Origin of the sequence: Nostoc linckia z4 (genome assembly GCF_002608075.1) — a bacterium.
GTDB lineage: Bacteria > Cyanobacteriota > Cyanobacteriia > Cyanobacteriales > Nostocaceae > Nostoc > Nostoc linckia.
The window spans coordinates 1-50,905 of sequence record NZ_LAHA01000058.1 but is presented as its reverse complement, the minus strand read 5'-3'; the positions used below and the strand labels follow the sequence as shown (position 1 = coordinate 50,905).

The 50,905-nt window shown below is 41.2% G+C and carries 37 protein-coding genes; 22 read left to right on the top strand and 15 right to left on the bottom strand.

What is annotated here, in order from left to right:
- Positions 1 to 280 precede the first annotated feature (280 nt).
- Positions 281 to 1,078, top strand: coding sequence for a sulfite exporter TauE/SafE family protein (locus tag VF06_RS31225; protein WP_099069358.1), 798 nt, complete (start codon positions 281 to 283; stop codon positions 1,076 to 1,078).
- Positions 1,079 to 1,197: 119 nt separating this feature from the next.
- Here VF06_RS31225 and VF06_RS31220 read toward each other — a convergent pair whose 3' ends face one another.
- Entirely contained in the window at positions 1,198 to 1,875 is a 678-nt protein-coding gene (locus VF06_RS31220; protein ID WP_099069357.1) for a cadmium resistance transporter, read from the bottom strand.
- Between the two features lie 242 nt (positions 1,876 to 2,117).
- Between VF06_RS31220 and VF06_RS31215 the strand changes: the two genes are divergently transcribed.
- Positions 2,118 to 2,822, top strand: coding sequence for a cadmium resistance transporter (locus VF06_RS31215; protein WP_099069356.1), 705 nt, complete (start codon positions 2,118 to 2,120; stop codon positions 2,820 to 2,822).
- Between the two features lie 288 nt (positions 2,823 to 3,110).
- On the opposite strand, the gene cysK is transcribed toward VF06_RS31215, so the two are convergent.
- Together cysK and VF06_RS31200 are read right to left on the bottom strand one after the other, a co-directional pair.
- The gene (gene cysK, locus VF06_RS31205; RefSeq protein ID WP_099069354.1) at positions 3,111 to 4,073 is read right to left on the bottom strand and encodes a cysteine synthase A; all 963 of its coding nucleotides are present in this window, start codon (positions 4,071 to 4,073) and stop codon (positions 3,111 to 3,113) included.
- 257 nt (positions 4,074 to 4,330) lie between these two features.
- Positions 4,331 to 4,813 carry an RrF2 family transcriptional regulator gene (locus VF06_RS31200; protein ID WP_099069353.1) on the bottom strand — a complete coding sequence of 161 codons (483 nt, stop codon included), beginning with the start codon at positions 4,811 to 4,813 and terminating at the stop codon, positions 4,331 to 4,333.
- A 205-nt stretch (positions 4,814 to 5,018) separates the two neighbouring features.
- Between VF06_RS31200 and cysE the strand changes: the two genes are divergently transcribed.
- A complete protein-coding gene (gene cysE, locus VF06_RS31195) occupies positions 5,019 to 5,747 on the top strand; it encodes a serine O-acetyltransferase (RefSeq protein WP_099069352.1) in 729 nt (242 codons plus the stop codon).
- A 256-nt stretch (positions 5,748 to 6,003) separates the two neighbouring features.
- Positions 6,004 to 6,594, top strand: a complete 591-nt coding sequence (locus VF06_RS31190; RefSeq protein WP_099069351.1) for a Crp/Fnr family transcriptional regulator — start codon at positions 6,004 to 6,006, stop codon at positions 6,592 to 6,594.
- A gap of 41 nt (positions 6,595 to 6,635) precedes the next feature.
- On the opposite strand, the gene VF06_RS31185 is transcribed toward VF06_RS31190, so the two are convergent.
- Together VF06_RS31185 and VF06_RS31180 are read right to left on the bottom strand one after the other, a co-directional pair.
- Complete coding sequence (locus VF06_RS31185) at positions 6,636 to 7,280, bottom strand: NIL domain-containing protein (RefSeq protein ID WP_099069350.1); 645 nt, start codon at positions 7,278 to 7,280, stop codon at positions 6,636 to 6,638.
- A 1,004-nt stretch (positions 7,281 to 8,284) separates the two neighbouring features.
- Positions 8,285 to 9,052 carry a DsbA family protein gene (locus VF06_RS31180; RefSeq protein ID WP_099069349.1) on the bottom strand — a complete coding sequence of 256 codons (768 nt, stop codon included), beginning with the start codon at positions 9,050 to 9,052 and terminating at the stop codon, positions 8,285 to 8,287.
- Positions 9,053 to 9,263: 211 nt separating this feature from the next.
- Between VF06_RS31180 and pcrA the strand changes: the two genes are divergently transcribed.
- Together pcrA and VF06_RS31170 are read left to right on the top strand one after the other, a co-directional pair.
- Positions 9,264 to 11,588, top strand: coding sequence for a DNA helicase PcrA (gene pcrA, locus VF06_RS31175; protein ID WP_099069348.1), 2,325 nt, complete (start codon positions 9,264 to 9,266; stop codon positions 11,586 to 11,588).
- 213 nt (positions 11,589 to 11,801) lie between these two features.
- A complete protein-coding gene (locus tag VF06_RS31170; protein WP_099069347.1) occupies positions 11,802 to 11,993 on the top strand; it encodes a hypothetical protein in 192 nt (63 codons plus the stop codon).
- Between the two features lie 61 nt (positions 11,994 to 12,054).
- Here VF06_RS31170 and VF06_RS31165 read toward each other — a convergent pair whose 3' ends face one another.
- Complete coding sequence (locus VF06_RS31165; RefSeq protein WP_099069346.1) at positions 12,055 to 14,397, bottom strand: hypothetical protein; 2,343 nt, start codon at positions 14,395 to 14,397, stop codon at positions 12,055 to 12,057.
- Positions 14,398 to 14,735: 338 nt separating this feature from the next.
- On the opposite strand from VF06_RS31165, the gene VF06_RS31160 reads away from it, so the two are divergent.
- Both VF06_RS31160 and recQ read left to right on the top strand, forming a co-directional pair.
- On the top strand, positions 14,736 to 16,403 hold the full coding sequence (locus VF06_RS31160) for an iron uptake porin (protein ID WP_099069345.1): 1,668 nt from the start codon (positions 14,736 to 14,738) through the stop codon (positions 16,401 to 16,403).
- Positions 16,404 to 18,130: 1,727 nt separating this feature from the next.
- Positions 18,131 to 20,290: a DNA helicase RecQ gene (recQ, locus tag VF06_RS31155; protein WP_099069344.1), complete on the top strand. Its 2,160-nt coding sequence runs from the start codon at positions 18,131 to 18,133 to the stop codon at positions 20,288 to 20,290.
- 99 nt (positions 20,291 to 20,389) lie between these two features.
- Here the strand turns inward: recQ and VF06_RS31150 are convergent, their stop codons facing one another.
- Positions 20,390 to 21,019: a Uma2 family endonuclease gene (locus VF06_RS31150; RefSeq protein ID WP_099069343.1), complete on the bottom strand. Its 630-nt coding sequence runs from the start codon at positions 21,017 to 21,019 to the stop codon at positions 20,390 to 20,392.
- Positions 21,020 to 21,333: 314 nt separating this feature from the next.
- Here VF06_RS31150 and VF06_RS31145 point away from each other — a divergent pair, with 314 nt between their 5' ends.
- Together VF06_RS31145 and VF06_RS31140 are read left to right on the top strand one after the other, a co-directional pair.
- A complete protein-coding gene (locus tag VF06_RS31145; protein WP_099069342.1) occupies positions 21,334 to 21,906 on the top strand; it encodes a Uma2 family endonuclease in 573 nt (190 codons plus the stop codon).
- 11 nt (positions 21,907 to 21,917) lie between these two features.
- Positions 21,918 to 23,090 carry an MFS transporter gene (locus VF06_RS31140; RefSeq protein ID WP_099069341.1) on the top strand — a complete coding sequence of 391 codons (1,173 nt, stop codon included), beginning with the start codon at positions 21,918 to 21,920 and terminating at the stop codon, positions 23,088 to 23,090.
- Positions 23,091 to 23,515: 425 nt separating this feature from the next.
- Here VF06_RS31140 and VF06_RS41540 read toward each other — a convergent pair whose 3' ends face one another.
- Both VF06_RS41540 and VF06_RS31135 read right to left on the bottom strand, forming a co-directional pair.
- Positions 23,516 to 23,683: a hypothetical protein gene (locus tag VF06_RS41540; protein WP_180267465.1), complete on the bottom strand. Its 168-nt coding sequence runs from the start codon at positions 23,681 to 23,683 to the stop codon at positions 23,516 to 23,518.
- A gap of 793 nt (positions 23,684 to 24,476) precedes the next feature.
- Entirely contained in the window at positions 24,477 to 24,722 is a 246-nt protein-coding gene (locus VF06_RS31135; RefSeq protein ID WP_199341950.1) for a hypothetical protein, read from the bottom strand.
- A 229-nt stretch (positions 24,723 to 24,951) separates the two neighbouring features.
- Between VF06_RS31135 and VF06_RS31130 the strand changes: the two genes are divergently transcribed.
- Both VF06_RS31130 and VF06_RS31125 read left to right on the top strand, forming a co-directional pair.
- A complete protein-coding gene (locus VF06_RS31130) occupies positions 24,952 to 26,928 on the top strand; it encodes an AMP-dependent synthetase/ligase (RefSeq protein WP_099069340.1) in 1,977 nt (658 codons plus the stop codon).
- 43 nt (positions 26,929 to 26,971) lie between these two features.
- Positions 26,972 to 27,421 (top strand): YlqD family protein, encoded by a 450-nt coding sequence (locus VF06_RS31125; protein ID WP_099069339.1) that lies wholly within the window; start codon positions 26,972 to 26,974, stop codon positions 27,419 to 27,421.
- Positions 27,422 to 27,626: 205 nt separating this feature from the next.
- Here VF06_RS31125 and VF06_RS31120 read toward each other — a convergent pair whose 3' ends face one another.
- On the bottom strand, positions 27,627 to 28,103 hold the full coding sequence (locus VF06_RS31120; protein WP_099069338.1) for a hypothetical protein: 477 nt from the start codon (positions 28,101 to 28,103) through the stop codon (positions 27,627 to 27,629).
- A gap of 633 nt (positions 28,104 to 28,736) precedes the next feature.
- Here VF06_RS31120 and VF06_RS31110 point away from each other — a divergent pair.
- Complete coding sequence (locus VF06_RS31110) at positions 28,737 to 30,026, top strand: dihydrolipoamide acetyltransferase family protein (RefSeq protein ID WP_099069336.1); 1,290 nt, start codon at positions 28,737 to 28,739, stop codon at positions 30,024 to 30,026.
- 191 nt (positions 30,027 to 30,217) lie between these two features.
- Here VF06_RS31110 and lepA read toward each other — a convergent pair whose 3' ends face one another.
- Entirely contained in the window at positions 30,218 to 32,029 is a 1,812-nt protein-coding gene (gene lepA, locus VF06_RS31105; RefSeq protein WP_099069335.1) for a translation elongation factor 4, read from the bottom strand.
- A gap of 537 nt (positions 32,030 to 32,566) precedes the next feature.
- Between lepA and VF06_RS31100 the strand changes: the two genes are divergently transcribed.
- The 4 genes from VF06_RS31100 (at position 32,567) to VF06_RS31080 (ending at position 37,918) form a co-directional block, all read left to right on the top strand.
- Positions 32,567 to 32,803 (top strand): hypothetical protein, encoded by a 237-nt coding sequence (locus VF06_RS31100; RefSeq protein WP_099069361.1) that lies wholly within the window; start codon positions 32,567 to 32,569, stop codon positions 32,801 to 32,803.
- Between the two features lie 174 nt (positions 32,804 to 32,977).
- Positions 32,978 to 34,747 (top strand): ATP-binding protein, encoded by a 1,770-nt coding sequence (locus VF06_RS31095; protein ID WP_099069334.1) that lies wholly within the window; start codon positions 32,978 to 32,980, stop codon positions 34,745 to 34,747.
- 398 nt (positions 34,748 to 35,145) lie between these two features.
- Positions 35,146 to 35,376: a NifU family protein gene (locus VF06_RS31085; RefSeq protein ID WP_099069332.1), complete on the top strand. Its 231-nt coding sequence runs from the start codon at positions 35,146 to 35,148 to the stop codon at positions 35,374 to 35,376.
- Positions 35,377 to 35,683: 307 nt separating this feature from the next.
- Positions 35,684 to 37,918, top strand: a complete 2,235-nt coding sequence (locus tag VF06_RS31080) for a glycoside hydrolase family 57 protein (RefSeq protein WP_099069331.1) — start codon at positions 35,684 to 35,686, stop codon at positions 37,916 to 37,918.
- A gap of 176 nt (positions 37,919 to 38,094) precedes the next feature.
- Here the strand turns inward: VF06_RS31080 and VF06_RS31075 are convergent, their stop codons facing one another.
- The 3 genes from VF06_RS31075 to VF06_RS31065 form a co-directional block, all read right to left on the bottom strand.
- On the bottom strand, positions 38,095 to 40,845 hold the full coding sequence (locus VF06_RS31075) for a cation-translocating P-type ATPase (RefSeq protein WP_099069330.1): 2,751 nt from the start codon (positions 40,843 to 40,845) through the stop codon (positions 38,095 to 38,097).
- Positions 40,846 to 41,289: 444 nt separating this feature from the next.
- The gene (locus tag VF06_RS31070; RefSeq protein ID WP_099069329.1) at positions 41,290 to 41,832 is read right to left on the bottom strand and encodes a hypothetical protein; all 543 of its coding nucleotides are present in this window, start codon (positions 41,830 to 41,832) and stop codon (positions 41,290 to 41,292) included.
- A gap of 687 nt (positions 41,833 to 42,519) precedes the next feature.
- Positions 42,520 to 42,939, bottom strand: a complete 420-nt coding sequence (locus tag VF06_RS31065) for a hypothetical protein (RefSeq protein ID WP_199341949.1) — start codon at positions 42,937 to 42,939, stop codon at positions 42,520 to 42,522.
- A 127-nt stretch (positions 42,940 to 43,066) separates the two neighbouring features.
- Between VF06_RS31065 and rppA the strand changes: the two genes are divergently transcribed.
- From rppA to VF06_RS31045, 4 genes are all read left to right on the top strand, one after another.
- Positions 43,067 to 43,747 (top strand): two-component system response regulator RppA, encoded by a 681-nt coding sequence (rppA, locus tag VF06_RS31060; RefSeq protein WP_099069327.1) that lies wholly within the window; start codon positions 43,067 to 43,069, stop codon positions 43,745 to 43,747.
- Positions 43,748 to 43,799: 52 nt separating this feature from the next.
- Positions 43,800 to 45,080: a sensor histidine kinase gene (locus tag VF06_RS31055; RefSeq protein ID WP_099069326.1), complete on the top strand. Its 1,281-nt coding sequence runs from the start codon at positions 43,800 to 43,802 to the stop codon at positions 45,078 to 45,080.
- A 288-nt stretch (positions 45,081 to 45,368) separates the two neighbouring features.
- Positions 45,369 to 46,469: a serine/threonine-protein kinase gene (locus VF06_RS31050; protein ID WP_099069325.1), complete on the top strand. Its 1,101-nt coding sequence runs from the start codon at positions 45,369 to 45,371 to the stop codon at positions 46,467 to 46,469.
- Between the two features lie 518 nt (positions 46,470 to 46,987).
- Positions 46,988 to 49,024 (top strand): serine/threonine-protein kinase, encoded by a 2,037-nt coding sequence (locus VF06_RS31045; RefSeq protein ID WP_099069324.1) that lies wholly within the window; start codon positions 46,988 to 46,990, stop codon positions 49,022 to 49,024.
- 31 nt (positions 49,025 to 49,055) lie between these two features.
- On the opposite strand, the gene VF06_RS43065 is transcribed toward VF06_RS31045, so the two are convergent.
- The gene (locus tag VF06_RS43065; protein WP_257207623.1) at positions 49,056 to 49,181 is read right to left on the bottom strand and encodes a hypothetical protein; all 126 of its coding nucleotides are present in this window, start codon (positions 49,179 to 49,181) and stop codon (positions 49,056 to 49,058) included.
- Here VF06_RS43065 and VF06_RS31040 point away from each other — a divergent pair.
- Positions 49,174 to 50,775, top strand: a complete 1,602-nt coding sequence (locus tag VF06_RS31040; protein ID WP_099069323.1) for a sensor histidine kinase — start codon at positions 49,174 to 49,176, stop codon at positions 50,773 to 50,775. The genes VF06_RS43065 and VF06_RS31040 overlap by 8 nt on opposite strands.
- Positions 50,776 to 50,905 lie beyond the last annotated feature (130 nt).

Here is a 50,905-nt window from a genome sequence, read left to right as displayed (position 1 = left end):
CCCTACCCCCTTACCCCATGCCCAATTCCCTATACAAAACAAATACAGTAGACGTTGAATCGTAATTGCTATTAAAATACGGTAAGCTAGTCGGATTACCGGATTTTATGTGTGAAACTGCGAGCAAATTAGTCAGGAGTAGTAATTCAGCAATGGGTGGACAGTGAACAGCTATCAAGGCTTCTTTTGGGGATTTTGACCCTAGCTTAGTCTCCTCACTGATAACGAGACTGCGATCGTGCGGACACTTGATAACTGATTCTTGAAATTCCCAAAGAATATGCACTATCTATTACTACCATTTTTAAGTTTCTTTGTTGGCATCATTGTTGGTTTAACGGGAATTGGCGGAGCCTCTCTCATCACCCCAATGTTGATTTTTATCTTTCAGGTTCCGCCTTCTGTTGCTGTGAGTTCTGATGTTGTAGCTGCCACATTGATGAAGATTGTCGGTAGTGTCAAGCATTGGGAACAAAAGACACTTGACACAGAAATTGTCAAATGGCTGGCATTCGGGAGTGTTCCAGGCTCATTGTTCGGCGTGGGAATTTTGCACTTTATTAAACTTACCGGCGAGTATAACCTGGATCGGATTTTGCTTCGTTTGCTTGGGGTAATGATTCTCCTAGTGACTTTGTTGGCATTAGTACAGTTGTTGTTATTGACGTTTTTCCCCAAGTTTAATTTACCTGAACTACCCAAATTAGACCTAGAAACTAACTTTGGGCGTTTTCAGACAATAATTGTGGGAGCAATTTTAGGCTGCTTGGTTGGTTTAACAAGTGTCTCCTCTGGTTCAATGTTTGCCCTAGTAATAATTGCATTTTTCAATCTTGATGCTCGCAAGTTAGTCGGTACAGACATTTCACACGCAGCCATTTTGTTGCTGTTTACCTCCTTTGGACACCTGAGTCTCGGAACAGTTGACTGGAGTCTAGTAGCACCTATCTGGTTAGGTTCTGTTCCAGGAGTATTACTAGGTGCTAAAGTCTGCCAACTAGCTCCACAACGCCCGCTACGGTTTATTATTTATGCAATCTTGATGATGGTGAGTTGGAAATTAGTTCATCAAGTGTAGAGGGAGTGGGGAATGAGGAAGTGTGGAGAGGCAGGGGAAAAGGTTAAAGGTTAAAGGGAAAAGTAATAAATCTTTCCCCTTTTCCCCTTACCCCTTTCCCTTTCCCTATGCCCTATGCCCTACGCCCCATCCCCCAATTTAAAATCAATCGGCAATAGGCTAAATGTGCCTCGTTCATACATAATAAATACACCCAAGGCAATTAATACAAATGGTACGAGAGCGTGGCCGTAGCGACTTAAAATATTGGCAATGGTAGGTTGACGGCTTAATGAATAAGCGATCGCACACCAAACCCCTACCATGATAAAAAATATACTTAAAATTACTGCCAAGCTCGTAAAGTTCTGACCGGCAAATAGCGGGATATATATACTAATATTGTCACCGCCGTTGGCGATGGTTACGGCTGCAACTTTATAAGTTTGGGGATGCAAAACACTCAAAAGAAAAGCCAATATTGGGTTAGTAGGTGTAGGCTGACTAAAATCAGTACTTACCGTTTGAACTGTAATCGCTTCTTCTTTTTTAGATACTAATTGCTGAACACCAATTGCTATTGGTAGCAGTCCTAGTAATCCTATCCATTCGCGTTGGATCGCTAAGCCACCAAAAAATCCTGGTAAGCTAGCAATGATAATGGCTGCAAATCCTAAGTATTGACCGAGTAAGATGTGCCGCCGTCGAAAATTAATATCTATTTGTGAGAAAAATACTAATAAGATAATGATGTCATCAATATTGGTGGCTGTAAAGGCAATAATTCCTTCAGTGAAAGCTGTTACAAGCTTACTCATGCTGGATAAATAGGGATGTAGGGGAGGATCTGTTCTGTTATTGCTATGAAGGAAGCAATCCCAAAACTTTGGTAAAAAACTACGGTTCTCAAGTTACACAATATTTATAGGAATCCGGTTTGATATCTGAAATTATGTGTGTAATCAGGCAAAAGGGTTTCAGAGAATATGGGTGTACGGAGTTATTTCTACCCAATCCAATAGGAGTCCTATAACAAGCAATTTATTAGTATATCAAGTTAATGTCCTGGAATAACTATGTTACTGCAATTAGTACGGGGGCAATTACATTTATTGCCACTAACATTGATGATATTGTTATTCTGTTGTTATTTTTTTCTCAAATAAATTCTACTTTTCGCCCCCGGCATATAGTTACTGGTCAATTTTTAGGTTTTACATTTTTGGTAATCCTGAGTCTTTCTGGTTTATTTAGTGGATTAGTTTTATCAAAAAGCTGGATTGGATTACTTGGTTTGCTACCAATTGCCATAGGGATTAGTAGTTTAATCAATCAAGAAGAAAATTCTTCAGAAGAAGTTTTGCCAGAAACAGAAGAATATCACCAAACAACAATTCCTAATTTACTTTCTCCTGAAATTTACAGTGTGGCAGCCGTCACAGTTGCTAATGGTAGCGATAATATTAGTGTTTACGTGCCATTGTTTGCTAGCAGTAACTTAGAAAGTTTTGTGGTAATTATAATAATGTTTTTTATGTTGTTAGGAATTTGGTGCTACACTGCATACAAACTAACTAAACAGAAAATCATAGCTGATATCTTAAGTCGCTACATCAACCATGTTGTACCTTTTGTCCTTATAGGATTAGGGGTATTTATTGTATTAAAAAGTGAAGCTTTGAGTCCGATAAAACTAGCAGCTAGTTGTTTTTGTTTGGTAATCTTGGTGAAAAATAATGAAATTGAAGACAATTCAAGTACTTGAGTGAACAAGGCAAAAATAAAAAGTTAAAAGGCACTCATCAATAAAAAGATAATGCTCACAGAGCAACTAAATTTATTTATCGGTAAAGGCAGTCCCAATGAAAAAAAATTCATACTCAAACACAACCCTGTGAAAAATTTTGCACAGGGTTTAGACTGGTCTGTCATACCAATTTTTGATTTTAAATACTTTGATAGGCTCAGTACAAGTTTGGAATTTGGGATTAAAAGCCTTTGCTACAAAGCTGTTCCAAAAATTTCCAACTATACTTCCTATGCTAATTTAGTATCAAACTTTGCTCAACCACTCATTTTCCTCTGGGTCTTTAAACAGTGAGGTACTGAGGTAGCGTTCGCCGAAGCTTGGTTGTACCATAACAATGAGGCGACCTGCATTTTCTGGTCGTTGTGCAACTTGAATAGCTACATATAAAGCAGCACCAGTAGAAATACCAGATAGTAATCCTTCTTCTTTTGCTAGGCGACGGCTGTAGGCGATCGCTTGATCGTCTGTAACCTGAATGATTTCATCTACCAGTTCCGGACGGTAAATTGCTGGGACGAATCCCGGCCCGATACCTTGGATTTTGTGGGGGCCTGGTTTCCCACCACCTAATACTGGACTACTGGTTGGTTCAACTGCGATCGCTTGAAAACTCGGTTTGCGCTGTTTAATAACTTGCGATACTCCTGTAATTGTCCCCCCAGTCCCCACTCCCGCCACCAGAATATCTATTTCTCCATCGGTATCATCCCAAATTTCTTCTGCGGTGGTTTGGGCGTGAATTCTGGGGTTAGCAGGGTTACGAAACTGCTGCAACATATAAGCATTGGGGGTTTGAGCTAAGATTTCCTCTGCACGAGCGATCGCTCCTCGCATCCCTTCTACCCCTGGCGTTAACTCTAGCTGTGCGCCATAGGCTCTGAGCATGGCTCGCCTTTCTTGGCTCATTGTGTCAGGCATCGTTAGAATAAGATGGTAACCCTTAGCAGCTGCCACCATTGCTAAGGCAATGCCTGTATTCCCAGAGGTTGGCTCCACTAAAACCGTCTTTCCGGGATGAATCAAACCTTTTTCTTCTGCGGCTTCCACCATACTTGCGCCAATCCGGTCTTTCACAGAAGACGCTGGATTCATGCTTTCTAGTTTCACCACAATTTGAGCAACCGCTCCCGCAGCTTGGGGAATCTTGTTTAATTGAACTAAAGGAGTTCGTCCGATTAATTCTGTGATATCTCTGGCTATCCGCATATAAGCACTCTTTTGTCAAACAATTTGGGATGAGAGGATTTTGGACTTCGACTACGCTCAGTCGAACGATTTGAGATTGACTCTACACCTGTTCGGCTAGCCTTGGCGCTTTTGAGGTAAGAGTTTGAGTCAAGAATTCTAGATTTGGCAGCAAAGAATGTTCCAAAAATAAAGCAAGCTAACTCTAGGAATTTTTTAGACTTTTAGTTTTGAATCAACAACCCAAAATTTAAAATCTAAAATCTCAAATTTGCTGGCTAAATGTAATACATGGGACTCTGCTGAGCGCGACTTTCCCTTTCCTGGCACAAATCTTGGAGCGTATAGCTACCCAAAACTTCAATTGAAGCTGCATTGGCTTGCTCCCAGATTTCATAAACTAAAGTTCTTTCCAGAGTCGTAGATTCAGAAGTATCTTTTTCTTTGCGCTCACCTTCCACTAAAGTCACAATTTCCAGCAAGGTGATTTGCCAAGGTTCGCGAACTAAGATGAAACCTCCTTTGGAGCCACGTTGACTTTGCACCACACCAGCGCGCCGGAGGTTGGTCAAAATTTGTTCCAAATAGCGCTCAGGTATGGGTTGTTTAGCGGTGATTTCACTCATGGTCAGAGGAACTTTTTTCCCGTGGTGGCTTGCTAGTTCTAAAAGTGCTAACAGCGCGTATTCCACTTTGGAAGACAGATCGAGGAGAGAGTAGTTTTGGCTATTCAAGACTGTACTCAATATACTACGGTTAATTGAGAGGTTTATCGCATTTTAGGCGAAATTTATTTTTTCCAAGTGTCGGATGTGATAGCATCCCACTTATCACCACAAATAAACACTATAATCTATCGACTTACCGTAGTTTATCATTTAAGAAAATTCCCATGAATACTTAATTTTTGAGTGGGAATTATCCGAGTTTGGGAACTCCAAAAATCAAACTAAAACTCAAGACAATATGCTACTAACTGATTTGCGAACCATTTTTGAGCGTGACCCAGCAGCGCGTAACTGGATAGAAGTGTTGTTCTGTTACCCTGGATTTCAGGCACTACTGTTCCATCGAGTAGCACACTGGCTGTATAAAATCGGAATTCCCTTTTTACCGCGCTTTATTTCTCATATTAGTAGGTTTTTCACAGGAATTGAAATCCATCCTGGGGCATTAATTGGTAAGGGAGTGTTCATCGATCACGGTATGGGAGTAGTGATTGGTGAAACAGCGATCGTCGGCGATTATGCTTTGATTTATCAAGGTGTTACCCTTGGTGGTACGGGCAAAGAAAGTGGCAAACGCCATCCAACTTTAGGTTCTCATGTGGTTGTGGGAGCCGGTGCAAAAGTATTGGGGAATATTCAAATTGGCGATCGCGTCCGCATCGGAGCAGGTTCAGTAGTCCTGCGAGATGTACCTAGCAACACCACCGTTGTGGGAATTCCAGGACGTGTAACTCGTCATAACAATTTATCTGGCCATGTTCTAGACCACGATAAAGTCCGGGACGTAGAAGCCGAAGTCATCCGCGCTTTATTTGAACGAGTCAAAGCTCTAGAAAAACATTTAGAAGAATTAGAAAATGAATCAAGCCTCTTCCCCACAGAACTTGGTAACGAACCAACCAACAAACCCAAGTGCAACAATTCTGACGGCATGATTGAAGATTTTCTTGATGGTGCGGGGATTTAGGAATGGGGCATGGGGAAGAAGCAGGGGAGGCAGGGGAAAAGGTTAAAGGGAAAAGGTTAAAGGGAAAAGGTTAGAGGGAAAAGGAAATAAATTTAATCTTTCCCCTTTTCCCCATGCCCCATGCCCCATGCCCCATGCCCCATGCCCTATGCCCCATTACCTGTATAAAAACATTAATAATTTCAATACACAGAAGCTTTTATAACCTGATATATATATACTACGGTTAGTTTACCAAAAAACAGTATTATGCATTATGGTTTCTTTATACACAAATCTTACTAATTTGCAAAGTAATAATACTAAGCAAGTTTTTGCCCGTCGTTCATTTCTGCCAGAATATCCAAATAGTCTTTGGAAGATTGAAACGGGTTTTGTCAGGACTTTTACTTATCTGGAAGATGGTACAACTGTTGCTCTAGGATTGTGGGGCCCTGGAGATGTCGTTGGAAAGGCTTTGTCAAAATTAGAACCTTATCAAATGGAATGCCTAACTAAAGTAGGGGCGACAGTCTTACCTTTAGAGGAGTGGAGTGAACTCACAGAAACTCTACTTACCCATATCCAACAGGCTCAAGAATTGATGGTGATTCGTAGCCATAAAAAAGTTGATACTATGCTCATCAAACTATTAGCATGGTTATCTAAAAAGTTTGGTTCGGAAGTTGAGAAGGGGCGTTTAATAGATATGCGTCTAACTCATGAAGATTTAGCGGAAATGGTCGGCTCAACTCGTGTAACCATTACTCGTGTTCTTGGCCAATTTGAGCAAGAGGGCTTGATCGATCGCCTTTCTTTGCATCGAATTGTATTACGAGAAGAAGACATTTGGTACTACGAAATTTAGACTATTTGCTAATTCTCAATTGTGACTCCTGAATTTTTTAGTTAGCGATCGCCATAGACGCTAGAGAAATCCAGCCAAATGGGTAATCCGAGTTTTTTTAAATAACTCAGGCTGGAGTGGAGTTGCTTTGTTCTCCCCCATAAATCCAAATCAAACCAGCCGTCATCTTGGTTATCGGGTTTGAGTATGGCACTAGTGATATTGACTGTTAGTCCATAGTCAGAAACCAACTTGGAAATCACTGGTTGTTCGTAGTAGGTTTTCAAGACGCACAGTTGCAACCGCAATCGATTGCTTTGACCGAGAGAAATCCATTGCTCAAATTCTTCTTGCCATTGATGTGTGAGGTGTGCAGAACCTCTAGGACTGAGTTTGTAAATTGAATCAGGAAAGTTTAGGGAGTTATGGGTGGGTTGAATTTGGTTGGCGATCGCTAGTTGTAGTAGATTTACTCCCAATCCTTGCAAGTAAGATAAGCTATTTGTCAGCTTTTGCGGATTTCCCGAAAGTTCTAAATCAAACCAACCATCGCTATCAGTATCTAATGTCAAAGATGCAGCTTTGATATTGACGGTTAAATCATAACGAGATACCAGCCGAGAAATTATAGGTTGCGGATGATACCGCCCAGGCACGAGAATTCGGCTGTGGACTGAAGCAGGTTTTATGGATTTAGTGCCAGACATAATACCATTTGGGATGAGAGGATTTTAGATTTTGGATTGTTAAAGAATTGTTAGATAAAGTTTTGGCTACGGAACTCGAAAAAATAAACAACATTTGGTTGTTGACGGTTCACAGCCAATCGTCAACAGTCTTCTATGGAATATTTTTTTTACTTGGAAGTCCCTAGAGATTTTCATCTTTTAGGCTTTGATTAAAATACGGTAAATCTATCGAATTAATGTATTTACTGTAATGTAAAGGAGGTTCCCATAAAGCCCAGAAAAAAACAATGAGTGAATTTACGTAAAATATGCTCTATTTATCTCAAATAATTTCAGCATAAAAGGAAGTAGGGAATCGGGAGTCGTGACCCTACTATTCCCGCCCCGTTGGCGTAGCCTCTCGTAGAGAAGGGGTGGCAAACAATCGATCGATTAATGAAAGACCATTTATAAAATAAACCTTAAATTGTAATAGCGTAGCAAGGCTAAAATAATCCATTAGTAAACTCTTGTGGGGTGGGCATCCTGCCCGCCCGGACGGGTGAGGACACCCATCCCACAATAAAATCTATTGCAACATTTAAGGCTTACCAAACCTTTCCCCCTTTCCCCTTGCCCTTTTCCCCACTTCTCTTAGAAGTCTAGTAATTAATTTCAATATTCGAGTAATAAATTTTCTATATTTCAGTGAAATTATCATATATTTAAGAACATGAGGAGTTAGGAAAATCTCTCCCCCTTACTCCTCATAAAGCTACTCCTTACACTTGCTTCAAGTACAGCAATTTCCTGATGCATTTAACATCTAACCAAAGATGCAATTAATGTTAAATAAGCAAGTATTTCTGTAAACCAATATGATAAATATAAATAATTACTCAGTAGATATATCCGGTTTATTGATGTTTATTAGACATCATTATATATTTTGTTAGACAACACCAACGAGACGTTGCAATGCAACGTCTCTACATGTTGATTTAGATATTTATCGATGTTAGCTCATCAGCAAACATAGAACTTTAGTTAGTATTAGACAATATATTTTCGATATCTGATAACTGCACGACTCGCGAAATAGTTGGAGTACTAATTACAAAAAACGGTGTGCCAGCAACAGCTAATTTTTCTGCTAGCTGGATGTCTTTTTGAATGGCGGGAGTGGCAAGAGTCTGGTCGCGTTGAAATTTAACTAAATCTAAATTCAGATTTTTAGCAATATCTAAATACAATGCTTCACTTAGTTGCTTTTGATTAGTAAATAGGGCATCATGATATTCCCAAAACTTACCTTGTTGATGTGCTGCCCAAGCTGCGGCTGCTGCTGGTAATGCTTGGGGATGAATTGCAGCGAGCGGTAAATGCTTGTAAACTAATTTTATCTTGCCTTGGTATTTAGCTAATAATTGTTTCAAGGTTTTATGTGCTTCAGCACAGTAGGGACATTGAAAATCTGAAAATTCCACCAGCAGAATTTTTGAATTAGTTGCGCCAGTGGTTGGAGAGTTACCAATTACTGTTTGGGGATTTGTTTTTAAATCTTGTAAAAATGCTTGGCGGACTTGATTGAGTTTCTGTTGTTGTTGCTGCTGATATGCCTGAACAGACTCGATAATTACCTCTGGATGTTCGCGGATAATTTGTAATACTTGCTGTTCTAGTTGGGGATCGATGCGGTTAGCGGCTTGTGCAGGAAGCGACCAGGTGAAAAGCAAACATAATATACCTATTATTGGCAAGGTACGCAGAGATTGAACTAATTGTCTAAACCAACTAAAGAATATAGTCATACAAAAATTGTAAAAAAAGAGAAATTCTGTGGTAGAGATGATCGATAGAAAGCTAATCCTGCGTTAACTTTCGTCAATCATGATAAAGTATCATTTTGGTTAACAAGATTGCCTGACAATCTTTATTGACCAAGTTTCGTTAGGATATTGTAACCTGGGCAATAGCCACTCTTTTAGTGATGTGACGCCTAGCAATCGCTTTTTCACATCTATGACAACAACCATTGACTTTCTCAGTCACCTAAACCCCAGCCAACGCCAAGCTGTCGAGCATTACTGCGGCCCGTTGCTAGTAGTTGCTGGTGCAGGTTCGGGTAAAACACGAGCGCTAACTTATCGGATTGCCAATCTGATTCTAAAACACCGTGTCGATCCAGAAAATATTCTGGCGGTTACTTTTACCAATAAAGCGGCGCGGGAAATGAAAGACCGGATTCAACGGTTGTTTGCTGAAGAAGAAGCAATAAAACAACACAATCAGCGATTGGATTTGTTGACAGAATACCAACAAATGCAATTGCGATCGCAAGTTTATAAAAATACTATTAAACATTTGTGGTGCGGTACTTTTCACAGTTTATTTTCCCGGATTCTACGCTTTGATATTGAAAAATATCAAGATGAAAAAGGACGCCGTTGGAATCGCAATTTTTCTATATTTGATGAATCTGATGTTCAAACTATCATCAAAGAAATTGTCACTAAACAACTAAATTTAGACGATAAAAAATTTGATGCTCGTTCTGTGCGCTACGCCATTAGTAATGCCAAAAACCAAGGTTTATCACCCCAAGAATTTGAACAAGAGCAACCGAATTATCGGGGACGGGTAATTGCTGATGTCTATAATCGTTATCAAGATAAGTTAGCAGAAAACAACGCTCTGGACTTTGATGATTTAATTCTCGTACCCACTAGATTATTTCAACAAAACGAGCAAGTATTGGATTACTGGCATCGCAAGTTCCGCCATATCCTCGTAGATGAATATCAAGATACTAATCGGACTCAATATCAACTGATTCATTTATTGGTAACCAACGGCGAAACTCAAAAGAGTGAATGGCAATGGCAAAATCGCTCAGTTTTTGTTGTTGGTGATGCCGACCAATCAATTTACAGTTTTCGCATGGCAGATTTTACAATCTTGCTAGAATTTCAGGAAGATTTTGGTGATGGGTTGCCAGATGATGATACCCGCACAATGGTGAAGCTAGAAGAAAACTATCGCTCTTGTGAAAATATTCTGCAAGCGGCAAATGAACTAATTGAAAATAACACCCAACGCATTGATAAAATCCTCAAACCAACGCGGGGCCCTGGAGAGCAGATTTATTGTCATAAAGCCGATGAAGAACTAGCGGAAGCAGCATTTGTGATTAATCAAATTCGCTCTTTAGAACAGAAAAATCCAGAGTTGGACTGGGGTAGTTTTGCTGTTCTTTATCGCACAAATGCCCAATCTCGCCCCTTTGAAGAATTGTTAGTGAAATATCAAATTCCTTATACAGTTGTGGGAGGAATGAAATTTTATGACCGCAAAGAAATTAAAGATGTTCTAGCTTATTTAAGGGCGATCGCCAATCCATCGGATACAGTAAGTTTATTACGAGTTATCAATACTCCCCGGCGCGGTATTGGCAAAACCACCATTGATGCTTTGGTGAATGCTTCCCAACAATTAGGGACGACTTTGTGGGAAATACTCAGCGATGAAACATCGGTGAATACATTAGCTGGAAGGGCTACAAAAGCTGTAAATAACTTTGCCGAAATGATTAGCCGTTGGCAAGGACAAATCGGTGCGCTTCCTGTCACAGAAGTTTTACAAGGAATATTAGAAGATTCTGGTTACGTCCAAGACTTGATAAATCAAGGCACAGATGAAGCCACAGATAGAGTACAAAACGTCCAGGAACTTTATAACGCTGCATTGCAATTTCAAGAGGAAAACGAAGATATTTCCCTGACAGCATTCCTCCAAAGTACCGCCCTCAGTTCTGATTTGGATAACTTGAAAGAAGGACAAACGGCCGTTTCTTTGATGACTTTACACGCCTCCAAAGGGCTAGAATTTCCCGTAGTCTTTTTGGTGGGATTAGAACAGGGGCTATTTCCTGGCTATCGTTCCCTGAGTGACCCCGCAGCTTTAGAAGAAGAACGTCGTTTGTGTTACGTGGGCATTACTCGCGCCCAAGAAAGGTTGTATTTATCACATGCCCGCGAACGACGTTTGTATGGTTCCCGCGAACCTGCTATGCCATCGCAATTTCTCAGTGAATTACCAGAAGAATTATTAATTACCCAACGTGTAAGTCGTCAAACTTATACTAAAACTGCTGTTAATTCTGGCATTAAGTCAGATACTAACCAAAGTTGGCAAGTAGGCGATCGCGTATTACATAAAACTTTTGGTCTAGGTGAAATAACTCATGTTTTTGGAACGGGTAATAAGTTATCTGTAGCGATTAAATTTGCTAGTTTGGGGCAAAAAATCGTTGACCCCAGAGTAGCGCAGTTGCAAAAAGTCGATTAATAGGGGATGTTAAATGTGAACCGTCAACAGTCAACATCAGCAATGCCCTCCCCTTTGTTGGAACAGAACAGCTATAATCGCCGTCTCTTATCACCGAACCCCAAACCTATTAAACTAAATGATGAAAAATACACAATAATTTAACAAAGCTTAAAATAGGCTTATTATAAAATTGCAAATGGTGTGAGTTTAACAAAGCGGATTTAATTAAAGATGCCTACTTGTATATCCAGTGTGCCCAATCGCGAGTCTCAAACCAGTTTGGTTACCAAGTTAACCAAATCTTATTATCAAGACGATCAACAAGCTAAATTTATGCACCTACAAGCGGAGATAGACTCCCTGTTGCAGCAGTTGGAAAGCCTGAAGCACCAACGCCTAGCTGCTAGTAGCCAAAAAGAATAACTCCGTTTTTGAAATAGCGATCGCCAACGCCCCTTTGGACTAAATTTTTGCTCAGTGCGTGCTATTCAAAGCGCTGATTTTTATCTGACCAGCGCTTGAGACTATATTTATCAGCGTTTTCTACTAGTAAAGCTGGAGACTGCACCCCTGAGAGCTTGGCGATCGCAGACAATTTTTGCAAGGAATTTTCTGTAAAATCTGTATAGATGACCTCATTGTTGTCAGACACAATCATGGTACGGTCAGGAGATTGATTTGTGTTTTCCTCCCCAGTTCCAGGTTGAGGCTGATTCAAAGACGCAATGCTTGTCCCTGAAATAGTGATTACGATTTCCGGCTGAGCATTATTTGTTAAATCGATAGTTTGAACGGGCCAATCACCTAATTTTTCTTGCATCTGTTCAAAGCTAGGAATTGGGCCGGTCGGAACTTCTCCGGACTTTTGTAAAGATTCCCACAAGTTTGATATTATAGCCTTGACTGCTGAAGGATTTTGTGCATACAGTTCTCGGAGAGTGATGGGAAACGGTTGCACCCATTCCAGTGCTGCATTGGTTAGGGCTAGGGGTTTTGGTTGCAGAACATTGTTTTGATTCCCTGGAATTTTTGGCGCAGCAACTAGTAAGCGCAAAACTCGATTTTGTAGTTGCACAGCTTTGATAGTACCTATGGTAATTTGCTGTTCTCCGTTTGGTAGCCAAACCACTATCTGCATTTGGGGGTCAGAATTAATTCCCAAAGTCTTCCAGAAAAATTTTGCTGTTGAAGTTTTGGGTGGCTTCAAATTCTCAAAAGGAAAATTTAGCCAGCGTTTACCATCAGAAAATGCACTCACCTCCACCTGATACCAAACTTGGTTATCTGTAAGTTTCAAGTCTGCTGGGGAATTTGGTTGTAGCCACTCGCCACTAGTAACTTTAGCGATGGGTTGCACTGTACCAACAATTTGACTGGGGTGGGATATCTGCGACGTAACCTCACCATCGAGTTTTACCAACAGATTTTGAATATAAGCAAGACGATCTTTGGTGATTTTGGGTTGTGTCTCCAACCAAGAATTAGCAGCTTCTTGTCCCCGTTGCACTGCCAATATTAAAGCAAACCAAGCTTGCACTTGTTGTCTATCTGGGTTCACCCGCAACGCTGCTACTGTACGATTCCACAAGCGTGTTTCATCACCTTTGAGTAGAGTGCCAATTTCTTGGACATTATCTGCTGATTCAAACACTTGCAAACCTTTTTCCCAGCGCCCATCAATTAAATTTGCTAATATTTGTTCGCTGGGACTTGCCCAACTTTTATCGGCTTGGGATTTAGTCACCAGTGAGTGTAAGCGAATTAAATCCATTTGGGCTTGCGCCCCCTCTGGTAATCCTTTACGTTGTTTTTTGATAAATTTCAACCATTCAAAGGCCGGCGTCCACAGTCCGCTACGGGCAATTGACAAGGCATTTTGGTAAGCAGAATCCTTGAGGACTGGTGATTTGAGGTTAATTGCTTCCAATTGAATTGGTTTGAGAAATAACTTCAGAGGCTTGACTTGATAAACATCCAAGTGCGGTTCTAAACCTACAGTTCCATCAATAACTAACTCTTTTGTCGCATCGCCAGTTACTTGTTGCCATTTGGGCAATTGACCGCTGGGACTCTTCCAAGACAACATTTGTTGGAGATTACTGCGTTCTGGATTGTAGTATACGATGTCACCGTAAGTAATGACACCAATTCCCTGTTGGCGTTCACCCCGTAAATTAAACCAAACTCCTGCTGATGGTGTTTGACCTTCAAAGCGTTGTACCTTAGTTAAAGGTAGAGGAACACTGATATCTTGGGGTTCTAATATTGCATCAGGCAAAGAAGAAATCACAAAGGATTCTTCCGGCCCAGTTATTGATAATTGACTTTCTAAATAGTAGTAATTTTCTGGCTCAGACTTAAACTCTAACTCTTGTGAACGTTGATAAACCCTAATTTCCACAAGTTTTTGACAATCAGATTCACAATTGGTACGTCGCTGAAAAACTGGCATGAAAAACGAGTTTTTCGTATCTTGATACAAAGGTAGAAGTTCGCCGACTATGAGATTTTTTTGAGTTAAATTCAGTTCAATTTGTTTAAAAGTTTGCGGGCGTTCGTGTTTACCCAGAGGTATTTGTGCCCATAGAGGTAAAACTTTATTCAGCCAGCTTACTTGGTCTGGATTCAAAATGAAGAGAATACTAATCCAGGCAAAAGTAATAATTAAACCGACACTACTCAATAAAATAGCGATCGCCAGTGTTGACGGCAACCAACTTAGCGGTTTTGGTTTTGGAAGTGTCTTTTTAACTACGCGTTTCCTCGTAGTAGCACGAGGTTGATTTTGTTTAGTTTTTGGCGTCAACTTGCGCCAGCGTTTTGCCATATTCTTTGATTATTGGGCAATGGGCAATGGGCAATGGGCAGGGGAAAAGGTTAAAGGGAAAAGGGAAAAGGAATAAATTTAATCTTTCCCCTTTTCCCCGGTTGGTGAGCTTGTCGAACCATACCCCTTTCCCTTTCCCCCTTGTCCTCTTTTCCTAATAGTTATACTCGCCCTTTGTGAACTTGCCCAGAAGTATTATGTCTAATTTTCTACAAAATACGTAAATTTACTCATGTGAGCATCAAAGGATCGCGAATACACTCTTCACTTAAGTATGTGAGCAGAGTATAAAAAAATTGAAACGTAGACTTATTAGCCGCAGCCATCAAAAAATCTGGATGCTCGCATGGTTACTCGTTGCGGGAGTCAACGCCGTTGTAGAAAAAGCGATCGCAATTCCTACGGAGACAGAAACTACTGAGAATTCAGAACTCAGAATTCAGAATTCAGGATTTAATAGTGATATTACCTCCTCATCCCTCGATCCGATGGCGCAAGTGACATCGGTTTCTCAACTCAAGGATGTACAACCGAGTGATTGGGCTTTCGCTGCATTACAGTCTTTGGTGGAACGCTATGGTTGCATAGCTGGTTATCCTGATAGCAACTATCGCGGAAATCGCGCTTTAACGAGATACGAATTTGCTGCTGGTGTAAATGCTTGTTTAGATAGAATTAATGAGTTAATTGCTACGGCGGCCAAAGATTTAGTGAGCCGAGAAGATGTAACAATATTACAAAAATTACAAGAAGAATTTGCTGCTGAATTAGGAACTTTACGAGGTAGAATTGATAGTTTAGAAGCTAAAAATGCTGAAATTGCAGCCAACCAATTCTCAACAACAACTAAACTTAGCGGATTATTAATAGTTGGACTCCAAGGACGTACTAAAAATCGTGGTGATGTTAATTTTAGAGATGGGCAAAAAGATACAGATGATGCTGGAACAAACATTAATGTTATTTCCTTGGCGCAGTTGTATTTAACTAGTCAAATTACTCCCAGGAGTTATTTACTCACAGGTTTGTTAGCTGGTAGAGGTACTACTACGCCGAGATTTACTAATAGTGTTTCTCGCAATGATGTTTTACTTGGTTACGAATTTCCTACAGATAATTTGATTGTTAGTGAACTGAATTTTCATTGGTTGGTGACAGATAAATTAGCAATGATGATTGGGACAGAAGGTGTAAGTATACCAGCTGCTTTTAGAGGCCCTAATCGAGTAGAAAGCGCTGCAACAGGGCCGTTGTCTTATTTTGCCCAAAGAAACCCGATTTTAAATACGGGATACGGTCACGGTGGTATTGCTATTGATTGGCAATTTGCTAAACGCGCTAGTTTGCAGGCAATTTATACTAGCTATCAACCAGGAAATCCGGGTCAACGTAGTGGTTTATTTGATGGAAACACAACTACAGGAGTACAATTATTACTGACACCAACTGATACTATAGATTTTAGTTTGTATTATGTTAATAATTACTCTTCTGATGGTTGTTTACTAACCTTTGTTGGTGATGAATGCTTAACTGCTGTAAATAGCACTACCGGAAGATCGGCTCCATTACAAACTAATGCGGTGGGTGCCACTGTAACCTGGCAAATTTCTAAAAATATCAGTGCAGGTGCATGGGGCGGCTATACTAAATCTTATATTCCAGGGCAACCGGGAAATGTTGAAACAACAAATTATATGGTGTTTTTGAATTTCCCTGATTTATTTGCCAAGGGTAATTTGGGTGGAATTTATGTCGGACAACCTCCGAAAATCACCAGTAGTAATCTACCTGTAGGTAATAATGTCCCCGATTTTATTAATACCGGTTTGGGACGCGCAGGAGGACAACCAGGGACGACGACTCAAATTGAAGCATTCTATCGTTTTCAGCTAAACGATAACCTGAGCATTACACCAGGCATTATTCATATTTTGCAACCCGGTCATACACCAAATAGTGACTCAGTTACCATCGGTATTCTGCGGAGTACTTTTACTTTTTAGCGTCAAAGTCGAGAATCCAGAATTCAGATATTCAGTGGGGATAATTTACGAGCAATTTTTCCCTATCTCTATATCTTCCCATGTCTAATGCCCTATTTTCAAGAGATATAAAAAAGGTTTGGTGGTGAGCCAAACCTCAATATAAATCCAGTGCATAACAACATCCCGAATTAATTTACTCATGATTATATTCATTGGGCATCTTCCTATAGGAAGTATTCAAATACCCTCAAATCTGATAAAAGACTTTTTCCGTATCAATGAATACTTAGAAAATAAATTTTTCCGTCCTCCTGTAAAGCCGATGGCAAAACAATTTAGATGCTCATAAAATGTTTTTTCAGCCTTCTATGCTACATAAAATACTTTCAGATTCTTTGAAATCATCCTTAAGTAGGGAGACTTTCAGAGCCATACTCTTCTTTTTTTTAGGAGAGTTTAATAGAATTTGCATAGAAAATGATATTTGACAAATATCTGCTGAAGCTCGACTCCATGCATTTTGTCTGGATAGCGATCGCCATTACGAAAACTTTATTAAACAGCAGTTTCTTGTTTTTAACTTCATCTAACGTTTAGGGTGGAGAAAAAGTATTTGCAATATCACAAATCGATTTTAATGTAGCGCCAAAATGCCAAATAATTATGAATAAAAAGCACGGGATTTAGACCGTGCTTTGTATAATAAGTAAAAACATCTTGGTAATTTCTGCAATATATCAAAATACCAAAATTGCCAACTGCCAAATTGCCAAATATCTGTTAATGATGGACAAAGACTAATTTATATATATTTCGAGATTCTTAGATGTAATCAAATTCACTATTAAGACAAATTAGTAGCTACTTAAAAAACCTATAGGACTAAAGTCCTGACTACGAACATTTTTTTCCTACAAAATTAATGGGACACACTACTACTGGTCTGTTTCATTAATTTTGATGAGTTTGTAGTAAGCACTTCAGTGCTTAAAAATCAAGGACTAAAGTCCTAACTACAAACTTATTCATCTCTCAGAACTAATGGGACAGGCTACTACTGGTGTATCGCATTAATTTTGAGGGGTTAAGGAACGTAGACGCGCAGCGGCTTGCCGCAGGCTACCACAGAGGCGCAGAGAACCCAGAGAAAGAGAGAAAAAAGATTGAGTTTACCAAGCAAAATTAATGCGATAAACCATCTATGCTTTCAGGTTTAATTAGGTTGAGTTACTGATGAAACTGATTTTGTTAAAAAGCTCCAAGTATTGGTTAGAAGCATTACTTGGAGCAACGAATTTGAATCACCTTACCTTTCACGGCATATGAAAAAATTTGTTAGGGTTTAGGGAAAACACACACATCTTTAGCTTTGGTTTTGGAATTTCACAAATTCCTTCTAACCTTGTCACACCCTAACTTTCTCCAAAACAGAGTTTCCAGACCCCGTGAAAAGTCAGGTTAAGTAAAATTAACGATATTAGATTGTGCTGTTAAAACTTCCCTTGGCACTATTTCTAGTGCTGCTTGAGCTTGTAGGATAAGTACAAGTTATGATAGAGAAGTTTTTTACAGCTTCACCTGCTACCGCGTTTAGTAATCTTAGCCTAAGTTTTTGCCATTGCTGAAAATTAGAAATTCTCAATTTACGCAAAATTAACCATAGAGCTAAGATTATTAAAAATATATCTTACTTTTTTGATTAAACTTACTTAATTTAGCCAAAAGCCTCCGAAAAAGCGATCGCTATGCTTCAGTATCCCAATCTCGAACAAGCGCTAAAATATCACTTCGGTTATGATAGATTCCGCCCTGGACAACGACAAATTATCGAAGATGCGCTGCAAAATCGGGACTTATTGGTGGTAATGCCTACGGGTGGGGGAAAATCTTTGTGCTTTCAGCTACCTGCATTAATCAAAAAAGGTTTAACTGTAGTAGTATCGCCATTAATTGCTTTGATGCAAGACCAAGTGGAAGCACTGCGAAATAATAACATTAGTGCGACATTTCTCAATAGTAGTTTGAATCCGTATCAAGTGCGATCGCGGGAAGAAGCCATCCTCAAGGGCAAAGTGAAATTACTTTACGTCGCCCCAGAACGTTTGTTAAGTGAAAGATTTCTACCATTTCTTGATTTAGTTCATCATCAAATGGGTATTTCCACCTTCGCCATTGATGAAGCACACTGCGTTTCTGAATGGGGACACGATTTTCGCCCAGAATATCGCCAGTTAATATCTCTGCGAAAACGCTACCCCAGTGTTTCCAGCATTGCTCTCACCGCCACAGCCACCGATCGCGTCCGTAGTGATATCATTCAACAATTAGGACTGAAGCAACCAAGTATCCACATAGCCAGCTTCAATCGCCAAAATCTTTATTATGAAGTTCGTTCTAAAACCAAGTCTGCTTATGCAGAGTTATTAGAACTGGTACGAGAAAGTGAAGGTTCAGTGATTATTTATTGTCTGACGCGCAAAAAAGTTGATGAACTTACTTTTAAACTACAAAATGATAAAGTTTCTGCCTTGTCTTACCATGCTGGATTAACTGATGAAGAACGCAGCAGCAATCAAACTCGATTTATCCGCGATGATGTGCGGGTGATAGTGGCGACAATTGCCTTTGGTATGGGAATTAATAAACCAGATGTGCGTTTAGTAATTCACTTTGATTTACCGCGTAATTTAGAAAGTTATTATCAAGAATCAGGTAGGGCTGGAAGGGACAGCGAACCTTCACGTTGTACGCTTTTTTTCAGTTTTGCTGATATTAAAACCATTGAATGGAGTATTAACCAAAAAACTGACCCCCAAGAACAATTGATTGCCAAACAACAACTGCGGCAAGTAATTGATTATGCTGAAGGTAGTGTTTGTCGGCGGACAATTCAGCTTGGTTATTTTGGCGAACGGTTTGCTGGAAATTGCGGTAACTGTGATAATTGTCGCAATCCCAAACCGATGGAAGATTGGACAATTGAAGCCATGAAGTTTTTATCTTGTGTGGCGCGTTGCAAAGAAAGATATGGCATGACATATATTATTGATGTGTTACGCGGTGCCAAAAGCCAAAAAATTATTTTAAATCAACACGATCAACTTTCTACCTACGGAATTGGCAAAGATAAAACTGTAGATCAATGGCGGATGTTGGCGCGATCGCTTTTACATCAAGGATTACTAGAACAAACTAACGATGGTTACTCTGTTTTAAAACTTAACGCCCTCAGTTGGGAAGTGATGCGGCGACAACGCACAGTTTCCTTAGCTATAACTGCAACACCAGATATTGCTTTGACACAAACAAGTGAAAAAGCTGCCGAAGCAGAAGTTTTAATGCAAAGATTGCGATCGCTACGCAAACAAATTGCCGATCAACAATCCGTTCCACCTTATATTATCTTTCCAGATTCTACCTTGAAATTGATGGCGCAGGTACAACCTAAAACCATGACTGAATTTGGTAAACTGTCTGGTGTAGGTACTCACAAACTTGCCCAATATGGCGAAAAATTCCTCGCCCAAATTCGCGCTTACCGTCAGGAAAGAGGCTTTTTAGACCCACCAGCAGATAATTTTATCCCTTTTAATAGCTTGCCTTCCGACACGGAAATTTTTACATTTCAATTGCACAAACAAGGTTTGAGTGTTGCTGAAATTGCCCAAAAACGCAACATTCGCACGACTACAATTATTCGCCATCTTGCAGATTTAATTGAAAAAAATCAACCTGTAGATTTAAATCATTTAGTTCCTTTAGAACGTCAGCAAAAAATTTGGCAGGTTTTAGAAGTGCTTGGTGATATTTCTTTGACGGCTATTCGAGAACAACTAGGCGAAAGCTATACTTTTGATGAAATTCGTTTAGTGCGTGGTAAATGGCGGCGTGAAAATCGGAAGTGATACCAATTCAAAAAATCTTTGCAAGACATTCAAACCCGAAAAACTAGAAGATGCGATTCATCGCGTCTCTACAAATGGTATGACTTTTTTAATGCTTTCTTACGAAGCCAAATCGAAAATTTGCTGTGCAGTTAAGTTGAATAGAGGGAATGTCGGAGAAACAATGGCCGTCTTTCCTGTAAATGAAGTCATTTGATATTCTCCCTCAACCAAGTTACAAACAAAAATAGTGGGTTGTTTGGGGTTACCAATGAACTTTCTTGCTCCCAGTGCAGCATAATCGATAATCCAATATTCTTCGATGCCCATTTCTTCATAATCTCGAAGTTTATCGTAGTAATCGTCACGCCAATTAGTTGAAACCACCTCGACGATTAATTTGACAAAATCAGGATTTTGAATAATCGATTCGCTTTCCCACCGGGGTTCATCCCTAAGAACTTCTTTGTTTAAAACAATGATATCTGGCTCGTAACCTGATTTTTCTCGTTTGGGTTTGACAATTGATTCTCTGGGAATAGTCCATATACCGCCAAACCCCATCTGCCTGATAATTATCAATAGTTGCTCAATCAGGGAACCTGTGAGATTTGAATGTTTTCCCTTTGGCTTGGGCATTTCGATAATTACTCCATCATGCAATTCATATCGCACCTCTGAATTTTCGGGATACCAGCTGATAAATTCATCGAAGCTGTATAGTTTGGGTTCGACTTGGACTTGAGTCATATTATCGAGCTTGTGGGGGTTAAGTACTTGTTAAGAGAAGGGTTACAACTTGAGTAATTTTTTTGATTAATTCTTTAACTATTCTCGCTCCTGTAGTAAGATGCTGTAAGCTATTTTGATTCCTAAATTGTTAAGATTTTCTAATTAAAATATTAAGAGTGAGATTCCAAGAGTTAGCCGATGAGTCATAAATTATTTTTTGCGAGTAAATAGTGGCGCGAAAATCGCAAGTGAAAAGTTAATCGATCGACGGTCAACAGCTAACAGTCAACAATTACCTTAAAATACAAGAGCAAGATTAAAGGAGTTAAGCAATGAGTCAGATGCTTAATACTGGAGTACGCTGGACAACTCAGGATGTGGAACTATTACCAGAAAATGAAGGGACACGCTACGAGATAGTTGATGGAGAATTATTTATGACCAGGGCACCTCACTTTAAACATCAGCAAACTTGTGGCAGAATTTTCCAAGAGCTTAACATTTGGTCAGAGTCTACTGGTTTAGGGGAAGCTGTAATTAATCCCGGCGTTTTGTTTTCAGAATCAGATAATGTGATTCCTGATGTAGTTTGGGCTACTAAAGAAACCTTGGCGCTAACATTGGATGAAGCAGGACATTTAACTGGCGCACCAGATTTAGTAGTCGAAGTTTTGTCTAGCAGCAACGAAGATCTAAGACGGGATAAGGAAGCTAAACTTAAGCTTTATTCTTCTAGAGGAGTAAAAGAATATTGGATTGCTGATTGGCGATCGCGTAAACTAGAGGTCTATCGACGCGAACAAAATCAACTTAAATTAGTAGAAACTTTATTTAGTAGTGATATTATAATTTCTCCTTTATTACCTGGTTTTAGCTGTACTGTAAACCAGTTTTTTCCTGTATAAATTTACATTAAATGGAAACACAAACCTCAAGTAACGGATTAACTAAAGTCCAGGTATTGATTATGGCGATCGCAGCTGGTGTCTGCGTTGCTAATATTTACTATAATCAGCCAATTCTTAACGATATTGCATCTTCTTTTAAAGTCAGTGAAGGCGAAGCAGGTAGTATATCTGTGCTTTCACAAATTGGTTACGGTCTTGGGCTTTTCTTTTTAATCCCCTTGGGTGATAAAATCAACAAGAAAAAATTAATTCTTTGCTTGCTGGTATGTTTGTTTTGTTTGTTGATAGCCATGACATTTTCACAAAACATCCTTCAAGCCGGGATATTGAGCATAGCAATTGGAATTACCACAGTCTCAGCCCAGGTTATTCTTCCCTTAGCAGCAAGTATAGATAGGGTTACTACAGGCCAAACTGTAGGTAATATTTTTACTGGGATATTGATTGGAATTTTAGGAGCAAGAGTTTTTAGTGGGTATATTGCAGAATGGCTGACTTGGCGTTATGTATATGGATTGTCAGCAGTAATGATTTTAGTGATTACTATTTTATTACAAATATATTTACCCAATGTCAACAACGATTTTGAGGGTTATTATTGGGAGTTATTAAAATCAACACTCCACCAATTAAAACGTTTTTCATTGTTAAGAGAAGCGTCATTGATTGGTGGTTTATTATTTGGTGTATTTTGCTCATTTTGGACGACGCTGACTTTCCATTTGAGTGGAGCGCCTTTTTATTTCCAATCTGACATAATTGGCATATATGGGTTCGTGGCTATCGTCGCAGCATTGGCAGCACCAGTTTTTGGTAAACTAGCCGATAAAGGTAACTCTCAACGTTCCTTGACTCTTGCCGTATCGCTGGTAATTGCCAGTTTAGTAATTGCGAAAATAGCTGCTAACTCTGCACTAGCGATCGCTGTTGCTGTATTGTTAATAGATGTAGGCGTACAGGCAATGCAGGTTACTAATATTGCCAGAATATACACTCTTGATGCTCAATCCAATAGCCGCATCAATACAGTCTATATGACTACCTATTTTATTGGTGGTGCTATAGGTACTAGCTTTGGCTTATTATGCTGGAATCTAGGCGGCTGGAATTTGGTTACTTGGCAAATGTTAGTTATGACTTTACTTGCATTTTTTGTTATCGTCAGACCTAAAAATCACTAAACCAAGAACACATCATTGAACAAGAATACAGAATTCAGCAATCTTGACGCAATGCTCGAAGACTTTCGTAGAGAAGCCATGCCGCAGGCTTTACCCTGCCCTATCCGCCAGTTGTACAAAATACCTTTCCTGTATTCTGACGACTGACGCCAATATTGCTGTTTGATAAATAATCGAAGTTATTTTTTGCCAAAAATCTGTATAACTTGCTCAGGACTTACGCAAAAATAACGTAATTCGGTCATTATGAGCGATAGCGAAATAATCCCCCCTGACGCTGGGATTGCTTCCCTACACTCCGTTTCGGTCGCAATGACAATATCGGCGTTGCGTAAGTCCTATTGCTCTTTAGATATCGCCTTGCACCTATGTTTAAATGGCTCTCCTCATCAAGGCGATATCTATTTATAGATATTTAGCTGACATTAGGAATAGCTGGGAATTTCAGAATTGCTATCTTGCGAATTTACGGTCACTGGGGATAGTGTAGTCTTCTGATTTTTGGCAGACAGAATTACAGATAGCAGCTTAGGTAGTGCTAGGCAAGCAACAGTATTCAACAGCGTCAGTAATAACCCATCTATTAAACTCATAATGTTATCTCCCCTGTTTAAAAAAATGTATTTCACATAATTACTAGTTTGCAGCAAAATTAATACAATTACTGAAAACGGTATTTTGAATTTCTTTTATTGGTTATAAGCTAACTATATATATTTTTTTACTAATGGTAACCATCAGTTTTTAAATATATATTCAGAGAGAAAATTTTCTGTAATTTAGTGCTACATGTAGAGCGATGAACTTCAGTTGTAAATCACTATTAATAATAGTATACAACTTTTAATAAAATGAAATATTTAATGGGAAATTTAGTATTGACATGCTTAGTGATGGAATTTAAAAGCTTTTAGGGAACTCCAAAAAATAAATTATTGCAGTTGGGGTTGTTGACTGTTGACTGTTGACTGTAAACCTTTAACGGTCAACACTTAACTGTTTTGTGTGAAATATTTTTGATTCAGTTGCAGAAATAGCTATCAGAGAAATGTTAATTTCTCCCATTCTTTTAGAAGTTTGCTATCAAACGCAATCCCTTAGACCTGCCTTAAAAATAGGTCATTGGGCATTATATAATTGATTTTTATTGTTCCTTGTGAGCGCAACTCATGGAGTCTCTTACAAAAGTGCTTTTTGCACTGTTGTGGAAAAAGGGATACATCTTTATTGGGGAAAGGGAAAATACCAAACATGCCCCCCTTCCCCTTTTCCCGACTTCTCTTAGAAGTCTATATATTGACTGTCAACCGTCAACCGTCAACCGTCAACATCAAAATTCAGAATTATTCTGCAAATACCCAAAATTTTTTGCTCTCAAACACTCCATCAATTGGGAGAACAGCGATCGCAAAAATCAGGACTAAATTTGCAGTATTGCCTACCCGTCAATGGGTAAACTGTACAATAGGGAAAACTCGTCACTTGAACTTTCGCTATTTGTAATTCGGAATTATTCGCTGATAATTGAGTCAACTTAGTTTTATTAGCTGTAAAGATATCTATCAGCTTGGGAAACACTATGCAGGCAGCAATATTAATCAACGTTAGCAGTGTTACGTCTATCAAATTCATCAGGTAATCATCCCCTTGAAGAGTAGGCGATCGCTATTTCTAACTGCAAACGCGATCTATAGCTTGCAGTCTATGTAAATCAACTTTAACATAAATTTTTGTAAATATAAAGTGAGAATTCCAGGAATTATCATACACAAAAGAGAATGTGGATAATGAGGACAGTTATTGTAGCGTAATAAAAAAAATAAGTTACAAAAGCGATGGTCTGAAATTTAATTAAGGTGTTATGTCAAAAACTCAAACCGGGTCTTCTTTTTTATCTGATATCAGCGAACGAGAACGCCAAGCATTAAAGAAGTTGGTAGATTACACAAATGTGCAATCGCTACCAGAAATTTGGCCTTTGGCAGCTCGCGAATTTGGTGATATTGTTGCCTTACACAGCCCCCACACCAAACCAGAAATAGTGATTACTTATACTCAGTTAGCAGAGAAAATACAACTATTTGCTGCTGGGTTGCAAAGTTTGGGAGTAAAACTAGGCGATCGCATTTCCTTAATTGCTGATAACAGTCCCCGATGGTTTATTGCCGACCAGGGTATCATGACTGCTGGAGGAGTTGATGCTGTGCGTAGCTCCCAAGCCGAAAAAGAAGAACTGCTGTTCATCATTGCCAACAGTGGTAGTACAGCAGTGGTAATTGAAGATTTGAAGACACTGAAAAAACTCCAAGACCGCCTCAACGATTTACCAATTGAATTCGTCATCTTACTTTCAGATGAAGCACCGCCCACAGAAGGGCCTTTAAAGGTGCTAAATTTTCCCCAATTGAATGAAATTGGAGCAAATCATAATTTTGTGCCAGTCAAGCAAAATCGTGACGCCCTAGCAACCCTAATTTACACCTCTGGCACCACAGGCAAACCCAAGGGCGTGATGTTGACCTATAGTAACTTGATGCACCAAGTGACAACATTTGGTACAGTATTGCAACCAAATCCCGGCGACATGGTTCTTAGTATCTTGCCTTCCTGGCACAGCTACGAACGAACTGTTGAATATTACCTCTTATCTCAAGGTTGCACGCAAGTTTACACTAACTTGCGTTCAGTAAAAGGAGATTTGAGACAATTTAAACCCAACTATATGGTGGGTGTACCTCGTTTGTGGGAATCCATTTATGAAGGCGTGCAAAAACAATTCCGCGAACAACCAGCCAAAAAGCAACGCCTAATTAAATTTTTATTAGGCATCAGCGAGAAATATATTAAAGCACAGCGAGTTGCTCAGGGATTGGATTTAAATAACCTTCATGCTTCAGCCAAAGAAAGATTTGTAGCTAACATAGTTACCGTGGTTTTATTACCCCTGCATAAATTGGGAGAAAAACTAGTTTATGCCAAAGTGCGCCAAGCCACAGGCGGACAAGTCAAGCAGATGATTAGTGGCGGTGGTGCGCTTCCCAGACACATCGATAACTTCTTTGAAATTATTGGCGTCCAGATTTTGCAAGGTTATGGCTTAACAGAAACTTCTCCAGTTACCCACGTGCGTCGTCCCTGGCGAAATTTGATTGGTGCATCGGGGTTACCACTGCCAGCAACAGAAGCTAAAATCGTAGATCCGGAGACCAAAGCACCTTTGCCACCAGAAACACGAGGCTTGGTATTGTTAAGGGGGCCCCAAATTATGCAAGGCTACTACCAAAATCCCGAAGCCACAGCCAAAGCAATAGACCGTGAAGGTTGGTTTGATAGCGGCGATTTGGGTTGGTTGACACCACAAAACGACCTAGTGCTAACTGGCAGAGCCAAGGATACCATTGTCTTGACTAACGGCGAAAACATCGAGCCGCAACCAATCGAAGATGCGTGTTTGCGATCGCCATATATCGATCAAATCATGCTTCTCGGTCAAGACCAACGCAGCTTGGGAGCCTTAATTGTCCCCAATGTCGAAGCCTTAGAAAAATGGGCAACAGCTCAGAACTTGACACTGGATATTCAGGACGATAACCAAACTACTGCATCGAGTCAAAAAATAAACTTGCAGAGTAAAATAATCCAGGATTTATTTCGCCAAGAACTAAATCGCGAAGTGCAGAATCGTCCAGGCTATCGACCAGATGACCGCATCGGGCCGTTTAAATTCATTTTGGAACCGTTTTCCATCGAAAACGGCTTGATGACACAAACATTGAAAATTCGCCGACACGTCGTTGTGGAACGCTATCGCGATATTATTGACGGCATGTTTGCCTGATGATTCCACCCGCCAACTATATAAGAGTGAACGTGAAATATTTATGGATGTCTCCAAATCTCATTTGCTGTTGAAACGCGTCGTTAACGTTAAAGTGATTGTTACTCCCCTCTGGAAAGAGGAAGTACAACAGCAGCTGCAAGCACAGATTAATCAACTTGACCAGCAACTGCAACAGCTAGACATTGAAGGACAAAGAGCGATTAGTGCAATTCAAAAACAGAGTCTGCAACCACCAGGGCCCCAGACCCTCCAACAAATTGACAATATTCAACTCCAAGTCAATCAAAAGAAAAGCGAATTCCTAGAGCAGAAAAATCAGTTGCTACAAAACCTCCAGCAAGTGCAATTTCTCCAACAGGATCAAGAAGTCAACCAATTCCAAATGGAAGGCTTTTTTAAAGTAGAAACCGGAGATAACTTGATTAGCAAAATGCAAGTAGAAATTGTTCTCCGCGATGGCGTTGTCGAAGAAATTCGCGGCGACATTTAGTCAACTAAAGTTATGAATTAGGAGTTAGGAGTTAGGAGTTATGAATTAGGAGTGAGGAGTTAGGAGTTATGAGTTATGAGTTATGAGTTGAAATTCCTAACTTTTAACTCCTCACTCCCCACTCCCTACTCCTGACTATCAATTCCTAACTTTTAACTCCTCACTCCTCACTCCTAACTCCCCACTCCTAACTCCTAACTCCTAACTAATCCCTCACTCCAGCCCAAACAATTTGCCACACTGGAGGCGAATTAATAAAAAGCGATCGCCCAAAGGTCGTCATCTCTACTCGATATTTAACTGTATCAACCGAATTATTACCCTGCTTGATTTCTGTAATCGTCACCAAGGCTTGATTTCGTTGTGGATAAGCCACCTCTACCTTTCGCGTTCCTCCCACCGAGGGTACATCGTCAAAGGCATTCAAAGCCAGTGTAGCCGGATCGCTTCCTTGCAGAGATGAATTAATACTTTGTAGGGGTATAGTTTTATAGTTGGAACGCTCTGAGTATGCCACAACTTCCTGAGACTGATGAATCGCTCTGATGTGCTGTGGTTGCCTATCAACATTGCCATCAACCATCGCTGGAGGTTGCTGGCGTCCAGTCATCAAAACTCCAGCGCCAGCAGTGGCAAAGATGGTTAATACCACAATCAAAAACAATTTTAACTTTGCCGACATAAAAGTAAACAGAAATTTCAAACAGGTTAATTACTAATTTTTGAATTCTAGATTGAACTGCATTCCATAATTTTCTATCTTCAAGAAGCTCCTCTATCTCAAGCAGTGGTGTGAGGAATATAAATATATCTATAGCAATGCTAAATCATTTGTGAAATCTTACTACCCAAGCTGTTGACTGTTGACTGTTGACAGCCACCACTGATATTTTTCACAAATCAAATAGGATTGCCATATTTGTAGCAATCTCATTTAATTTGTAAGATACTCTTGATGGTTTTGGAAAGCCAACAACCAAAACAAAATATTAACTATCCTTTAACAATAACTCTGTAGTATAGACCTTTAAATCAGATTAAGGTTCCTTAATTTGGGTATGGGGAGACTTGTACTGAGCGGAGCCGAAGTATGGAGAGATGAGGTGATGGGGAGATGGCAACGCCTTGAAGAAAGGTAAAAGGAGGGATCTTTCTTTTCCCCTTTGCCCTTTCCCCTTTCCCCTTTGCCCTTTCCCCTTTCCCCTTTGCCCAAACTAAAATATAAAATCTCCAGTCTAAAATTCTTTTATCAAGATACAATTCGATCTGACAAAAGCTGTTAAAGTCCATTAACCATTGATTCCCAAACCACCCTATGAGCATTCACGAAGTATTTATGCCGGCGTTGAGTTCCACCATGACCGAAGGCAAAATAGTCTCCTGGGTGAAATCGCCAGGGGACAAAGTGGAAAAAGGCGAAACAGTGGTGGTTGTAGAGTCAGATAAGGCAGATATGGATGTAGAAACCTTTTATGAAGGATTTCTGGCCCATATCATAGTGCAAGCTGGTGAAACTGCCTCAGTCGGAGAGGCCATCGCCTTCATTGCCGAAACCGAAGCTGAAATCGAAACTGCGAAATCTCTTGCCAATTCTGGCGGCGCGGCGGCTGCTAGTTCTACTCCCGAACCCGTTCCTGTGGCTGCTTCCGTTGGAATTCCTGCTTTGGCCTCTCAAAATGGCTCTAACCACAAGGAAGGAAGACTTATAGCTTCACCCCGTGCCCGCAAGTTAGCCAAAGAACTCAAAGTTGATTTGACTACACTCAAAGGCAGTGGCCCCTACGGTCGCATTGTAGCCGAAGATGTGGAAGCACTTGTTAATAAAGGTAAGCAACCCACCCCCGCCCCAGCAACACCCACTGTTACTCCAGTAGCGCCCCCTGCACCATCGACACCAGCACCCGCACCCACACCAGCCGTGGCAGCTGTTCCTGGTTCCATTGTGCCTCTCACTACCTTCCAAAATGCGGTAGTACGGAACATGGTAGCGAGTCTATCTGTACCTGTGTTCCGTGTAGGTTACACCATCACTACTGACGAGTTAGACAAACTTTATAAACAAATTAAATCCAAAGGCGTAACAATGACCGCGCTACTAGCGAAAGCTGTGGCGGTAACATTACAAAAACACCCACTTTTGAATGCTAGCTACTCAGACCAAGGAATTGTCTATCATTCTGATATCAACATTTCCGTAGCTGTGGCGATGGATGATGGCGGATTAATTACACCCGTGTTGCAAAAAGCAGACGCAGTGGATATTTATTCTCTATCCCGCACTTGGAAGTCTTTAGTAGAGCGTGCCAGAAGCAAACAACTACAACCCCAAGAATATAACAGTGGTACTTTTACTTTGTCCAACTTAGGGATGTTTGGCGTAGATAAATTTGATGCGATTTTACCACCTGGACAAGGCTCAATTTTAGCGATCGGTGCATCCCGCCCGCAAGTGGTAGCAACACCCGACGGTTTATTTGCTGTGCGCCAACAAATGCAAGTAAATATTACTTCAGACCACCGAATTATTTACGGTGCCCATGCTGCGGCATTCTTGCAAGATTTGGCGAAATTGATTGAAACAAATGCTCACTCTTTGACACTGTAGTTTTGAAAAAACGCCAAATTTAAACTTAAATTTTAGAGCTATGAGCAAACTAATTTGCCCATAGCCCTAAGGTAACTCCAAAAAATGAATGATTCCGCTTGGGGTCGTTGACTGTTGACAGTTAGCAGTCAACGGTCAACGGTCAACAGTTAACAATCTTCTGTGGATACTTGGAAATCCCTAATTTCAAATCAGCTTTGATCTAAACGCAGTACTGCCATAAAGGCTTCTTGGGGTACATCTACTGTACCTACTGATTTCATTCGCTTTTTACCTTTTGCCTGCTTCTGTAAAAGTTTCTTCTTGCGGCTGATGTCACCGCCGTAGCATTTAGCTAACACATCTTTTCGCAAAGCAGGAATGTGTTCGCTGGCAATCACTTTACTGCCAATGGAGGCTTGGATTGGCACTTTAAATTGATGGCGGGGAATTAGTTCTTTGAGTTTTTCTGCCATCGATCGCCCGACGTTATAAGCTTTATCTCGATGGACAATCATCGCCAAAGAATCCACAGGATCGCCGTTAATTAAAATATCTAGCTTCACCAGCGGATTTTCGCGGTAGCCAATGAGGTGATATTCCATACTTGCATAACCGCGCGATCGCGATTTCATTTGGTCAAAAAAGTCGGTGACAACTTCCGCCAAGGGTAACTCATAGGTCAGTGTGGTTCGTCCTTGGGTCAGATATTTCATATCTTTAAAAACGCCACGTCTGTTTTGTGATAACTCCATCAACGTACCGACGTAGGTTTCCGGTGTAATCATTTCTACTTGAACGTAGGGTTCCTCAATTTTTTCGCGTTCGTTGGGAGAAGGTAAACGGCTGGGATTATCGATGTACAGTTCCTCACCTTTGACGGTTATGACTTTATAAACCACAGAGGGCGCTGTAATAATTAAATCTAGGTTATACTCTCGCTCTAGACGTTCTTGGACAATTTCCATGTGTAGCAAGCCCAAGAACCCGCAACGAAAGCCAAACCCCATCGCACTAGAAGTTTCTGGTTCGTAATGCAATGCTGCGTCATTGAGTTCTAGCTTTTCTAAGGCTTCCCGCAAGTCTTCAAATTGATCGGCATCAATGGGGAACATGCCGCAAAAAACCATCGGGTTGGCTTCTGCATAACCTGGTAAAGGTGTCTCTGCTTTCGCTTTACTTAGGGTAATTGTGTCTCCTACCCGCGCATCAGCTACAGCTTTAATCGCCGCTGCCAAATAGCCTACTTCTCCAGCGTGGAGTTCATCAACTTGCTTTTGAGTAGGAGAAAGAACGCCCAACTCATCAATGTCAAATTCTTTACCGGATGCCATTAAATGGATGCGATCGCCTTTTTTCAATGTGCCATCCATCACCCGGAAATATACAATCACTCCTCGATAGCTGTCGTAATAACTATCAAAAATTAACGCCCGTAAGCGTTCATTTATTGTATTGGGCGGTGGTGGTATGCGATCGACAACTGCTTCTAGGATTTCGTCGATACCAATTCCTTCTTTAGCAGAAGCCAGAATCGCACCACTACAATCTAGACCGATAATTTCTTCAATTTCGCCAATTACCCTTTCTGGTTCTGCCCCTGGCAAATCAATTTTATTCAGAACTGGGATAATTTCCAGGTTATTTTCTAACGCCAAATATACATTTGCCAAAGTTTGCGCTTCGACACCTTGGGAGGCATCTACTACTAATAACGCTCCTTCACAAGCAACAAGAGAACGGGATACTTCATACGAGAAATCCACATGTCCTGGAGTATCAATTAAGTTCAGAACATATTGCTGACCATCTTTGGCTGTGTAATTCATCCGGGCAGCTTGCAGCTTAATGGTAATGCCGCGCTCCCGTTCTAGATCCATATTGTCGAGAAACTGTTCCTTCATCTGTCGGTCTTCAACAGTGCCAGTAGCTTGTAGCAAGCGATCGGCGAGGGTTGATTTCCCGTGGTCAATGTGAGCAATAATACAGAAATTGCGAATGCGAACTGCGGGAACGTCAGTCATATACTATCTTTGCCTTAGCAGCAACCAAAGTTAAAAGACCAATTTACTTAATGTATTTTAATGCTTTCTTTGCCAAGACGCTCTTAGCTTTGGCATTAGTCATTAGTCATTAGTCATTGGTTATTCTCCGCTTCCCTCATCTCCCCATCTCCACAGTCCCCCTGCCCCTCTTCACCCCATCTTTAACTTTGCAGATAAATAGGTGGACTTTTAAGAATATTATGAAAGTCTATTTGTCGGTGCTAGTATTCATCAGCTGGAAGCGTACAATAAATGTAAATAAGTACATGTAGGGATCGTGGACAATTGCCACCCGTAATTGTCCGGAGTCACTGAATCATCGGCAAAACTTCTAGAAAGCTCTTGTCTAGTCAGTTATATGAAAAATGCGACCTAAAATTTAAAGTTGTTACTTTGGTGCTATTTCGGGGAACTATGTAACTATACCCTCGAAGATTCTTCAGTGAATTGGCCCAAATTATGAATATAACTACTTTACAAAGCTTTAAACAAAACCAATTCAGAGTATATAAACCTATGAATATGCAACACAAACGTGCCGACGCGGATAACACACGAGCCGATAAGGTAGAAATTGCTGTCCGCCTAGACTCAGAATTACTAGAGCAAATTCAACATCTCACTAACGATCCCAGCAAAGTGATTGAGGTGGCAATTCGTCAGTGGTTGCGGGGCGAAATCTTAAGAGATGATGAACTAACTCGCACGCCTGTGCGTACTCCCGTTCCTCCTCGTGGGGAATGGAACGATTGACATCATTACATTAGCTGTCAATCTTACTTAACAAAAGTATAGTTTGCCAACTTAAATTTCAAAACACCAAGAAATACTCAATCAAAAATGTAAAAGCTGTAAAAATTTATGCCAAAATTTGAACAGCTTTGGTAAAAACCCGGTCGGATACCCTTTGTCTATCCAACTCAATTAATGACTATTACTGCCAAATCCCAATTGCCGAATATTTTTTCTCAAAATCTGGAATCTATTACCAGTAACAGTAAAACTGATGGTTCATTACCGACTCTCGGAGCCGAGTTGGTGTACACGCAAGATGGGGCAGGGCGCTATCTGACCTTTTGTTGGCAGCACAGCGAACTCCTGGGGTTAAAGACCGAAAAAATAGTTGATGAACTCAACCAGACTCAAATCTTTGCTCCTGTGGATAAGGTTGCCTATTTGGAACGATTACACCGAATTTTGACGAATTTGGTGCCAGAACGGTTTCAGTGCTGGTTTAGTCATCATCAGGAATTATTTGAGTTGGACTTAACAATCAGTCCGATTATGCCAAGTTTGGGAACGCCTGCCACTACAGTTTTAGTGATGGGACGGTTATTACAAGCTACACTCAACAAAAAACAACTGGGTGTGGGAGTAAAAGCGCCTGCACAAATAGAGGCGGCTTTACGTTCGCAGCAACACCAAAAATTGGTAAATCGAATTACGAGAAATATTCGGCGGACATTGGATTTAGACATTATTTGGCAGCAAACAGTAGATAGTTTAGGAAAAGCACTGCGGCTAGAACGCTGCATTATTTGTCCTTATCAGCCTTGTCATACAAAAGTAGAGGTTAAAGCTGAGTATCACCAGCCAGAACTGAGGTCAATGATTGGCTCAGAAATAGATATAGCTTCTGAACCAGCTTTTATTCAGGCATTAACAACCTTAGAACCGGTCGTAATGGATGGGTCTGGATACACTGAATCTGGACAACACAAAACTTTGGTAGTTGCAACTTGCTATCAAGACCAAGCCAATGGATTAGTGGTTTTAAGTTGGCAAGATGAATGCTACACCTTAACAGACTCGGAATTAGAATTAGCAAAAGAAGCAGCAGATCAATTAGGAACAGCGATCGCTCATGCTACCTTATATAAAGAATTAGAAGAAGCGCGTCAAAAAGCCGAAGAAGCCTCGCGCCTGAAAAGCGAGTTTCTCGCCAATGTATCCCATGAAATTCGTACTCCCCTCAATGGGATGATTGGCTTTTTAAAACTGATTTTAGAAGGCATGACAGATGACGCAGAAGAAAGAAATCAGTTTTTAGAAGAAGCTCATCAGTTATCAATACATTTACTGCATATTATCAACGATATTTTAGACATTGCCAAAATAGAAGCCGGCAAAATGGAATTAGCCTATGCCCCAGTCAAACTAGGCGAACTCTTCACTGACGTAGAAAATTTCATGCGTCCTCAAGCAGAGATGAAAAACCTCAGCTTCCAGATGCAAATGCCAGCTACCTCCGATGAAATCATTGTCCAAAGTAACTACCAAAGATTGTTACAAGTGATGCTGAATTTGGTGAACAACGCCATTAAATTTACTCATGAAGGCGGTATCACCGTCAGCGCCGATTTAGTACTCAAAAAGGCAAAGCCGCAATTTCAAGGACAGCAATTTCCAGGAATGGTGAGAGTGCGGGTAGCCGACACTGGTATTGGTGTTTCCTTAGACAAACAAGATAAACTATTTCAATTATTCTCCCAAGTGGATGGCTCCCGTACTCGCCAATATGGTGGCACAGGTTTAGGGCTAGCAATTTCCCAGAAGCTAGTAGAAGCAATGGGTGGTGAAGTACATTTCTACAGTCTTGGTGAAGGACTTGGCTCAACAGTTACATTCACCGTGCCACTGTATCAACAACCAGTGATAGTTTCATCGAATGAAAGCGGTTCAACAAAAAATTGCTAGGGTTGATGGTTGACGGTTGACTGTTGACTGGTGACTGGGGAGATGAGGAGGATGGCAACGCCTTGGGAAAAGGGGAAAGGTTAAAGGGAAAAGGAGGGATCTTTTTTTTCCTCTTTGCCCAATGCCCAATGCCCCATGCCCCATGCCCCATCTCCAGTCATGAAAAATTGACAACTAGCAATCTAGTGATAATTAGATTTAGGATCTATTTAATAAAGCTGGAAAACAAAATTTTGGATAATGGGTAATGAGTAACGATGCATAGGGTACATAAACTGGGAAAAAGGAAAGCAGAGGAGTAAATCGGCAGAGGTACTATAGCCCATGCCCCATGCCCTATAGCCCATGCCCTATGCTCTATGCCCCATGCCCATCCCTAACTAAGTAGGTCTAAAACTATGGAACTCACAATTGATAACGTTGAAACAGTCCTAGATGAAATGCGCCCTTATTTGATATCTGATGGTGGTAATGTGGAACTTGTAGAACTTGATGGGCCCATTGTCAAACTGCGGTTGCAAGGTGCTTGTGGTTCTTGCCCAAGTTCTACAATGACTTTGAGAATGGGTATTGAGCGCCGCCTGCGGGAAATGATTCCCGAAATTGAAGAAGTTGAACAAGTAATCTAGGGACTGGGGACTGGGGATTGGATACTAGGAAGAATGAGCGATCGCTATTGAATCAAGAACAATGGATTTTTTCATTCATAATTTATCTAAATAGAATTCAGGAGTCAGCAGTTAGAATTTATGCTGAATTCTGTATGACTGGCGCTGAATAAGTGGGTTTAAGACCCCCTAAAAGTGAAAATTGAGCAGTCTACAATTAGTGGCGGGTGCTACTCCGAACTAATTGGTTCTGATTCCTGAATTCTGACGAATGATTCTTCTTCAACATTAATACTAGTTCCCAATCCCCAATCCCCAATCACTCCTTATGTCTTATCCCCTGTACGTAGCTTTTATCTGGCATCAACATCAGCCGCTGTACAAATCTCCTGGCAGCGGCAGTTCGTTATCTCCTAGCCAGCAGTACCGCTTACCTTGGGTACGTTTACATGGCACTAAAGATTATTTGGATTTGATATTAATTCTAGAACGGTATCCTAAGTTACACCAAACGGTAAATTTAGTACCATCACTGATATTGCAACTAGAAGATTATATTGCTGGTACTGCCTTTGACCCTTACCTCACCGCTAGCTTGACACCAGAGGATCAGCTTACCCAGCAACAGCGGGAATTTATTATTCAACACTTTTTTGATGCCAATCACCACACCCTAATCGATCCTCATCCGCGGTATGGTGAATTGTATCACCAAAGGCAGGAAAAAGGCGCAAGTTGGTGTTTGGCAAATTGGCAGCTGTCAGATTATAGCGATTTGTTAGCTTGGCACAATCTGGCTTGGATCGATCCGCTGTTTTGGGATGACCCGCAAATTGCCACTTGGTTAAAGCAGGGTCGGAATTTTACATTAAGCGATCGCCAGCGCATTTATTCCAAACAGCGAGAAATCCTGGCTCGCATTGTTCCCCAACATCGGAAAATGCAGGAGGCAGGACAGTTAGAAATTACCACCACGCCCTACACCCACCCGATTTTACCTTTGCTGGCTGATACCAATTCTGGTCGGATAGCTGTGCCAAATATGACATTACCCGGACAGCGTTTTAAGTGGGCAGAAGATATCCCGCGTCACTTACAAAAAGCTTGGAACTTTTATAAAGACCGCTTTGGACAAATACCCCGTGGTTTATGGCCTTCTGAACAATCAGTAAGCCCAGAGATACTTCCATATATTATTGACCAAGGATTTAAGTGGATATGCTCAGATGAAGCAGTTTTGGGATGGACGCTGAAACACTTTTTTCATCGCGATGGGGCAGGAAATGTACAGCAACCAGAACTTCTATACCAACCCTATCGCCTGCAAACTCCAGCAGGTGACTTGTCAATTGTATTTCGCGACCATAGATTATCAGATTTGATTGGCTTTACCTACGGCGCTATGCCAGCAAAACAGGCAGCTGCGGATTTGGTAGGACATTTGCAAGCGATCGCCAAAATGCAAAGAGAAAGCCAAAGTCAACAACCTTGGCTAGTAACCATCGCTTTGGATGGCGAGAATTGCTGGGAATATTATCCCCAAGACGGTAAACCCTTCCTAGAAGCTTTATATCAAACCTTAAGCAACGAACCCCACCTGAAACTCGTCACCGTCTCCGAATTTATCGAACAATTTCCCCCCACAGCCACCATCCCCGGAGAACAACTACATAGCGGTTCTTGGGTCGATGGCAGTTTCACCACCTGGATCGGCGATCCTGCCAAAAATCGTGCTTGGGATTATCTCACACAAGCCAGGAATTTATTAGCCAGTCATCCAGAAGCAACCGAAGAAAATAACCCAGATGCTTGGGAAGCCTTGTATGCCGCAGAGGGTTCCGATTGGTTCTGGTGGTTCGGTGCAGGACACTCCTCAAATCAAGATGCCGTGTTTGACCAGTTGTTTCGAGAACATCTGTTTGGCATTTACAAAGCCTTAAATGAACCTGCACCACCTTATCTCAAACAACCAGTGGAAGTTCACCAAGTACAAGCAGACCATCGGCCACAAAGCTTTATTCATCCAATCATTGATGGCAGAGGTGACGAACAAGATTGGGACAAAGCTGGACGCATAGAAATTGGCGGGGCCCGGGGAACAATGCACAACAGCAGTGTTGTTCAGCGACTTTGGTATGGAGTGGATCACCTAAATTTCTATTTGCGGGTGGACTTTAAAAATGGTGTTGTGCCGGGGCAGAATTTACCAACAGAATTAAATTTGCTGTGGTACTATCCAGACAAAACAATGGTTAACAGCCCAGTTCCCTTAGCAGATGTCCCAGACACAGCCCCAGTGAATTATCTTTTCCACCATCTTCTAGAAATTAACTTACTGACCCAATCAGTTTATTTTCGAGAAGCTGGAGACAATTATCAATGGCATCCCCGTGCTAGTCGCGCCCAAGCAGCTTTAAATACTTGTTTAGAGTTAGCAGTACCCTGGGCAGATTTGCAAGTTCCCCCCGATTATCCCTTACGTCTGATTTTAGTACTTGCTGATGAAGGGCGTTTTTGTCATCACTTCCCAGAAAATGCTTTGATTCCCATTGAAGTGCCTTAGTAAGTCTTGCAGAGGGGCATGGGGCATGGGGCATTGGGCATGGGGCATGGGAGAATAATAACTCACCAGTCCCTAGTCCCTAGTCCCCAGTCCCTAGTCCCCAGTCAACAGTCAACAGTCAACAATCAACACTAAAATATACGCCTGTTAAATACAAAACCACCTTCACAATATCCCTAATTGAGCGGATCGAAATGCTGCAAGATGAGAGCTATGAACACTATTGGCAAGCCTATACCCAGACAAATAAGAGCTTGGATAAGTGTCAAAGGTGTAGTGTTAAACACTTGATTCATCAAGTTCCATTGACTGAAAAGAACTTGTAAACTCATCACAGCCACAATTCCGATGGCGGGTGCGTAGGCTACAGATGTACCTTTACCTTGGATTTTGGCAATTAGAGATGGTAAAAACTGGCTAATGCTTAGCAGGTAAAAGACTTCTGATGCCACTAAGCTATTAATTGCCATTGTCCGAGCCAAGACTTCATTGCCTGTGGTTTGAAGTATCCATTGAAACACCCCAAAAATTACCAACCAATTGAACAGGGAAATCGCTAAGATGCGCTTGACTAAACCACCCGATAAAAGCTTTTCTCTGGGGTTGCGCGGTGGTTGTTGCATTACCCCTTGAGATTTTGGCTCAAAGGCCAGGGGAGCAATCAAACCTACCGAACTGACCATGTTTAGCCAAAGAATTTGGATTGGTAAGATGGGAAGCACAGTTGCTAGGAGAATGGCAATCAAAATCGTCATGGATTCTCCAATGTTAATTGGCAGCAAAAAGGCGATCGCTTTTCGTAAGTTCCGATAAACCCCGCGCCCTTCTTCCACAGCGGCTTCAATTGAGGCGAAGTTATCGTCAGTTAAAAGCATATCCGCCGATTCCTTGGCCACTTCTGCCCCGGCTAAGCCCATAGCCACACCAATATCTGCCTGCTTGAGAGCCGGAGCATCATTAACACCATCTCCAGTCATGGCAACAATTTCGCCCTTGAGTTGCAATGCTTTCACCAAACGCAACTTTTGTTCTGGAGCAACTCGCGCAAATACCATACCTTGCTCAGCTGCTTGGGCAAATTTTTTTTCATCCATCTGAGTTAATTGCTTTCCGGTGAACACCTGTTCTTCAGCGGAGCAAATTCCCATTTCACGGGCGATGGCTGCTGCTGTGAGGGCATGATCTCCAGTGATCATCTTGACTTGAATGCCAGCAGATTGACAGGCCTTGACTGCGGCGATCGCTTCTTCACGGGGCGGATCGATTATGCCTTGGAGTCCCAAAAATACCAATCCCCCATCGATTTCATCACGCTCCAAAGATTGTTTAGCAGCAACTTCTTTTCTCGCAAAAGCTAGGACTCGTAAACCTTGCTTTGCCATATCTGCAACTTCCCGTTCCACTGCGGCGGGATGGAGGGCAGCTTGTTGTCCTTGGGGGTCAAGTATATAATCGCATCGTTGGAGAATTGCTTCCACAGAACCTTTGAGATAAATCACATTCAGTTTTCGCTTTGCATCCAATTCATGCAAAGTCGCCATGTATTGAAATTCCGACTCAAAGGGAATGGTATCTATTCTGGGTAATTCTTGCTCTAGATTCTCTTGTGTCAATCCTGCTTTATTGGCAGCTGTAATCAATGCTCCCTCGGTTGGGGTTCCCACTAACTTCCATTGTCCATCTCGCCATTCGATGCGAGAATCATTGCACAGCAATCCTGCTTCTAGAGATTCCCAAACAGCAATATGTTCATTTGCACTGAAATCAACGGGTTGCTGATTCATCAAAATTTCACCATCTGGAGCATAACCAATACCGCTGACAGTGTAGTGTTGCCCACCAGCATAAATCTTCTGAACCGTCATCTGATTTTCAGTCAAAGTGCCAGTTTTGTCAGAGCAGATAACCGTGGTACTTCCCAAAGTTTCCACAGCAGGTAACTTGCGAATAATGGCGTTACGTCGTGCCATTCGGGAAACTCCGATGGCCAAGGTGACTGTGACAATTGCAGGCAATCCTTCCGGAATCGCGCTGACTATAAGAGCTACAGCAGCTTTGAAAACATTAATCCAAGATTCACCTTGTCCTAATCCCACTGCAAATGTCAGGGCAGCTAAACCCAAGATGACATACAACAGGGTTTTGCTAAACTTGTCAATATTTCGCGTCAGTGGCGTTTTCAGATTTGTGCTGCTTTCAATTAACTGGGAAATCCGACCAGTTTCAGTGCTATCTGCGATCGCTATCACAATTCCTTGTGCCTGTCCAAAGGTAACGAAACTTCCTGCATAAGCCATATTGTTGCGTTCGGCTAATGGTGTTTCCACAACCAGCGCCGGAGTTGCTTTCTCCACCGGAACAGATTCTCCTGTTAAAGCAGACTCGTCAACTTGTAACCCCCGCACGCTTAACAGCCGCAGATCCGCAGGTACTTTATCCCCAGAAGCTAGCACTACCAAATCACCAACAACAAGTTCAGTGGAAGTCAAACGAGTTTTTTGACCGTCGCGAATCACAGTTGCTTCAGTGGTGACAGCTTTCGATAAAGCCGCGATCGCACCTTCGGCTTTCGATTCTTGAATGTAGCCAATGGTGACATTAATCAAGGTGACACCAAAAATTACTATCGCATCTATCCAATCTTGCAGTAGTAGCGTCACAACTCCGGCCGTCAGCAATATGTATAGTAGCGGTTGATTAAATTGCTCTAAAAATTTTAGCCAAGGACTTTTTGCACCTTTACTACTGAGTTGATTTGCACCCATCTGCTGATGCCGTATGGTAGCTTCTTCATCACTCAAGCCTGCTTGCGAATGGCTGGCTAAGGTTTGCACAACTTGTTGTTCTGCCAAAGTATGCCATTCATAGTTGAGTAAATCTTCTGTTGTCTGGCTAAAAGTATTTGTAGCGATAGTTTCTGCTGTCATCTCTATCTCCAAATTGAAAGAATTGTTTTGTTGAAAGCTTTATGGAAGAAGACACACAGACAAGGAGATGCACTCACACCAATTCCAAATTCAGAAAGTGAGATATAACTTTTTCGTAAAATGCTATCAGGAGATAAAAATCTTAGATGCCACTTACCAAACGTCACGCACAGCAAAGAGCCAGTGTCCTTGTGTAGAACCTGGGAAGCTATAGCAGCGTAATTTAGGGAACTCCAAAAAATAAATTATTCCAGTTAATGCGTTGACTGTTCGCAGTTAACAGTGAACAGTCTTCTATGGAATATTTTTTACTTGGAAGTCCCTTAGGACATCAAGAGACTTTCTTTGCCTGTTCCTTGCTATGTAATACTCTGACCAAATCTTTGATTTGGTTTTTTATCAAAAAGTGTTTACGTTTGCCCTTCTTCGGTGTTTGTGTCTTCTTTAGTGTGAGAATCTCTTGGTAGATTCATAAACATGCCACTCTTGCACACCCCAGTAACGGAGAATTGATTCTGCTTTATGTATTTCATCTGTTGTTCCCTCCACCGTCACTAAAAATTTTTCTGGCGTAGTTGGCTTATGGAATCTAGCTTGTTTTTCAGGAGCAAACCAACCTTGAAAAGCACCATAAACACCACCAAACACTGCACTTGCTCCACTCGCCAGCAACGTACCCAACACAGATTCAACTGCTAACACCGGCCCAAAACCGGGAATAATTAACACGCCAAGTCCAGCTATCAGTGCTAGCAATCCGCCGGCTGTTCCTCCTCTAATGGCACCTGCTTTAGCAGCTTCCTTTGGAGTTATGTTATGTTTATCCACTTCAACATCCTCGTACAACTTTTTGTGTTTGGTGTCTAAAGAAAACACAGAAACTTGTTGCATAGGAAAGTCAATGGCTCTGAGTTCATCAAGCACCTGTGTTGCAGCTTTACGGCTAGAAATGATACCCATCGCATTTTTCAGTGGACTAAAATTCATAACAAAGTCTCCTATAAAAATAAGTTCAGTTGAAAACGAAGTTTTATTAATCTCCAAATAGTAGGAAACTCTATTTTTGTAGTATAAGTATTAACTGTATTATTTTCGGTATTCTTTCAGTTGGTTTAGTTTCGTTTTTATGCTTCTATTTCAGCATTACTGATAAATGTGAACGAAAAGTGAATAAATTGTTTATTTAGGGACTTCCAAGTAAAAAAATATTCCACAGAAGACTGTTAACCGTTGACCGTTCACACTCAGCAGTCAACAGTGAACAGTCAACGACCTAAATCGGAACAATTTATTTTTTGGAGTTCCCTCATAGGACTTATGCAAAAATCGCCAAAAAACTTAATTTCAGGAATTACGCACAAGTTATACCGACAGGACTTACGCAAAATATCTCTCAAACTCTCATTTCTCCGTGAACTCTGTGCCTCTGTGGTAGCCTACGGCAAGCCGCTCCGCGTCTACGTTTTTACGTGACTCGTGCATAAGTCCTAACCGATTCAAAAATTCTTGGCAACAGATCCAAAATCTTTAGGGGCACAAAGCTATGCGCCCCTACGATAGGTCTGTCTGATTCTTTTTTCAAATTACGCATTATGTGGATTAGACACTAAAACCCTTGATTTATCGTTGTAGAGACGTTGCAATTGCAACGTCTCTACAGGGCGCACTTCCTGATTAATTGACAATTTCATAGCGCACCAACTTCCTCACATCCTGACGAGGTAGTCCTAGTTTTTGGGCAATTATCACTTCTATTTGGCTAAATTCTATCGTTGGTAGTTCTAATTCCAATCGCTTTAAGATACGATCTGCTGTTTCCACTTCTACCTTGGTAATGTTCTGAGTTCGGTTAACAGTGGCGTTAATCAGCAACACATTGACTGATAGGCGTGCTTCTAGCTGAGTATCTGACTGAAGTTTTTTCTGTGTAGAGTAGGATTGACTTAACTGCCCAGCAGCGAGAAAACTACAGCCAAACCAAAATAGAATCGCTACTAGTGGTAGAGGTAACCAAAATTCTAATCCCAGTCCTTGGAGCCAACGTTTGCCAATATGCCACACAATACACCTACCTGTGATTTTGCCAAATCCCAAATCTCAAATCCACAATTTGTATAAAACCCTCTGTTCCTCTTTGCCTGTTGCCTTTTATTGTGACTGATGAAAGATGTTGAAATTGGCTTAATGCATTATTCTTTATAAGCTGATGCCTACAAAGGTGATGAAAATCTTACTGGCGGAAGACGATCCTAAACAATTGATGCCACTGCAAACGGTTCTTTCCCAGGCTGGACACAATGTTGATGGTGTCAAGGATGGTGAAACTGCTCAATGGCTTTTGGCCCAAAAAGAATATGACCTGGTTATTTTGGATTGGATGTTACCTGGGATTAGTGGAGTGAGTTTGTGTCAACAGTATCGGGCGGCGGGAAAAACAGCTCCTATATTAATGATTACGGCAAAAGACACCACACCTGATAAAGTCATCGGATTAGATGCCGGAGCAGATGACTACCTAGTTAAACCAATTGATATTATAGAGTTCATGGCGCGGGTGCGGGCTTTGAGGAGGCGATCGCCACTCTGGCAAGGAGATACCCTGTGCTTAGCAGACTTGCAACTTCATCTCGATACGCTAATTTTGGAGCGCCAAGGGACGATTGTCTACCTTTCCAGCCAAGAGTTTCAATTACTAGAGTATTTCATGCGTCATCCCAGGCAGGTACTCACTCGCAACCAAATTGAGCAAGCTGTATGGCAATGGGGTAGTGAGCCAGAAAGCAATGCCATCACCGTTCTAGTACGTAAACTTCGCCAACGTTTGCAAACATTAAAAGCAGGGGATTGGATTGAAACTGTCTATGGTATGGGCTATCGCCTCAACCCTCCAGAACGATGTTGAGATTTTTAAAAAGCTCTAATAATAAATTCAGAATTAGGAATTAGTCTGAGTTGTGTTTAACCGCAGTCGTCGTAACTTAGCTCTTTGGTTTACCTTTTCAATGGGGTGCATTCTTGTTTTCTTTGCTGGGGTTATTTATTATCTTGAGGTCAAAGACAAGCTCAATGCATTAGATCAACTGCTTTATAAAAGAGCAGAGTTAATGGCAGCCAGTTCGCAGTATCGGCTGTATCAAGGAGAAAAACAAGTCGATCTGAGCAACATACCGCTATTGGGTAATGGTTCTCACCCTGCTGATATTGAACTAGTCTATATTCGTTGGTATGAGCCAAATGGCAAACTCAAGCGGTTTTTTGGTACTCCACCCCCACAAAAGTTAGAAACAACATCTGAATTTCTCACTATCAAGTTATTTGAACCGTTAACAGGTGAAGAACTTTGGCTTCGTCAAGTTACCTTACCTGTTGAAGGCGGAAATTCGATCATCGGCTATCTTCAGGTTGCTATTCCGCTGACACAGACTCAAAAGGATCTGCGACAATTTCAGTTAATGTTGACCCTGACTGTACCTGTGGCACAAGGGTTAATTGGACTTACAGGTTGGGTACTTGGTGGCATAGCTATGCAGCCCGTTCAGGAAGCCTATAACCAGCTGCAACGCTTTACCTCAGACGCTTCTCATGAATTGCGATCGCCCCTTTCGGCGATTTTGACCAATGCCCAAGTAGGATTACTCATGGCGGCAGATTATCCCCAAATCCATCCCTCTGTGGAAAACATCATTGATAGTGCCAAGTCCATGAGTACCTTAGTGAATAACCTACTGCTGTTGGCTCGGCACCAAGGACAATTAACTACCGAATCTGTCAAAAAAGTTAATCTTAATAGCCTGCTAGAGAATTTAGCCGCTCAATATAGTACTTTTGCGGCAAAAGCCTCCATCGAGTTCATCAGCCATTTTCCAGAACAATCCATTAACTTGTGGGCTGACGCCGATTTATTACGCCAAGCTGTGGAAAACTTGTTGGATAACGCTTGTAAATACACTCCCCCTGGTGGAACAGTATGGTTAAACTTAGAACTTCACTCAGATCGGGCAGTAATTCAAGTCATTGATACCGGCATTGGAATTCCAAAGGCAGATTTACCTTACATTTTCGATCGCTTTTACCGAGTTGACACAGAGCGTACCAGAGAAAGCGGCGGATTTGGCTTGGGATTGGCCATCGCTCAACAAATTGTCAAGGCTCACCGCGGCCACATCCATGCAATAAGTCATGAGGGTCAAGGCTCCACGTTCCAGATCAAATTACCCTTTTTTTGGCACTTTTAGCACTGTAAAAATTGAAGGAGGGGGAGAGGGGGAGACAAGGGAGATGGGGAGATGGGGAGACGGGGAGAATAATTTCTCAGCCAACTGTCATCTGTCAACTGTCAACTGTCAACTGTCAACTGTCAACTGTCAACTGTCAACTGTCACAAACCCTAAGTACTTGAATTTAGCTATTTAAATTTTTGCTTATGGAGTGGTGATGATTTGACAAAGAATCAGTAATGTTACTGTTGTCAAAGAGGATTTGTCGTAGAATTAAAAACACTTCAGAGTAGATATTCTCCGATAATGAATCGCTTTTCTCAAAAAAATACGGGTTCCTACGATAGCATTTCACAGCAGATTGAGTTAAGCCGCGTTTCTGGTGGTAAGCAGTTACTTCGCGATCGCTATAAAATACTCCAAGTTCTGGGTAGAGGTGGTTTTGGCATCACATTTTTAGCGAAAAATGCCCTATTACCAGGGAATCCTCTATGCGTAATTAAACAGCTATCACCAAAAGTCACTAGTGGTCAAAGCTGGCAAAAGGCATGTACGCGCTTTGAAAAAGAAGCACAAACCTTGGCTTTACTCGGTAGTCATTCTCAAGTACCTATGTTATTGGACTACTTTCAAATCAATAGAGAATTTTATTTAGTTCAAGAATACATACCCGGCTTGACTTTAGCACGGGAAGTGCGCCGACACGGGCCTCAAAGCGAAGCTTCAGTTAAACAGTTTTTACAAGAATTTTTGCCGGTATTACAGTATCTTCACCAACATGGTGTAATTCATCGAGATATTAAACCGCAAAATTTATTGCGCCGTGAAAATGACAAACGAGTGGTACTCATAGATTTTGGTGCAGTAAAAGAACAATTAATTGATAGTTGTGAAAATTCAACTAATTTATCTGCAAAGACTAATTTTGTTGGGACGATGGGATTTGCACCACCAGAACAGCTTTCTTTACGTCCAGTTTATGCCAGTGATATTTATGCACTAGGTGTCACTTGTATTTATATGTTGACGGGCAAAAGTCCCTTAGAATTCGACCAAGATCCGACTACTGGTGAAATTTCCTGGCAAAAAGAAGTGAATATCAGCGATGATTTTGCCAAAATTTTAAGCAAAATGGTGAAATTTTCTTTACACGATCGCTTTAAAACTACTGATGAAGTAGTCAAAGCTTTAGGTAAGGAAAACTTTTTCCCCAACTTGGCAAATTGCCTAACTAACCAAACATTGAAAAAGAAAAATCTTATACATCAAAAAATTACAGATTGGGAAACTACCGATTGTCAAATTAAGCATCCCCAGATTACAGAACCGGAAAATTCTGAGGTATACATGCCGCCTGTAGTGAGAACTGCTACCGCCATTCGCAAATGGAGAGCAAGGCTAAAATGAACAATCCCACACACTTGATTTGACCCAGGAAAATAAAAGACATACAAAAAAGATTTAGTAAGCATTTTGACTAAATTCGAGAGTCAGTAATGATTAATTAATCGGTCTTAGTCTTTAATACTTAGTAATTGATTGATAGCAAATATACAAGAAAAAGTACTAAAGCTAAGAGTTTCCAAAATTTTTTTTCAGATTACTATATAATCGAAAGAATAATTAATCCTAATGGCTCTCGTAGTTTTCCCGAAATTAGGAAGACTGACTAAACTACAGCCCTGAAAATAGCATAAATTTGCATTGGGCATGGGACATTGGGCACGGGGCATTGATTAATGACTAATGACCAATGACTAATGACTAATGACTAAACATGCTATTTACAAAGGCCAACAATATAAGTAATTCCCCAATCCCCAGAACAGGGTTTTTCTACCACAAGTAAGCGAGAGTCAATTATTTTAAGGGTAAATACGGGGCAAGCTTAGCTTAAGTTGTCATGCAGTCGCGCCTGTCAGATCATGATCTGCTGCTTAAATCCCGATTGCCCAAACCCCCTAAATCCCAATGGAAAGAAATTTTGCCAAAGTTGTGGCACCCCCCTGGTGTCGCTTTTGAGAAATCGCTTCCGTGTTATCCGAGTCCTTTCAGATGAAGGGGGATTTGGCAGAACTTATCTATCAGAAGACATAGATAAACTCAATGAACGTTGTGTCATCAAGCAATTAGCTCCAAAATTCCAAGGAACTTGGTCGCAAAAAAAAGCGATGGAGTTGTTTGCCCAAGAAGCGCAGCGACTACAAGAACTTGGAGAACATCCGCAAATTCCCACTTTGTTGGCTTACTTTGAGCAAGACGGCTGTTTGTATTTAGTGCAGCAGTTTGTCAATGGGGACAATTTATTAAAGGAGTTACAACAACGCAAAAAGCCTTATAATTCTAGGGAAATTCAAAGTATTTTGCTGGATTTATTGCCTGTACTCAAGTTTATTCACGATCGCAATGTGATTCATCGAGACATCAAGCCAGAAAATATTATCCGGCATAAAAACGATGGACGATTAAGCTTGATTGATTTTGGTTCTTCCAAGCAATTTACCGCCAAAGTTCAAAATAAATCTGGCACATCCATTGGTTCTCACGGTTATTCTCCCCTAGAACAAATTAGAGATGGTAAAGCTTTCGCCGCCAGCGACTTGTTCGGTTTAGGCGCTACTTGCTTTCACCTGCTGACTGGAACTTCCCCTTTTCAATTGTGGATGGAATGCGGCTATGCCTGGGTGAGTAATTGGCGGCAATATTTACGCACTCCATTAAATGCTGAATTGGATTTAGTAATTGACAAGCTTTTGAAAAAAGACATTCAACAACGTTATCAGTCAGTTGATGAAGTCTTAAAAGACTTGATGCAAAAACAACCGCTAGCATTACCACCAGCACGAAATTCAACAGCTACAATCCCATTAACTAAAGCATCAAAATTACCAAAAATTTACGGCTTATTGAGAACTGTAATTTTGGTAAGTGCTTTTGTGATGTTGTTTGGATTTAGCGAATCTTGGTATAAACATTTTCGCCAGATTCAAAGTAGTTTGTCTTCCAGGCTAATTCAGAATAGTCCCAGGACAAATAACCCGCTTGTATCTCCAGCCCCAAAAATTACCTTCGGCAGAGTTTCCTTAGTTAATAGCCTCCAAGGACACGAAAACTCAGTTTTATCCATCACCATTAGCCCCGATGGCAAAACCATCGCCAGCAGTGGCGACGACGGCAAAATTAAACTTTGGAATCTAGCAACAGGAAAACAAATCTCTTCATTCAATACCTATTCTGGGCAAGTGAATGTCGTGATTATTAGCCCAAATGGCAAAACTCTAGTAACGGGTAATGATGACAGCAGCATCAAAATTTGGAATTTGGCAACGGGAAGGCAAATTCGCACCCTCACAGGACATTCTGACTCAGTTCATACCCTAGCCATCAGCCCTGATAGCCAGACTTTAATTAGTGGTAGTGATGATAACACCATCAAAATTTGGGATTTAGCAACCGGAGAGCAAATTAAAACACTCACAGGGCATACATTTTGGGTACGGTCAGTAGCCATCAGTCCCGATGGTGTAATTCTTGCCAGTGGCAGTTTTGATAAAACCATCAAAATCTGGAATTTAGCAAAAGGATATTCCATCCGCACACTAGCGGGAAATTCTCAAACAATCACAAACGTAGCCATTAGCCCAGATGGTAAAACTTTAGCCAGTGGTAGCCGCGATCGCGCCATCAGACTTTGGAACATCACCACTGGTAGACAAATTCGCACCTTCGTAGGACATGAAAACACAGTCACCAGCCTAGCTTTTAGCGCCGATGGTCAAATTCTTGCTAGTGGTAGCCGCGATCGCACCATTAAACTTTGGAATATTGCCACAGGAGAAGAAATTCTCACATTGGCAGCCCACACCAACACCGTAACATCTGTTGCCTTCACTCCTGATAGCAAAACCCTTGTCAGCAGTAGCGATGACAATACTATTAAGATTTGGCGGTTGTTTGACTGATGAGTGATGAGTTATGAGTGATGAGTGATGACTAAGAAATTATTCTCCTTGTCTCCCCATCTCCCCCATCTCCCCATCTCCCCCATCTCCCCATCTCCCCCATCTCCCTAATTACGATACACTGTCTCAAAGAGTGAGCAGGGGTGAAAATGAGCATTATCACCGGCTATCGTGGCGATCGCAGTTCTAGGGGTAAAATACCAAAGCTGTTGTTTGGTTGGCAGCAAGTATTTAAAGAAGCGCGTACCCGAATTTTATTTTGGTATTTGCTGATTTTAGCGATCGCATTTTTAATTGCCATTCCAGCTTTTCGCTATCATCTCTACCAACGCATTGATGAACGCGTTCGTCAAGATATGCTGGAAGATATGGCGGCTTTTAATGCGTTGATTAAAGGTGAAACCTTTGCTCCAGAAGATCCACTGACTGAAGACGATTCAGAAGATATCGTAATTGAACCAGAGCAATTGAAATGGTTACTGGCCGGAAAAAAACAAATCGCTCCTCCGGCTTCCCAAGAAGATTTAATCAGGCTTTTCAGAGCTTATCTGTTGTATCGACTACCAGAGGATGACTCTTATTTCATCACCTTTGTTGATGGCAAATTTTACAAATCTAGTCCTAGAGCGCGTCCTAAACCCCTTGCCAAGGAATCACCACTGATGCAACGGTGGGCAAAACAAACCCAACCAGAGCAGGGAGAAAAAGAATTTTCCGATCCAGATGTTAGTAAAATTCTTTACATGGTGGAACCAATTAAAATTAATGGCAAAACTCAGGGAGTGTTTGTGGTTGCTCACAATACAACCGGGCAGCGAGCAGAGACTTTAGAAGCAGTTTCCGTAATTATTGAGGTTTCCAGCTTTGTGTTTGTGGTGTCGTTGATTTTAGCTTGGTTTGCGGCGGGACGGGTGTTAGCTCCATTACGTACAATTACTAATACAGCCCATGCAATTAGTGAGTCAGATTTAACCCAAAGATTACCAGTACAAGGCAAAGGAGAATTAGCAGAACTAGCAACAACCTTCAATGAAATGATGGACAGGCTAGAGTCAGCTTTTGCCACACAACGGGAATTTGTCAACGATGCTGGGCATGAAATTCGGACACCCATCACCATCATTCGCGGACATCTGGAATTGATGGGAGATGACCCCCAAGAACAAAAAGAAACCTTGGCCTTGGTGATGGGGGAATTAGACAGGATGAGCCGTTTAGTAGATGATTTGATTTTGTTGGCAAAAGCAGAACGCCTAGACTTTTTGCAGTTAGCGACGGTGAATGTCGCACAGTTAACCCAAGAGTTATTTGTCAAAGCTCAAGCACTAGGAGAACGAGATTGGCAAATAGATGCCGTGGCAAGGGGTCAAATTATAGTCGATCGCCAAAGAATTACTGAGGCTGTGATGAATTTGGCGCAGAATGCAACTCAGCATACCACCAAGACTGATACAATTTCCATTGGTTCAACCATCGCCAGGGGAAAAGTGCATTTCTGGGTAAGGGATACAGGCGAAGGCATTCCCCTTGTGGATCAAAAACGGATTTTTGAACGTTTTGCTCGAACTTCTAACAGTCGTCGCCGTTCTGAGGGCGCAGGGTTGGGGTTGGCAATTGTCCGAGCCATCGCCGAAGCACATAATGGACAAGTATTACTGCGGAGTCAACTAGGAAAAGGTTCGATGTTTACCATCGTTTTACCCCTCGATCCTCCAAAGAGGGAATTTCAAGAAATCAATTATTCTGTTTGAAGTTGTTGATTGTTGACTGATGACTGTTGACTGTTGACTGTTGACTGTTGACTGTTGACTGTTGACTGTTGACTGTTGACTGTTGACTGGGGATTGATTATTCTCTCCTGCCCCCTGCCCCCTGCCCCCT

Excerpts from the sequence above, each read along its gene's own strand:
- VF06_RS31225 (WP_099069358.1), top strand. The coding sequence starts at position 281 with ATGCACTATCTATTACTACCATTTTTAAGTTTCTTTGTTGGCATCATT.
- VF06_RS31220 (WP_099069357.1), bottom strand. The coding sequence starts at position 1,875 with ATGAGTAAGCTTGTAACAGCTTTCACTGAAGGAATTATTGCCTTTACA.
- VF06_RS31215 (WP_099069356.1), top strand. The coding sequence starts at position 2,118 with ATGTCCTGGAATAACTATGTTACTGCAATTAGTACGGGGGCAATTACA.
- cysK (WP_099069354.1), bottom strand. The coding sequence starts at position 4,073 with ATGCGGATAGCCAGAGATATCACAGAATTAATCGGACGAACTCCTTTA.
- cysE (WP_099069352.1), top strand. The coding sequence starts at position 5,019 with ATGCTACTAACTGATTTGCGAACCATTTTTGAGCGTGACCCAGCAGCG.
- VF06_RS31190 (WP_099069351.1), top strand. The coding sequence starts at position 6,004 with ATGGTTTCTTTATACACAAATCTTACTAATTTGCAAAGTAATAATACT.
- VF06_RS31185 (WP_099069350.1), bottom strand. The coding sequence starts at position 7,280 with ATGTCTGGCACTAAATCCATAAAACCTGCTTCAGTCCACAGCCGAATT.
- VF06_RS31180 (WP_099069349.1), bottom strand. The coding sequence starts at position 9,052 with ATGACTATATTCTTTAGTTGGTTTAGACAATTAGTTCAATCTCTGCGT.
- pcrA (WP_099069348.1), top strand. The coding sequence starts at position 9,264 with ATGACAACAACCATTGACTTTCTCAGTCACCTAAACCCCAGCCAACGC.
- VF06_RS31170 (WP_099069347.1), top strand. The coding sequence starts at position 11,802 with ATGCCTACTTGTATATCCAGTGTGCCCAATCGCGAGTCTCAAACCAGT.
- VF06_RS31165 (WP_099069346.1), bottom strand. The coding sequence starts at position 14,397 with ATGGCAAAACGCTGGCGCAAGTTGACGCCAAAAACTAAACAAAATCAA.
- VF06_RS31160 (WP_099069345.1), top strand. The coding sequence starts at position 14,736 with ATGCTCGCATGGTTACTCGTTGCGGGAGTCAACGCCGTTGTAGAAAAA.
- recQ (WP_099069344.1), top strand. The coding sequence starts at position 18,131 with ATGCTTCAGTATCCCAATCTCGAACAAGCGCTAAAATATCACTTCGGT.
- VF06_RS31150 (WP_099069343.1), bottom strand. The coding sequence starts at position 21,019 with ATGACTCAAGTCCAAGTCGAACCCAAACTATACAGCTTCGATGAATTT.
- VF06_RS31145 (WP_099069342.1), top strand. The coding sequence starts at position 21,334 with ATGAGTCAGATGCTTAATACTGGAGTACGCTGGACAACTCAGGATGTG.
- VF06_RS31140 (WP_099069341.1), top strand. The coding sequence starts at position 21,918 with ATGGAAACACAAACCTCAAGTAACGGATTAACTAAAGTCCAGGTATTG.
- VF06_RS41540 (WP_180267465.1), bottom strand. The coding sequence starts at position 23,683 with ATGAGTTTAATAGATGGGTTATTACTGACGCTGTTGAATACTGTTGCT.
- VF06_RS31135 (WP_199341950.1), bottom strand. The coding sequence starts at position 24,722 with ATGAATTTGATAGACGTAACACTGCTAACGTTGATTAATATTGCTGCC.
- VF06_RS31130 (WP_099069340.1), top strand. The coding sequence starts at position 24,952 with ATGTCAAAAACTCAAACCGGGTCTTCTTTTTTATCTGATATCAGCGAA.
- VF06_RS31125 (WP_099069339.1), top strand. The coding sequence starts at position 26,972 with ATGGATGTCTCCAAATCTCATTTGCTGTTGAAACGCGTCGTTAACGTT.
- VF06_RS31120 (WP_099069338.1), bottom strand. The coding sequence starts at position 28,103 with ATGTCGGCAAAGTTAAAATTGTTTTTGATTGTGGTATTAACCATCTTT.
- VF06_RS31110 (WP_099069336.1), top strand. The coding sequence starts at position 28,737 with ATGAGCATTCACGAAGTATTTATGCCGGCGTTGAGTTCCACCATGACC.
- lepA (WP_099069335.1), bottom strand. The coding sequence starts at position 32,029 with ATGACTGACGTTCCCGCAGTTCGCATTCGCAATTTCTGTATTATTGCT.
- VF06_RS31100 (WP_099069361.1), top strand. The coding sequence starts at position 32,567 with ATGAATATGCAACACAAACGTGCCGACGCGGATAACACACGAGCCGAT.
- VF06_RS31095 (WP_099069334.1), top strand. The coding sequence starts at position 32,978 with ATGACTATTACTGCCAAATCCCAATTGCCGAATATTTTTTCTCAAAAT.
- VF06_RS31085 (WP_099069332.1), top strand. The coding sequence starts at position 35,146 with ATGGAACTCACAATTGATAACGTTGAAACAGTCCTAGATGAAATGCGC.
- VF06_RS31080 (WP_099069331.1), top strand. The coding sequence starts at position 35,684 with ATGTCTTATCCCCTGTACGTAGCTTTTATCTGGCATCAACATCAGCCG.
- VF06_RS31075 (WP_099069330.1), bottom strand. The coding sequence starts at position 40,845 with ATGACAGCAGAAACTATCGCTACAAATACTTTTAGCCAGACAACAGAA.
- VF06_RS31070 (WP_099069329.1), bottom strand. The coding sequence starts at position 41,832 with ATGAATTTTAGTCCACTGAAAAATGCGATGGGTATCATTTCTAGCCGT.
- rppA (WP_099069327.1), top strand. The coding sequence starts at position 43,067 with ATGAAAATCTTACTGGCGGAAGACGATCCTAAACAATTGATGCCACTG.
- VF06_RS31050 (WP_099069325.1), top strand. The coding sequence starts at position 45,369 with ATGAATCGCTTTTCTCAAAAAAATACGGGTTCCTACGATAGCATTTCA.
- VF06_RS31045 (WP_099069324.1), top strand. The coding sequence starts at position 46,988 with ATGATCTGCTGCTTAAATCCCGATTGCCCAAACCCCCTAAATCCCAAT.
- VF06_RS31040 (WP_099069323.1), top strand. The coding sequence starts at position 49,174 with ATGAGCATTATCACCGGCTATCGTGGCGATCGCAGTTCTAGGGGTAAA.
- VF06_RS43065 (WP_257207623.1), bottom strand. The coding sequence starts at position 49,181 with ATGCTCATTTTCACCCCTGCTCACTCTTTGAGACAGTGTATCGTAATT.